47 protein-coding genes, 1 pseudogene and 1 other annotated feature (2 of these 49 cut by a window edge) are annotated in these 57,671 nt (G+C 37.8%); of the genes and pseudogenes, 32 read left to right on the plus strand and 16 right to left on the minus strand.

Annotated features, from left to right (window positions below):
* From FYJ25_RS02840 to FYJ25_RS02855, 5 genes and pseudogenes are all read left to right on the plus strand, one after another.
* A protein-coding gene (locus FYJ25_RS02840) for a helix-turn-helix domain-containing protein (protein ID WP_154580492.1) crosses the window boundary here: on the plus strand, positions 1 to 130 show its 3' end. The gene continues 131 nt to the left of window position 1, outside the view; the window shows 130 of its 261 coding nt (coding positions 132-261); its start codon lies off the left edge, out of view; it ends in the stop codon at positions 128 to 130.
* 367 nt (positions 131 to 497) lie between these two features.
* Positions 498 to 962, plus strand: coding sequence for a nucleoside deaminase (locus FYJ25_RS02845; RefSeq protein WP_154580493.1), 465 nt, complete (start codon positions 498 to 500; stop codon positions 960 to 962).
* A 69-nt stretch (positions 963 to 1,031) separates the two neighbouring features.
* Positions 1,032 to 1,445 (plus strand): annotated as a pseudogene (locus FYJ25_RS15205) (DUF523 domain-containing protein); the annotation flags it as partial.
* A complete protein-coding gene (locus FYJ25_RS14555; RefSeq protein ID WP_456298092.1) occupies positions 1,434 to 2,243 on the plus strand; it encodes a tyrosine-protein phosphatase in 810 nt (269 codons plus the stop codon). The pseudogene FYJ25_RS15205 and the gene FYJ25_RS14555, both read left to right, overlap by 12 nt.
* A 10-nt stretch (positions 2,244 to 2,253) precedes the next feature.
* Positions 2,254 to 2,511, plus strand: coding sequence for a hypothetical protein (locus FYJ25_RS02855; RefSeq protein WP_154580494.1), 258 nt, complete (start codon positions 2,254 to 2,256; stop codon positions 2,509 to 2,511).
* Between the two features lie 29 nt (positions 2,512 to 2,540).
* On the opposite strand, the gene FYJ25_RS02860 is transcribed toward FYJ25_RS02855, so the two are convergent.
* The gene (locus FYJ25_RS02860; RefSeq protein ID WP_154580495.1) at positions 2,541 to 2,918 is read right to left on the minus strand and encodes a hypothetical protein; all 378 of its coding nucleotides are present in this window, start codon (positions 2,916 to 2,918) and stop codon (positions 2,541 to 2,543) included.
* 355 nt (positions 2,919 to 3,273) lie between these two features.
* On the opposite strand from FYJ25_RS02860, the gene FYJ25_RS14820 reads away from it, so the two are divergent.
* Positions 3,274 to 4,914 carry a helix-turn-helix domain-containing protein gene (locus FYJ25_RS14820; protein ID WP_154580496.1) on the plus strand — a complete coding sequence of 547 codons (1,641 nt, stop codon included), beginning with the start codon at positions 3,274 to 3,276 and terminating at the stop codon, positions 4,912 to 4,914.
* A gap of 144 nt (positions 4,915 to 5,058) precedes the next feature.
* Here FYJ25_RS14820 and FYJ25_RS02870 read toward each other — a convergent pair whose 3' ends face one another.
* Entirely contained in the window at positions 5,059 to 5,844 is a 786-nt protein-coding gene (locus tag FYJ25_RS02870) for an Rpn family recombination-promoting nuclease/putative transposase (RefSeq protein WP_154580497.1), read from the minus strand.
* 428 nt (positions 5,845 to 6,272) lie between these two features.
* Here FYJ25_RS02870 and FYJ25_RS02875 point away from each other — a divergent pair, with 428 nt between their 5' ends.
* The 6 genes from FYJ25_RS02875 to FYJ25_RS02900 all read left to right on the plus strand — a co-directional run bounded on the left by FYJ25_RS02875 (position 6,273) and on the right by FYJ25_RS02900 (position 16,950).
* Positions 6,273 to 10,088 (plus strand): hypothetical protein, encoded by a 3,816-nt coding sequence (locus tag FYJ25_RS02875; RefSeq protein WP_154580498.1) that lies wholly within the window; start codon positions 6,273 to 6,275, stop codon positions 10,086 to 10,088.
* A 30-nt stretch (positions 10,089 to 10,118) separates the two neighbouring features.
* Entirely contained in the window at positions 10,119 to 10,760 is a 642-nt protein-coding gene (locus tag FYJ25_RS02880; RefSeq protein ID WP_154580499.1) for a MotA/TolQ/ExbB proton channel family protein, read from the plus strand.
* A 14-nt stretch (positions 10,761 to 10,774) separates the two neighbouring features.
* Positions 10,775 to 11,104, plus strand: a complete 330-nt coding sequence (locus FYJ25_RS02885) for a DUF2149 domain-containing protein (protein WP_167513764.1) — start codon at positions 10,775 to 10,777, stop codon at positions 11,102 to 11,104.
* 98 nt (positions 11,105 to 11,202) lie between these two features.
* Positions 11,203 to 13,158: a hypothetical protein gene (locus FYJ25_RS02890; RefSeq protein ID WP_154580501.1), complete on the plus strand. Its 1,956-nt coding sequence runs from the start codon at positions 11,203 to 11,205 to the stop codon at positions 13,156 to 13,158.
* Positions 13,159 to 13,325: 167 nt separating this feature from the next.
* Positions 13,326 to 15,752 carry an outer membrane protein assembly factor BamB family protein gene (locus tag FYJ25_RS02895; RefSeq protein ID WP_154580502.1) on the plus strand — a complete coding sequence of 809 codons (2,427 nt, stop codon included), beginning with the start codon at positions 13,326 to 13,328 and terminating at the stop codon, positions 15,750 to 15,752.
* A gap of 79 nt (positions 15,753 to 15,831) precedes the next feature.
* Positions 15,832 to 16,950 (plus strand): DUF4430 domain-containing protein, encoded by a 1,119-nt coding sequence (locus FYJ25_RS02900; RefSeq protein ID WP_154580503.1) that lies wholly within the window; start codon positions 15,832 to 15,834, stop codon positions 16,948 to 16,950.
* A gap of 207 nt (positions 16,951 to 17,157) precedes the next feature.
* On the opposite strand, the gene FYJ25_RS02905 is transcribed toward FYJ25_RS02900, so the two are convergent.
* From FYJ25_RS02905 to FYJ25_RS02925, 5 genes are all read right to left on the minus strand, one after another.
* A complete protein-coding gene (locus tag FYJ25_RS02905; protein WP_205677375.1) occupies positions 17,158 to 18,363 on the minus strand; it encodes an IS256 family transposase in 1,206 nt (401 codons plus the stop codon).
* A 257-nt stretch (positions 18,364 to 18,620) separates the two neighbouring features.
* On the minus strand, positions 18,621 to 19,385 hold the full coding sequence (gene istB / locus FYJ25_RS02910) for an IS21-like element helper ATPase IstB (protein WP_154580528.1): 765 nt from the start codon (positions 19,383 to 19,385) through the stop codon (positions 18,621 to 18,623).
* Positions 19,385 to 20,935, minus strand: a complete 1,551-nt coding sequence (istA, locus tag FYJ25_RS02915; protein ID WP_154580505.1) for an IS21 family transposase — start codon at positions 20,933 to 20,935, stop codon at positions 19,385 to 19,387. The genes istB and istA overlap by 1 nt, the downstream gene beginning before the upstream one ends.
* 502 nt (positions 20,936 to 21,437) lie before the next feature.
* Positions 21,438 to 22,730: an IS110 family RNA-guided transposase gene (locus tag FYJ25_RS02920; protein WP_154580506.1), complete on the minus strand. Its 1,293-nt coding sequence runs from the start codon at positions 22,728 to 22,730 to the stop codon at positions 21,438 to 21,440.
* A 293-nt stretch (positions 22,731 to 23,023) separates the two neighbouring features.
* A complete protein-coding gene (locus FYJ25_RS02925) occupies positions 23,024 to 24,733 on the minus strand; it encodes an ATP-dependent DNA helicase (protein ID WP_154580507.1) in 1,710 nt (569 codons plus the stop codon).
* A gap of 800 nt (positions 24,734 to 25,533) precedes the next feature.
* On the opposite strand from FYJ25_RS02925, the gene FYJ25_RS02930 reads away from it, so the two are divergent.
* From FYJ25_RS02930 to FYJ25_RS02955, 7 genes are all read left to right on the plus strand, one after another.
* Positions 25,534 to 25,686 (plus strand): hypothetical protein, encoded by a 153-nt coding sequence (locus FYJ25_RS02930; RefSeq protein ID WP_154580508.1) that lies wholly within the window; start codon positions 25,534 to 25,536, stop codon positions 25,684 to 25,686.
* A 462-nt stretch (positions 25,687 to 26,148) separates the two neighbouring features.
* Positions 26,149 to 26,283 carry a hypothetical protein gene (locus tag FYJ25_RS14740; protein WP_279237042.1) on the plus strand — a complete coding sequence of 45 codons (135 nt, stop codon included), beginning with the start codon at positions 26,149 to 26,151 and terminating at the stop codon, positions 26,281 to 26,283.
* Positions 26,270 to 26,446 (plus strand): hypothetical protein, encoded by a 177-nt coding sequence (locus tag FYJ25_RS14570; RefSeq protein WP_243145666.1) that lies wholly within the window; start codon positions 26,270 to 26,272, stop codon positions 26,444 to 26,446. Before FYJ25_RS14740 ends, FYJ25_RS14570 begins: the two co-directional genes overlap by 14 nt.
* A gap of 179 nt (positions 26,447 to 26,625) precedes the next feature.
* Positions 26,626 to 27,726 (plus strand): AAA family ATPase, encoded by a 1,101-nt coding sequence (locus tag FYJ25_RS02940; RefSeq protein ID WP_154580509.1) that lies wholly within the window; start codon positions 26,626 to 26,628, stop codon positions 27,724 to 27,726.
* A gap of 108 nt (positions 27,727 to 27,834) precedes the next feature.
* Complete coding sequence (locus FYJ25_RS02945; RefSeq protein ID WP_243145667.1) at positions 27,835 to 28,233, plus strand: hypothetical protein; 399 nt, start codon at positions 27,835 to 27,837, stop codon at positions 28,231 to 28,233.
* Positions 28,234 to 29,114: 881 nt separating this feature from the next.
* Positions 29,115 to 29,594 carry a GNAT family N-acetyltransferase gene (locus tag FYJ25_RS02950; RefSeq protein WP_154580510.1) on the plus strand — a complete coding sequence of 160 codons (480 nt, stop codon included), beginning with the start codon at positions 29,115 to 29,117 and terminating at the stop codon, positions 29,592 to 29,594.
* Positions 29,595 to 29,734: 140 nt separating this feature from the next.
* Positions 29,735 to 30,160, plus strand: coding sequence for a hypothetical protein (locus tag FYJ25_RS02955; protein WP_197702352.1), 426 nt, complete (start codon positions 29,735 to 29,737; stop codon positions 30,158 to 30,160).
* A gap of 97 nt (positions 30,161 to 30,257) precedes the next feature.
* On the opposite strand, the gene FYJ25_RS02960 is transcribed toward FYJ25_RS02955, so the two are convergent.
* The 5 genes from FYJ25_RS02960 to larA form a co-directional block, all read right to left on the minus strand.
* Positions 30,258 to 31,112 carry a hypothetical protein gene (locus FYJ25_RS02960; RefSeq protein WP_154580511.1) on the minus strand — a complete coding sequence of 285 codons (855 nt, stop codon included), beginning with the start codon at positions 31,110 to 31,112 and terminating at the stop codon, positions 30,258 to 30,260.
* 418 nt (positions 31,113 to 31,530) lie between these two features.
* Positions 31,531 to 33,114, minus strand: a complete 1,584-nt coding sequence (locus tag FYJ25_RS02965; RefSeq protein ID WP_154580512.1) for a glucose-6-phosphate isomerase — start codon at positions 33,112 to 33,114, stop codon at positions 31,531 to 31,533.
* Positions 33,115 to 34,002: 888 nt separating this feature from the next.
* Positions 34,003 to 34,746 carry a peroxide stress protein YaaA gene (yaaA, locus tag FYJ25_RS02970; RefSeq protein ID WP_154580513.1) on the minus strand — a complete coding sequence of 248 codons (744 nt, stop codon included), beginning with the start codon at positions 34,744 to 34,746 and terminating at the stop codon, positions 34,003 to 34,005.
* A 432-nt stretch (positions 34,747 to 35,178) separates the two neighbouring features.
* The gene (gene larD / locus FYJ25_RS02975; protein WP_154580514.1) at positions 35,179 to 35,889 is read right to left on the minus strand and encodes a D/L-lactic acid transporter LarD; all 711 of its coding nucleotides are present in this window, start codon (positions 35,887 to 35,889) and stop codon (positions 35,179 to 35,181) included.
* A gap of 117 nt (positions 35,890 to 36,006) precedes the next feature.
* On the minus strand, positions 36,007 to 37,284 hold the full coding sequence (larA, locus tag FYJ25_RS02980; RefSeq protein WP_147608882.1) for a nickel-dependent lactate racemase: 1,278 nt from the start codon (positions 37,282 to 37,284) through the stop codon (positions 36,007 to 36,009).
* Between the two features lie 191 nt (positions 37,285 to 37,475).
* Here larA and FYJ25_RS02985 point away from each other — a divergent pair, with 191 nt between their 5' ends.
* Entirely contained in the window at positions 37,476 to 38,132 is a 657-nt protein-coding gene (locus FYJ25_RS02985; RefSeq protein WP_021907784.1) for a Crp/Fnr family transcriptional regulator, read from the plus strand.
* A gap of 534 nt (positions 38,133 to 38,666) precedes the next feature.
* On the opposite strand, the gene FYJ25_RS02990 is transcribed toward FYJ25_RS02985, so the two are convergent.
* Positions 38,667 to 39,686, minus strand: coding sequence for a bile acid:sodium symporter family protein (locus FYJ25_RS02990; protein WP_096240856.1), 1,020 nt, complete (start codon positions 39,684 to 39,686; stop codon positions 38,667 to 38,669).
* A gap of 90 nt (positions 39,687 to 39,776) precedes the next feature.
* Positions 39,777 to 40,023, minus strand: a binding site (T-box leader).
* 219 nt (positions 40,024 to 40,242) lie between these two features.
* Here FYJ25_RS02990 and FYJ25_RS02995 point away from each other — a divergent pair.
* Complete coding sequence (locus FYJ25_RS02995; RefSeq protein WP_021907786.1) at positions 40,243 to 40,497, plus strand: putative signal transducing protein; 255 nt, start codon at positions 40,243 to 40,245, stop codon at positions 40,495 to 40,497.
* A gap of 722 nt (positions 40,498 to 41,219) precedes the next feature.
* Here FYJ25_RS02995 and FYJ25_RS03000 read toward each other — a convergent pair.
* Positions 41,220 to 42,224 (minus strand): LacI family DNA-binding transcriptional regulator, encoded by a 1,005-nt coding sequence (locus FYJ25_RS03000; RefSeq protein WP_021907787.1) that lies wholly within the window; start codon positions 42,222 to 42,224, stop codon positions 41,220 to 41,222.
* A 391-nt stretch (positions 42,225 to 42,615) separates the two neighbouring features.
* Here FYJ25_RS03000 and FYJ25_RS03005 point away from each other — a divergent pair, with 391 nt between their 5' ends.
* The 6 genes from FYJ25_RS03005 to FYJ25_RS03030 all read left to right on the plus strand — a co-directional run bounded on the left by FYJ25_RS03005 (position 42,616) and on the right by FYJ25_RS03030 (position 50,340).
* Positions 42,616 to 43,890 carry a galactokinase gene (locus FYJ25_RS03005; protein ID WP_154580515.1) on the plus strand — a complete coding sequence of 425 codons (1,275 nt, stop codon included), beginning with the start codon at positions 42,616 to 42,618 and terminating at the stop codon, positions 43,888 to 43,890.
* Between the two features lie 22 nt (positions 43,891 to 43,912).
* Positions 43,913 to 45,409: a UDP-glucose--hexose-1-phosphate uridylyltransferase gene (gene galT / locus FYJ25_RS03010; protein ID WP_330578238.1), complete on the plus strand. Its 1,497-nt coding sequence runs from the start codon at positions 43,913 to 43,915 to the stop codon at positions 45,407 to 45,409.
* 324 nt (positions 45,410 to 45,733) lie between these two features.
* The gene (locus FYJ25_RS03015; RefSeq protein ID WP_154580516.1) at positions 45,734 to 47,629 is read left to right on the plus strand and encodes a BMP family ABC transporter substrate-binding protein; all 1,896 of its coding nucleotides are present in this window, start codon (positions 45,734 to 45,736) and stop codon (positions 47,627 to 47,629) included.
* Positions 47,626 to 48,243: a metallophosphoesterase family protein gene (locus tag FYJ25_RS03020; protein WP_021907791.1), complete on the plus strand. Its 618-nt coding sequence runs from the start codon at positions 47,626 to 47,628 to the stop codon at positions 48,241 to 48,243. Before FYJ25_RS03015 ends, FYJ25_RS03020 begins: the two co-directional genes overlap by 4 nt.
* Before the next feature lie 303 nt (positions 48,244 to 48,546).
* Positions 48,547 to 49,500 carry an L-lactate dehydrogenase gene (locus FYJ25_RS03025; protein WP_154580517.1) on the plus strand — a complete coding sequence of 318 codons (954 nt, stop codon included), beginning with the start codon at positions 48,547 to 48,549 and terminating at the stop codon, positions 49,498 to 49,500.
* A 105-nt stretch (positions 49,501 to 49,605) separates the two neighbouring features.
* Positions 49,606 to 50,340 (plus strand): DUF975 family protein, encoded by a 735-nt coding sequence (locus tag FYJ25_RS03030; protein WP_167513765.1) that lies wholly within the window; start codon positions 49,606 to 49,608, stop codon positions 50,338 to 50,340.
* A gap of 701 nt (positions 50,341 to 51,041) precedes the next feature.
* Here the strand turns inward: FYJ25_RS03030 and FYJ25_RS03035 are convergent.
* On the minus strand, positions 51,042 to 51,203 hold the full coding sequence (locus tag FYJ25_RS03035) for a helix-turn-helix domain-containing protein (protein WP_021907794.1): 162 nt from the start codon (positions 51,201 to 51,203) through the stop codon (positions 51,042 to 51,044).
* A gap of 465 nt (positions 51,204 to 51,668) precedes the next feature.
* Between FYJ25_RS03035 and FYJ25_RS03040 the strand changes: the two genes are divergently transcribed.
* Both FYJ25_RS03040 and FYJ25_RS03045 read left to right on the plus strand, forming a co-directional pair.
* The gene (locus FYJ25_RS03040) at positions 51,669 to 51,998 is read left to right on the plus strand and encodes a DUF6514 family protein (protein WP_154580519.1); all 330 of its coding nucleotides are present in this window, start codon (positions 51,669 to 51,671) and stop codon (positions 51,996 to 51,998) included.
* Between the two features lie 311 nt (positions 51,999 to 52,309).
* On the plus strand, positions 52,310 to 52,957 hold the full coding sequence (locus FYJ25_RS03045; RefSeq protein ID WP_154580520.1) for a YigZ family protein: 648 nt from the start codon (positions 52,310 to 52,312) through the stop codon (positions 52,955 to 52,957).
* 78 nt (positions 52,958 to 53,035) lie between these two features.
* On the opposite strand, the gene typA is transcribed toward FYJ25_RS03045, so the two are convergent.
* A complete protein-coding gene (gene typA / locus FYJ25_RS03050) occupies positions 53,036 to 54,871 on the minus strand; it encodes a translational GTPase TypA (RefSeq protein ID WP_021907797.1) in 1,836 nt (611 codons plus the stop codon).
* Positions 54,872 to 55,259: 388 nt separating this feature from the next.
* On the opposite strand from typA, the gene FYJ25_RS03055 reads away from it, so the two are divergent.
* The 3 genes from FYJ25_RS03055 to FYJ25_RS03065 all read left to right on the plus strand — a co-directional run.
* Positions 55,260 to 55,931, plus strand: coding sequence for a single-stranded DNA-binding protein (locus FYJ25_RS03055; protein ID WP_021907798.1), 672 nt, complete (start codon positions 55,260 to 55,262; stop codon positions 55,929 to 55,931).
* A 303-nt stretch (positions 55,932 to 56,234) separates the two neighbouring features.
* On the plus strand, positions 56,235 to 57,473 hold the full coding sequence (gene hisS / locus FYJ25_RS03060) for a histidine--tRNA ligase (protein WP_147608874.1): 1,239 nt from the start codon (positions 56,235 to 56,237) through the stop codon (positions 57,471 to 57,473).
* Positions 57,474 to 57,545: 72 nt separating this feature from the next.
* On the plus strand, positions 57,546 to 57,671 hold the 5' end (the start) of the coding sequence (locus FYJ25_RS03065) for a cob(I)yrinic acid a,c-diamide adenosyltransferase (protein WP_242970721.1). It continues 393 nt past the right edge of the window; 126 of the gene's 519 nt are visible here — the first part of the coding sequence; its start codon is at positions 57,546 to 57,548; the stop codon falls past the right edge of the window.

Raw genomic sequence — 57,671 nt, forward strand, 5'->3', positions numbered from 1 at the left:
GCATGATCTTTATCAGAAACTTGCGGATGCTCTGGGATGTGATGTTTCTTATCTCATGACAGAAGAGGAATCCTTTATTACAGAAGTCACGGAACAATACGGATCCAGAGGGGCGAAACAGGCGCAGTAGATTCTGGGACAGGCCTATCACATGCCGATGGAGATTCAGAGTGATTTTCTGGGAAAATGATAAAAAGAGGATGTAATTTGTTGTTTGAAGGGCTGAAAAGTAAAATTTGGTGAATAATCGGATTGGTATTTCGTTTGTATAAAGAGGACATACGGATTAAAATTGGAAATTGCAGGTTCCGGTTGTACAAAAGTCGAGAAATATACGGATGAAATTTCATTATTGGCAATTCTATCCGTATTAGAATTATATTATAATGGACCCCAAGATGTGGACACGAGTTTTCCAGTCTTTGCTGTTGTGATATAATCAAAATCAGAAAGGTGGACACATATGAGTAAGAAAATACCATTTATAGGAGGAAATAATGCAGGATGAAGTGTTTATGAAAAAAGCCATTGAGCTGTCCAGGTTGGCGGTGGAACACGGTAATGAGCCTTTTGGTGCGGTATTGGTCAAGGATAATGAAATTGTATTCACGAATGAAAATCAAATCTACACAAAACATGATCCGACTTTTCACGGTGAAGCAGGGCTGATTCGAGAGTTCTGTGAAAAAACAGGAATCACAGATTTGCGTGAGTATACGATGTACTCCAGTTGTGAGCCGTGTTTTATGTGCAGTGGTGCAATGGTGTGGGTTAAATTAGGGCGACTGGTTTGCGGTGCAAGTAATATTGATTTGGAGAATATCCTTGGAAATGAAGGATGTAACTGCTCCAAAATAGTATTTGAAAACTCTTTCTGGAAACCGAGAATAACCGAAGGTGTTCTGCGGGGAGAGAGTCTTGTAATCTTGAAAGAATATTTTAGCAAGCATACAAAAGGTTGATATAAAAGAATATTTTAGCGAGCATACAAAAGGTTGATATAAGTAAAAGGGATTAGTAAGGGGGAACGTATGAAGATTCTGGTCAGTGCCTGCCTGCTGGGAGAAAACTGCAAATACAGCGGCGGCAACAATTATAGTAAAATTGTCAGCAATTTTGTGCGGGGACACGATGTAATTCCGGTTTGTCCAGAAGTGTTGGGAGGTCTGCCAACCCCCAGGTGTCCGGCAGAAATTGTGAATGGTGTAGTTATTAACAAAGAGGGAATCTGTGTCGATCAGGAATTCCGCAGAGGGGCAGCCAGGGCTTTTGAGATTGCCAAAGAGAATGATGTTGATTTTGCCATCCTGCAATCCCGCAGCCCCAGTTGTGGCGTAAAGGAAATTTATGATGGTACATTTTCCGGTTCAAAAATCACCGGTCAGGGGATTTTTGCAAAAATGTTGATGGATGCTGATATCAGGGCACTGGATGTGGAGGAGTTAGCTCAGATGAACAGGAATGATCGAAATATTCATTTTGAAAAAATAGCCAATGCCAGGGATCTGGGCGGGTTACAAACGATGAATGGATGTACCATTTCTCTGGGATTACTACTTCGTTCCGCCAATCTTTCCGACGCAACGGAAGAGGACATAATTGACCTGCGGGAAAAATATCATCTTTCCAAGATCATTGATCTGCGGACAGAAACGGAAAGAAGAGAGAGACCCGATGTGACCATGGAATCGGTAGAGTACCAATCAATCCCGGTTTTTGATGAAAGTGTTGCGGGAATCTCCCACGAAAAGAAAGGAATGAATGAACAGATTTTTTCAATGTTTCCCAAAATGGGACAGCTATACAGCAGAATGGTGACCGACCCGTCCTGCCTTGAACATTTAGGAAAGGCGGCAAGATCTGTAATGGAACACGATTTTACCAAAGGAAGTGTTTTATGGCATTGTACGGAAGGAAAAGATCGTTGTGGATTGCTTTCAGCAATTCTGCTTTTGGCTCTGGGAGCAAACCGGAATACGATTATGGAAGATTACCTGTTGACAAATCAGGTGAATGGGCCAAAATCTGAAAAATACTACCAGATGATGCTTGCAGCCGGCAAAGCGGAAACAGAAGCAGAAGTGGTACGGAACATCTTCCTTGCCAAAGAAGAGTATTTAAATATGGCATTCGAGGCGATTGATGCCCAATATGAAAACACGGATACTTTCCTGCGTGAGGGATTGCATATTCCGGAGAATCTGATTGAGCAATTCCAAAAAAATGTACAAGAAAAGGAGTAAATGAAACATCATGAAAGAATTATACAGAATCATTGAAGAAAAAATAAAGAATTCAGGATATCCTGGTGAAATAAACGGCGAAGAATTCTATGATGAAGTCAGCCGGGAAGCAGATGAAAAAGAAAACGGAACTTACATTTTTCTCATTAAGAAGAATGAGACAGTATTTTATCAGGGATGTATGGAGATTATGGACAACCAGTTTGATCTTCATTATGTGGATATCCATGATGGGGATAAGGTATATCATGTAGATTTTGATGCCTGAGATTTTAAAAAGAGAACTTTTTCTTAAGATCAGCAAAACGGGACTGATGTTAAGAGAAAAGTTCTCTTTTTATTTCTTGAAGTATTCGTATTGCCACTGGTATTTGAGGTGTCGGCAGGAGCCCAGGATAAAATATAGTTTCCGTAAAAAGCATTGAAATTAGTTCCGGCACTTGGCTTGATGTAATAGGTGCCAACTGCTAATTCTGCTTCATAGGTCAGTACCTGAGGTTTGCTTTCGCTTGTTCCATAGGATCCTTCGACTGTTTTTATTAAAGAAAGATCTTCATCATATATTTTTATCCAGGTATCAGGCGTTGCGGAAAGGTTTTCTTCTGCATGGGCTGTGATTCCAAAGAACAGGAAAAAGCAGCAAATGCTTGTGAATAATAATAGCTTTTTCTTCATATAGAGTCTCCTTTTTGTATGATTTTCCAAATCGTGAATGAGTATTCTTATAAATAATACTAAAAGGATATTAGAAGTCTGTCAAGGAAGATTTTGTAATACAATTATAATTCAATGCATCCAAAAAGTTGAAAATCTGCTTTTTCAGACACATTTCTTGTGATACAAGTTTATTTGTGGTATAGTAATTATATTACAAGTCAGATGAACGATATTTCCTATCTGATATATAATGATAGGTGTTGAAAGAGAAAATGTGGTGAGAATGATGGCAGAGTTGAAACAAATCGTTGATATGGAGAGAGTATTGCAATACATAATGGAACATCTGGATGAGGATCTTACGATATCCTAGGTGGCCGATTATTTCCAGTATAATGAAGCATATTTTGCAAAGAAATTCAGCGATTATTTTGAGATTCCTTATGGGCGGTTTATTCAGATGCTGCGTTTGAGACAGGCAGCCCATGAATTAAGTGAGGGCAGAAAAAGTGCAAAAGAAATTGCCCGTGAATATGAGTATTCAGAAGTGCGATCATTTTCCAAAGCATTTAAAAGAGAAATTGGGATGACCCCCAGAGAATTTCAGCATGCCGATATCAGTGCACCGGATATGCCGTTGCGAAAGACGATCAACGGTCACAAGTTAAAGCTGCAATATATCCGAATGGATAAGATTCAGATGGCCGGCTATCCCGTACCGGCCAGACACGGGAGAAAGACTGATTTGCTGCGGGAATGCGCCTATCCCTTTGAAAGACCGGACGACCGGATTGATCTGGATGATTCCAAAATGCAGGTGGGACTCTGGTGGCATGATTCGAAAGGAGAACTCTATTATCTGATGGGACCGACCGTGTACGAAGGGCAGGAAATGACAGATGGAATGATTTCCATAGGGATTCCTGGTGGAGACTATGCTGTTTTTTCTGTGGAACGGGGAAATGATCATCAAGATGTTCTGAAAACTCAGAGGAGAATGGTTCAATATGCCATGATGGAGTGGGAGATCATGAACTGGAAAGAACCCGACCGCATGGCATTTACTTATGAAGCTTTTGATAAAAACTATACCTATCTGTTTCTTCCACTGGTGAGAGGAATGTTAAAGCAGGAAACAATGGAGGAAAAGGATACACATGGTATCGACAGATGGATCGATTACATTGATCGCCACATTACCGAAGACCTCACCATACAGGATATCGCCATGGCGGTTCATTATTCGGAAACGCATTTCCGTGAAATCTTTAAAAGTTATTATGGAACTTCACCGACAGACTATATTCGCCGTCGGCGCTTATACCTAACTGCCAGTGAGATACGAAACGCCAAAAATAAACGGGAGATTCAGAAAATTGCGGAAAAATATCATTTTCGCTCACCGGATACCTTCTGCGAAATGTTTCGGAAAGAATTTAATGTTGATCCGGAGGAATATAGCCAGGTTGATTTTGACGTTGTCAATCTGGAGCAATACTATTCCAGACATAAGGAACAGATCAAAGTGATCATTTGCGAAGAAAATGAAACGAAAATGATCGGTGTAGCCCTTCGATCCTACGAGACGGAAGAAGAGAGAAAAGATGACATAGATATCCCGGGACTGGCGGGCTACTGGATGAAACATAACACGGAGCCCCTTAAAAATACCGTTTATGCCTGTAAAGAACCAGGCAAAGAAAATAAGATGGCACTCTGGTGCAATGCCAGCAGCGGAAAAGGGTATGACTACATTCTGGGGCCTGTCGTTCAGGACTTTGAGAATCTGCCGGATCATGTTCGTCCATATACCGTAGATGGAGGCAAATATGCTGTGTTTGAAACACTGGATACAAGCGATGAAGCCAATCTGGCAGACGCTTATCGCATGCTTACCAGGCTGGTATTCTACGGATGGATCAAAGAAAACCGGGTTCGTGTGAACCTGAACAAACTCACCTTTGTTCGATACTACGACCGAAAACTGCACTTCTATGTTCCGCTTTATAGCTAATGGAAAGATGAAGCGTAGTTTACAGAATAACAAAGCGGAAGCTGTTCTATTACATGTAATGTCAGAACAACATGTAATAGAGCGATTTCCACTTTCTTTTGTCGGTGAAGGTGCGCTATCAGAGAGACGAAGCCTTTTCACATATCAATCGTTAGCTTTCACATCGGAATAAGAAAGGATATTCGCTACCTCATTCTCTGGAATCTGAACAATTCTGGCAATAAAATCAACAGAAAATCCCTCTTTATGCAACTGTGTTACGATAATTTTGCGCTCTTCTTGAATTCCTAACTGTCTTTCGTCTAATAATGCTTTACATACTTTACCCATATCAACTTCTTCCTCCTGTTCTTCTGTTTGAATTGAAAAGCCGATAAATTCATTTAGTATTTCAGCTGCGGTATGACTTAGTGAAAAATGATTGTCTCGCAGGCCTTCAATGAATTGTTTCATTTCGTAACGATCATCGGATACTCCTATTATATGCATCAGATGACCAAATTCACTGTGAAATAGGTCAAAATCAGAAATTTCTTTTGGGAGTATAAGGAGAAGCGGATAATCAGGTAATAATTCCAGTAAAGAATGTTCCTTGATATCAAACATTTCCCGTAAGCTCCTCGGTGCATCCCAGTCATCTGTACCAAAATATACAGTGAGCGTGAATACTGGTTTTAGCCTGTCTTTTTTGTGAAATCCGGATAAAAATTCAGCCTTAGTCTCTTTAAAGTTTCGATCATTTCCTTTTTCGCGTTGTTCTTTTCTTGCCTTACGATATTCTGCTGACTTTTTGCTGACTTGTGAAGCGTAATTTAAAGTATCGTACAATAAATTCCTTACTGGCATGGCATAATGAATCTCGGACTGGTTCTCAATACCAAGCAGAGCATATATGGTATCGGAAGATTCTTTAACGACCAGGCCTTTCAAATCCCTTCTAATGGAAATATTATATAACAGAAAAAGGGAAAAAACAACGATAAAGATAAAATTTACCAAATGAAAGACAACAAAATAATTTCCATTAGAGGTGAAAATCTGTTGTCGAAAAATGAGTGAAATAAACAATATTATGCACGTAGGATTGTAAAATTTTGCAATGTATTTGTCAAAAATGAATAAAAAACATTATAAAAATATAGATTATTACTAAAATCTATGATTTCGAACCCCTTTGCAGTTGATGGAAGGGTTTTTTTTTATGTTATAATTTCACCAATCAAAAAAGAGAGAGCAATCTGTCTTCTAATCGGAAGAACAAAAAAGTTCTATACTTTTATTTCATAAACATCACAAAAACGATTAATTCGTAAAAATATAATGGATGTGTTTCACAAATAAAAATGAGGGAGAAGAACATGAAAAAAAGAAAACAAGTTGGGGTGTGGTTATTGATTATTATGCTTGTTTTGAGCCAGATATCCTGTCCGGGGTCTATGGTTCAGGCGAACGGGACTACAACTGCGCAGGCGGAAGTAGCGCAGGAAGACACCTCATCGAAAACAGAGACCAAAGAAGATACGATAGAAGCGAAGACAAAAAATTCAGAGAAAGCGAGTAAAACCACAAAGGATAAGACGGAAACTGCCGGTCAGGACTCTTCATCAGACAAAGACGAGAAAAGTACTGCGGATAAAGACAAAGCAGACCAAAAAGATGCAAAAGAGGAAGAACAAAAAGACGACAAAGACTCTGAAAAAGAAAGCGGCGAGCAAAAAGACGACGAGGACGTTGAAAAAGAAAAGAGCGAAAAAAAAGATGACGAGGCCGAGGCAAAGAAAGACACTGCGGAAACGACATCAGAAGAGAAGAAGGATGCCTCTTCTTCAGAAGAAAAAAAGGACGAAACCAGCACTGTTGCAACTACGGAACAAACAGAGGCAACGACAGAAACGACCAAAGAGGATGGAGTGGTCGCTTTTGCCAAAAGTAAATCGGTGTTGACCGATGAACTAAAAGATGCAGAGCCTGCTGATGAAGCAAATACTACCTATCAGGTGCAGATTCAGCCGGTAGATGTAAATGATAAGTTTATTTCGGGAACGACAATTACGGTAGAAAAATCAACGGATCAAAGCAATTGGACGCCAGTTAATCCAACAGATGGCAAGCATTCATTGTCAGTGAAAGAGAATGATATTACTTGCTCTTATAGATTCAAAGTTACTACGGAAGGTTATTACGAATATAACAGTGCGGTATTTTCTTTAACGGAAGATGACACAAGATATTTTAATATCAGTTCTTTGGAAGATAACAATATTACAATTACGGCTAAGATGACTCAGATACCAGTAAAATATCAGGGCGATATTAAGCCAGTGGATGAGAACGGTAATTCAATTCCCGTAACTTATAGTAACATCTACTTAGAAAAAACAACGGATCCAACGAATCAGAATAGTTGGAAGAAAATCCCTCAAAATGGTACCTATGAGATGCCTGTGAAAAATGCCGAAGGGAAAGCCTATTATTATCAATTCAGCATTAAGGTGACAGATTATCATTCTTATTCGAGTGAGGTCTTTACTTTGATTCAGGAAAGCGCTTATTTTAGTCTGGATTCTGTGAAAGATGGAATACTGACTATTCAGCCGGTATTGGAGAAGATTTTGAGTCAGTACCGGGTAAATATTAAGGCAGTAGATAGTGAAACAGGGGAAAAAATATTAAACTCTAATGTGACCATGCGCTGGTCATTAGATGCATATAGTACCTATACAAAGGAAGCAGAAGAATCAGGCACATATCTTTTGGATATCAAAAGTGGAAGCAATTGGATATATTACCAATTTGATATTTCTGCAACAGGATATACTTCATATACAGGAGAAAAGTTCTGCTTCCAAAGTGGAGGTGAGAAATATTTTGATGTCAATAAAGTGAATTCATCATTTACGATAGAGATTTCGATGACTTCTGCGGCAACAACGTTGAGAAATGCAAAAGAAAAAGCAATAAATGAACTAGAAAATTATAAAAAATTGTCGGATTACCGTCAGACAGAACAAGAAAAGATACAGGAAACAATTAAAAAATATAAAAATTATATTGAGAATGCCACTACTGTAGCTGATGTTAATTCATATTTGAATAGGGCAAAGAAAGTTATAGATGCTTTGAAAACAAAGATACAGTATGAAGATGAAGAGTATCGAAGCAGGATTTATTTTCTGAATAGCGATGGAGAAAAAAATTATGTAGATCAATATGGTGTTGTAACACTTACTAATATTGAGGATGGTAATTTTTATATCACTCATCCGGATGGTTCGTTATACCAGAATAATGAGTGGGATGCTAAGTGGAGATGTGTATATGAATATCAGGATCAGGATCATCCTGAGAGTATTGCTTTTAATGTGATTATTGGTACCTACGGACAATATGCCGGAAAGTTTATCGGTAAGTATGATGCCACAGTAACTTTGAGTGATCTTGGACGTTCGATTAAGTTTACTGTAAAGATCATAGATGCGAGAATAGACAAGCTTCGTGCTTATGTAGACGGAAAGGATGTTTCTGGCAAAACGATTAATGTAATGGGAAGTGAGAAGAAACAGGCTGTTATTGAAGGAAGATTAAAAGGTACCACCCGCTGGATCTCAATTCCGGCTTATTCCTTACATTATGAAGCAGGTTCATCGACGAGTATCATGCCTGCTACGGGAGTATTTCGGACCTGGGGAAGCAGCGGAAGTGTCACCTACTCTCTGGATGCGGATCGTTCGGTCTGTGTCACGTTATATATTAAGGCAACAATCGTACATCCAACCAGTGTTCGAGTAGAGTGTCCGTCGAAAGCTACTGTAGGTGACTGGAATGGAGCACTCAATCAGTATGTCGGCATCATGCAGGGAAAGGGAGAAGGTCAATATCGCGTTGTTGTGACACCGGAAAATGCATCGAATCCGGGTGTAATATGGAAGGAACTGACCCCGGATGTTGCAACCTTCCAGGGAACTCTTCATAGTGCGGGAATTGTGCCGAAGAAAGCAGGAACGGCAAAGTTTGAAGTATATTGTGTGGATAATCCGAAAGCCAATACGACAGTAACCATATTGTTTCAGTATGAGAAACCACTGAAAACGGCAGAAGTGGAAGAAAAAATATATTATGCTAAACCAAGTGATAAGACTATTAATCTGAATATTATCACCAATGGTCAGAAAGATAGCTCCAAAGGAGCCTCGGAACAGAGATTTGACTGGTCTTACAGTACGTCTGGAGTGGTCAAGGTAACTGATTCCGTACATTATGATAAAACCAGTGTTACCATTCCGAACTGGTTTACCCATACAATTACTATATTGGGAGAGGGGACGGTCACCGTCACGGGAATTCCGTGGGATGATACGGAAAACTGTAAACCGGTGAAGTTTAAGGTGGTGGTTTCCTCGGATCCGGATAAAGATAAGGCAGCCGCAGAGCGTGTAGAAAAGCTGATTTTGAACATTGGAAAAGTTACATTGGAGAAAAAAACAGAGATTAGATATGCCAGGGCAGAATTCCAGGCATTGACCAGTACCCAGAAAGGTCTTGTGGATGATGATATTTATGCCAAACTGGTGGCGGCAGAGTTAGAGTTGCGCCGTCTGGAACGGGGAGATACCGATGAGGATGACGGATCTGGAGGCAATGGCGGAACCGATGCCAAAGGCGACGGAGATGGAAATGGTACCCAGGATGGCGGAGGAGGAACGGCAGGTCAGTCCGGCGATTCCGGCAATGTCGAGACTTCCGGTGGAGATGGTACTGATGCATTCGGAGGAGGAGATGGCACTGGAACCGGTGAGAATGGAACGGGTAATGATTCCTCCATGGCAGGAGATGGAACCCAGTCAGGAACAGAAGATGCTGCCAATGCTCTGGAAAATGCGAGAGCAAGAAGAAGAACTAACTCTCCGGCAGTTGTTCAGGCTGCTTCGACAAGTAATAACAATAGCAGTCCTTCATCCAGTAAAAAAGCAGGAGCTATGGGAATCGGTAAGAAGTTCTACGAGATTGATATTCAGGATATACCAAAAGAAGTGATAAAGGTAGTGGAGAATATCAGCCCGGAGATGAAATTTGCAGTGACAGTCTGTGTTCTGCTTGCATTTATCTATGGATTTATGCGCCGTCGCCGTCAGCACCTGAATGAGGAAGATAACAAAAATGACTTATATAGTTGACTCAATTTGTGAAACAACGGGGAGAAAAATATGATTTCAGAAAATGTAAACAGTATTTTACGAGTAATAATTTCAAACTTTCAGACACCGGTAGTCATCGTTTTGCTCGTATTGATGGTGGCAACCGTAATCGTGACAGGAACCTTTGTTTATGAGTTCTTCATTGAACATCGCAAATTAAAAGCTGACATCCCTCAGTTGATTGAAGCCATTAACAAAGCAGAGATTGAGAATATATCAAATTTGATTGCTGGCAACAAATTACTGCCAAGGCAGAAAAAAGTATTACATCAACTGATTGATGAGAAGAAAATGGAAGAAAATACCAGAGAAACCTATGCGGCACAGCTGTTATTTGAGGAGGAGGAACATTATCAGAAATATCTGAGATGGCCGCAGATGATTTCCAAACTGGGACCAATGTTTGGTCTTCTCGGAACCCTCGTTCCACTGGGACCTGGTCTGATGGCTCTGGGACAGGGCAATACAGAAATGTTATCCCAGTCTCTGTTGATTGCCTTTGATACGACTTCTGCTGGTGTTGTCATAGCGGCTATCGCTCTTGTCATTACTCAGATTCGGAAACAATGGTATCGCAGATATTCTCAGGCACTGGAATCCCTGATGGAAGTGATTCTGGCAAAAATGAAATCAGATACTCAGCCGGAGTGAAAAGGAGGAAAAGAATGTTAAAGAATAGAAAACGACTTTCCCGCTCTTTTGATGCGGAAGACGATAATGAGAATCCAATGGAGAATCTGACGAATCTTTTCGATGTCATGCTGGTATTTGCCTGCGGTCTTATGGTTGCCCTGGTCATGAGTCTGAATGTGGATGTTTCCAGACTTGATCAGGCCGTCATTGAATATAAAAATGATGGCGGAGGCAAAGCAACAGTAGAAGAATCCGACGGATTAAGTATGGAAGAAGTCGGAACAGTCTACCGGGATCCGAAAACAGGAAAAACCTACATCCTGGATGAAACAACCGGTGACGAGGGATATTCAGGGGAATAAATCTTTCCCGATAAAAATGATGATATGTGTCTGAATTGGTCTGGATTTTGGGCATATAACATAAAAAACAAATTCACATCATAAAAAGGAGGAGAAGAATGATGGAAAAAAAGAAACGAAGGAGTCTACGTAATCTGCTGACTATAGTATTTACCTGTGCAATAGTGATGACATTTGCAGGGCTTATAGATAAGATAGTTGTAAATGCGGCGGAGGATAGTATTTGTAAAGTAACTGTAATAGTAAAAGATAAGGAGACTGGAAATGTGATAAACGATGCAACGGTAATTTTTACTGAATATTATCGTAATTCCGAAACTCAGACTTATCCAGAAGTAAAAGTAACTCAGAATGCGGATGGAACTTATAATGTGCCATATGCATATGATAGTGAGTATGGCACTTATTATAGATATTATGCTAAAGCAAGAGGATATAAAGATTCCACAACTTTAGATCGTGCGGGTGTTCCATATGGGAAAACGTTGGAGGTTAACAGTCCGGAAATAAAGGTAGAGGAAATTTCGTTAGAAAAATATCCAGCCGCCACTCGTTTGTTGAATGCAATTGATGATGCCGAGAATGAAATCAAAAATTATGTAAATACAAGCGATTATGATTCAGATCAGGTGCTTGAAATTGAGCAAATTAAAAATACATATTTAAAAAAAATTAATACAATTTTAGATTCAGTAGAAGCAAATGAGGTAACAGATGATGAGGTTGATAAGATAATATCTCAATTGGACGATATTGTTGCAGAAGCAAAAGCTGAACTGGATAAAGTTGCTACATCTCAGGATAATCTGAATGAATCTTATATTAATATGATTTCTTTTACAACAAACACTGATGAAAGAAGGGATTTTTCCAGAAGAGAGGATGAAAAAACAGGTAAGTTTGAAATCAATCTGAGTCTTTTTGATAAAGGCGGTATGTTCAGTGTAACTGGTAATGATCCTGATACATCTGTTACATGGCAGGCAAAACAGGAATTATATTATGAAGGATATGGCAGACAACCTTTTGAAGTTATTGATAATACTTATGTTAAAGGTAAGTTTTTAAATCAGGGAGTAAGCCCGGCTGCTATTCCGATAGCGGCGACGCTTGAGACCGGCACAGTAGATTGTACGGTTACATTTACAAAGGGCGGAAACGAAATAACTGTTACCTTTGTTCTTAATATACTTCCTCGTCACATTAATGATGTTACTGTTAATTGTCCTGAACAAGTGACACTGACAAGAGATGAAAACTTGAATTATAATGCCGTTGTGACCCCTGTTACTTCGGCGGATGAGACAGATAAAGGTTATATGGTTACAATTGATACCGATGATTCATCTTTTAATAATTATAATATTGAGAGTAAAACACCGGATGTTGCTATTGTAAATGATGATAAAGAGATTATTCCTTCAAAAGCTGGAAAGGCAGAATTTGAAGTAACGGTAGCAGGATATGATGATCCAGTATCATTTGAAATCGAATTCCTTCTTTCTGATGAAGAAAAACAGGAGATTGCAGATGCTGCAAAAGTAGAAAACTTGATAGCCGCCCTTGGTACCATTACCTTAGATAAAGAAGCTAATATCAATGCTGCAAAAGCAGCTTACGTTAGTTTGAGTGATAATGCGAAGAAAAAAGTGAGTGCAGAAAGCCTTAAAACATTAGAAACAGCTCAGACAACACTGACTACATTAAAAGAAGCAGCAGCTAAAAAGGCAGCATCAGCAACAACTGCTACTTCCGCAACAAAACAGACTACTTCTACTGTGAAACTGAGCAAAGTAGCTCTGAAAGTGAAAGCTGGAAAGAAAAAAGTAAAACTTACCTGGAAGAAATCTTCCAAAGCTTCTGGATATATCATTTATCGTGCAACCAAGAAAAATGGTAAATATAAACAGATTAAAGTAATCAAGAGTTGGAAGAAGACCACTTTCACAGATAAGAAAGTGAAATCAAAGAAGACTTATTTCTACAAGATTCGTCCTTATAAAGGCAAGGTAAAAGGTCCGGTCTCAGCAGCAAAAAAAGTTAAAGTAAAATAATCTTTGGTACAGGATATGCTGTTGTGTAACTTAGATTTGACGGATTCTTATAGTAATTCGTAATTCTCAATTCATGTGACAGTAACAGATTATGTTCTGTCGCAGCACTGGGGCTTGTCCGGTGTATCTAACCGGACAGGTCTTTCTGTGCTTCTCAGGAGGGAAGAATGAACAAGAAAAAAATAAGAAAAATATTTTTTGGATTAATTATGGCATGTGTTGTTTTATTTCCTGCTGCAAAGGTACATGCAGAAGATACAACAACAGAAATCTGGACAAGATATCAGAATAATGCCAAAAATAATGGTGTAACCAATCATCCGGGACCAACATCACAGGCAAATGCACTGTCCATCTGGGAAAATAACCTTAATGTTTCAATGGCAAAAACTCCTCCTTTAATTATTGGTGATTATCTATATACTGCCAGTGGAAATAAAGTGTATTGTCTTGACAAAACAACAGGAAAACAGGTTAAAGTATCCGATGATTTGGTTGGTAGTGTAGGGTTTGGACTTCATCCAATGGTGTATGCGAAGGGGACGCTTTATGTTATGACCAACGCAAATGGCATGGTGAGAATCGAAGCCGTGCATGCGACCACATTAAAGAAACTATGGTCCAGTGCCGGTGTGCCAGGAGATGTGTATTCTCCTCTGACCTATCATGAATTTGATGGAAAAGGATACCTTTATACCGGAACATGGCAGGGAATAGGAACGAAAGGTTACTATTTCTGTGTAGCTGCAGAGAATAATGGAAACCAGAATGCAAGTGATCTTGTGTGGCAGAATGAATATCAATATGGTTTTTACTGGGATGGAGCTTATATCGATGATAATTATATGGCATTTGCTTCCGAGAACAGTCAAAGTGATAAGGGTACTGCAGCGGACTCGACACTTTATATCGTAAATCCATTGACGGGAGAACTTATTGATTCGATGTCTAATTTGTCTGGAAATATCCGCAATACCGTAACTTACGATAACGGATATTTATATCTGGCTACTATGACAGGACGATTATATAAGATTCCGTTGACATCTGATTATCATGTTTATAATTCGGGGGTTCAATATATAGATCTCGGCGGACCAATTAGAACAACCACGATTGTTCATAATAATAGAATTTATGTTGGTGTAGGAAGTAAAGGTAATGTAAAAGCACACTATGCTGTGATTGATGGATCATCACTTACTAAAAGTTATACGGTAGATGTTGCTGGAGATCCGACCGGAACACCAGTTTTATCTACGGCAGAAGAAGATATAGATGGAACTCTTTATCTGTATTATACCTGCAATGTGTATCCGGGTGGTCTCTACTATTTTACAGATAAAGCCGGTCAGACATCAGGTACAGGACAGGTTCTGTTTACACCTGCTGATTCTCAGCAACAATTCTCTATCAGTTCCCTTGCGCTTGATACGAACGGAACTATTTATTATAAGAATGACAGTAACTATGTGATGGCAATCGCCCCGAAACTGATTAATGGGTTAACTGTAATACCGGATAAAGGAAGCGTAAACTGGAAAGATAATTTTGAACCTGCCACAAAAACTTATCAGCTCACGGCAGGGGATAATGTTGACAGACTTGATTTTAAAATCAGTGCTGGTTCTGACGTAACCTGTAAATATACAGTAAACGGTGTGGATAAAGGGACAAACGGAAGTGTATCTTTAACTTCAGATACAACGAAGGTTGTGCTAACTTTAACTCAAAAAGCGATAACAGTTTCTTACACATTTAATATTAAAAAGGTAACAGCCTCAGATACATCACTTGGACTTCTTTATTTCGGAGCAAAGGGAGCCCTTGAACTGGCAGGGAAGAATCTACTTCAGCCTATTACAGATGAAAGAACGGAGTATAGTGTTGATCTTCGGAAAACTCCGGCAGATAATACGATTTTATGGATTCGATCTTTAAATTCTGGTGCAAGAGTTGCGGTTTATGCAGTTGAAAATCTGAAAAAAGAGGACTCAAATACGGGATTAAAAGCAGGCCAGGAATTATTATTCGACACAGTTGATATGGAAAATACCTATAAATATACTATTGATCCTGTTGATAGTAAGAAAAATACGGTTATCCGGGTTCGCATTACATCAGCTGATGAAAAGTATACAAAAGATTATACGGTTTCCTTTATTCGTGCAGATGCTCAGCAAACTGTCACTCCAGCACCAAGCACACCACAGACCCCGAGTACCCCGCAGACTTTTACGACTCAGAAGCAGACAGCTACTCAGGCGTCAAATAGTACTACTGCCAAAAAGACAACGACTACGGTAAGCATTAAGAAACCAAAGAAAATCACTGGCTTTAAGGTAAAGAAAACCGGCAAGAAACTGGTTCTCAAATGGAAGAAAGTAAAAGGTGCATCTGGATATCAGATTATTGTTGCGAAAGATAAGAAATTCCGTAAATCCAAAAAGATGTTTGTAGTCAAGAAAGCGTCTTTAATCACAAAGAAGATCAAATACACCAAAAAGATGAAGTACGTGAAGATTCGCGCATACGTGAAGAAGAGCGGAAAGACTGTGTACGGTTCTTACAGTAAAATTCTAAAAATTAAATAATTTTTCTTAAAAGAAATTGATCAGGCGATAATCATTTACATTGAAAAGATGGAAAACGTATTTTGAAAAGGAGGATAATATGACAAATTTTAATAAAGTTTTGCGTCAATATCTCTTGCTGCCGACTCTTGCATTATTCCTGTGTCTCTTCCTTGGCATTAATGCAAAAGCGGCAACCGGAGGAAAAGTATATGTTACAGTAGAAAAATTTACTCTTGGACAGGGGTATCTCGTAGAGCCAACGGAAGTTGAAATTGCAGAAGGGGAAAAAGCATCCTCTGTCCTGGAAAAAGTATTAAAAGCCAATGGATATCAGTATTCTCTCTATGATGAAGTCTGGTATCTGGCAGGAATCAAAAATGCAGATTCCGGCACCGTAAAGGTTCCATCCTGTATCCAGAGCAAATGGGGAAGTAACCTATCCTCCAAGTCTGGAAAAGATTTATTTCAGTATGATTACAGCTCACAATCCGGATGGATGTATTTTGTAAATAACGAAAGTCCATCAGTATCGGCAGATGGCTACACCCTGAAAAATGGTGATGTAGTTCGTCTTTGCTTTACACTTTATGGTTGGGGTGGAGACCTGGGTTGTGAATATGATAAATATCTGGTGCTTCCAAACATGGATACTCTCATCAAGCGTATGGCAATCTTCAATGCCAACAAGGCAATTTGTGTGGAAAAAGGATATCAGACAGCTTATAATGAAGCATTGGCCCTTGCAAAAAATATGGATGCTTACGTAATTAAAGATGATAAATCCAATCAGAGCCAGATGACAGCAAAGATTCAGAATGCATACAACAAACTTCCGTCTGATGAGACAGTAGTTCAGTTAAAAGCAGAGAAAGCAGCAGCAAAGGCAGCCGCAAAAGCAGCAGAAGCGCAGAAGATTCTGAAATATACACCAAAAGCTCCAACACTTAAAACTGTAAAATCCAAGAAAACCCGCACTGCGACTCTTACCTGGAATAAAAATAAAAAAGCAACCGGTTATGTGATTTACATGTCTACAAAGAAATCATCTGGTTACAAAAAAATCACAACTATCAAAAAATGGAATAAGATTACTTATACAAAGAAAAAACTCAAAAAGAATAAGAAATATTATTTCAAACTCAAAGCCTACAAGACAGTAAGCGGAAAGAAATACTACTCAGCTTATTCAAATGTAAAAAAAGTGAAAGTCAAATAATGAAACCAACACGATTCGCCTGATCTACAAAAGGCGGTGTGAAATTTTCTCTGTAAATTGGTCTTCTATGATAATTGCCTGGGAGTAAATGGTATTTTTTACCATTTACTCCCTTGATTTATATATAACAAGAATCCGATGGCATGTCAAGAGCGGCTCCATTTATGGAGCCGTACATTTACTCTTGATATGGCAGCCGGATTTTTGTTATTCAGACATCCTTTCCGGATACATGATCACTAATTCTGCCCTTACTTTTCCCCAGTTTCTTATTGGCATCGTCCATTTTTTTGCTACTTCAAACGTAGAAAGATACAAGGCTTTTAAGAGAGCCTGGGAGCTTGGAAATACGCTCCTTTGTTTATTCAGTCTTCGGTAAGATGAATTCAGGGATTCGATTGCATTGGTCGTATAAAAAGCGGTCCTTGTCTCTTTGGAGAATTTAAAGATCGGTGATATGGCATCCCAGTTTTCTCTCCACCGGTTTAAGACCCCTGGGTAGTGTGTCTCCCATTTTTCAGAAACCATATCCAATTGACTCAATGCAGCTTTTTCATCCGGAGCGGTATATATCGTTTTCAGCTCTTTTGCAAAAGCTTTCATGTCTTTGTTTGCCACATATTTCAGTGTGTTCCTGACCATATGGACAATACAGCGCTGCTGTTCTGTCATTGGAAATGCCGCAGTGATTGCCTCTTTTATCCCTGTCAGCCCATCCGAGCAGAGGATCAGGATATCACGGACTCCGCGGTTTTTCAGGCTGTTCAGGACACTCAGCCAGTATTTACTGCTTTCGTTTTCACCGATCACGATGGTAAGTACCTCTTTTTTTCCTTCCTCGTTGATGCCGAGGACAACATATGCCGCAAGTTTTCGGATCACACCATCATCCCGGACGGAAAAATGTACGGCATCAATGAATACAATCGGATAGACAGCTGCCAGCGGACGGTTCTGCCATTCCTCAATCCGGGGCAGCAGCCCGTCCGTGATATCAGAAATCATACCTTCACTGACTTCGAATCCATAAATATCCTCAATAGTATCGGAAATCTGGCGGGTCGTCATTCCTTTTGCATACATGGCAATGATCTTATCATCGATAGCGGAAATATCTTTTTTCCGTTTCGGGACGATCTTTGGCTCAAAAGTGCTTTCCCGGTCCTGCGGGACATCCACTTCGAACTCGCCGTATTTGCTCCGCACTCGTTTAGATTTTGTGCCATTACGGTAATTCGGTTCTTCAGAACGTTCATATTTTTCATATCCAAGATGGTCGTTCATCTCGGCTTCCAGCATTTCCTGGATAGTACCGGAAAGAAGATCTTTCAGGGCATCCTGGATATCTTCCGCAGTTTCGATATCATACTCCTGGAGCAGCCCCTGGATGATGTTTCTTTTTCCTTCTGTCATTGGTTTCGGTTTGTAAACTTTTTTCTTTCTGTTTGCCATAATAAAAGGCCTCCTCATATAATCAAGTGTTTTCCATTGAAAATACAAGCTTTTCACCCTTTATTATCTCAGTGAACAAGCCTATGTTATGAGCAATTCGATGTATCAGATACTAAAATAGCGGATGAATGAATATTCCGATGGCGGGAACCGCCCGAACCGGCGGTTGGTGCCAACCAATCCGGGCAAATGTTCCAATGGTTCCGGCATCGGAACCGTTAATTACTTTCCTTAATTCCATATATTTCTCTCATTGATCTGTCATGTTCTTTATCTATATATTGGATCTCTATCAGATAAGAGTCATGAACGATCCGGTCAAGAATAGCATCTGCTATCTGGCCTTCTGGAAATTTATTGTACCAGCCCATTGGTGCATACTGAGAGCAAAAGATGGTTGAAGATCTGTGGTGGCGTGCATGGATAATCTCCAGGAGATCCCTCGCTTCTGTCTCAGTAAGTTTGATGAGCAGCCATTCATCCAGAATAAGCAGCGTATATTTCTGGTACTGTCTGATTACTTCTTTAAATTTTCCTTCTCCTCTGGCAACTGCCAGTTCCGAAAGAAGTTCAGGAAGACGGATATATTTCGTAGAAAAATAATGTTTACATGCTTCCATCCCAAGAGCACAGCTCAGATAAGACTTTCCCGAACCGGTTGCTCCGGTAATGATGATATTATGTTTGTCCTGGATATATCCGCAGGTGGACAGCCGTTCAATGAGACTTTTATTCAGTTTTCTTCCGGATGTGTAGTTGATATCATGGATATTTGCCTGTGGCTGGTCGAAGGATGCTTTTTTGATAAGGCGTTCCCGTTTCTTAGCTTTACGGGCCGTATATTCCATGTCCACCAGCAGCCCAAACCGATCTTCAAATGATAATTCCTGCATGGAACTGTCGGCCAGCTGGAGGCGGTATGTATCTGCCAGAGTGGTGAGTCTCATCTCAATCAGTTTGTTGATAGTAGTTTCGTTGGTCATCATTCCTTACCTCCGTAGTATTCTGCTCCTCTGGTATAGCCATAAGGATTCGGTTCTTCTGGTGGCATTTCGTTTGCTGGTTCACTGTCCGCAAGTTTATCATGTCCGGTTGCAAGAATGTTCTTCACGCTCTTATAACTGGGATGTGGAGTATAGGAAAGTGCTTTCTTACAGGCTGCTTCCAGACGTTCCACCGAATATTTGTCTGCCAGTTTCAATAGTCCCATGCAGGCTTTATATCCCTGCTGTTCCACTTTGTAAGAAGAGAGGATTGATCTTACGGTGATACAGGTACTGGTACCGATCTTTTCGGCCCATGAAATAAATCTTTCCCCATTCCATTTCAGATACTTCTGATGGTCAGGTGGCATATGGATCTCCATTGTACTGTATTGTCCCGGTCGTCCGTAAAGACGCTTATGGGAACAGATCCTCTGATTGTGGTAAAAGACTTCCACAACAGACCGGGTCAGACGGACGTCTACCTTCTGACGGATATATTCGTAAGGAACTGAGTATTGCATCTTGTCCACAGATATATGATAATTAAACTGTACAGTGGCCTGTTTCCACTGGGACAATTCATATGGGGCAGACGGCAGTGGGGTAAGGAAAGGTTTTTCATCCTCGAGAAAAACACTGTATCGGCTGCCTTCTCTTTTTTGAAAAGGTGCATGGTTAAAATCTTCCAGGCGATGATGGATTTCTTTGTTTAATTCAGCTAATGAAAAAAATTTTTCATTCCGGATCGCCGCAGTGATCCATGTGGAGATCACACCGACTGTTCCTTCTACGGATGCTTTGTCCTTGGGAGTTCGGACACGCGCTGGGATAACAGCAGTATTATAATGTTCTGCCATCTCATGGTAAGTTTTATTGATCTTTGGGTTGTACCAGTCACTATGGTCAACCCCGGTACGTAGGTTATCTGGAATGAGCATCCTCGTGCTTCCGCCAAAGTATTGATACATATGGACATGAGCAGAGATCCAGCTTTCCATATCCATGGAAAAGAAAGCTTCCACATATGCATACATGCTGTAATTCAGGACACCTACAAATAAATAGCAGGGAATGACATCTCCGGTAAAAGGATCGACCACTTTTGCCGTTTTGCCAGCCCAGTCAACCTCGATCTGTTCCCCTGGTTTTCTTGGGATATGCATGGTGGCACGGTTTTTTTCGCGATACTTCTGATAATGAAAACAGAACTGTGAATACATCAGAGGCAATTGGTTTATCTGCCTGCATTCTTCACAGTATTCATTCCAGAGTAGTTTTAAAGTGACTCCATTGCGCATCATTTCCTTATCGATATAATCGTAATCAGGATATCTGCGCTCCACAGATGGAATATATTTATCCGGAAAAAGGATTTTTTCCAGATCGGCATCTGTGGTATCGGCTTTTAATGGCCATGTGATGTCCAGTTCCTTTGCACGGTTTAATACATTACGTACCGTTTTTCTGGCACATCCACAACTGTTGGCAATGCCAGTTTGATTAATCCCCAGGCTTGCAAGCCGAAGGATCTCACGATATTTGGTCATAATAGCTGACCTCCTTATAATAGATTTACATCGAAAAACGATGCATAATCTTATTATAAAGGATTGGAACATTGCCGGAATCACTGGAACGTTATCCCGGAATGATTGGAACCAAAGTCCGGTTTGAGTGTGAAATCACGCCCGGAATATTCAGATGAAGGGTACACGAAATAAAACGTCATCGTTTTATCTATACTGGCCGTGTGTATACCCGTCCCTCTATGGCAGCTAACCTCCTATATCCACCAGGATCATCTCTGTCTCCAGAGGTCCTAACTTCCTTCGTCCTGCCTGCCCATAACCAGGGTGTCAGCTATGCTCCTATACGAGGTCCTGCCTCATGGACTTTATGACTGCCGACTACAGGCTCATTCTTTGTATTATTGATTACTACTGACTCGCTTCCTGTACCAGCACTTCGATTAGTGGACGTTACCTGTTACATTCTGCTTTGTTCAATGACAGTCCAGATGACTGCCTCCTACATTGTTACCTGTTTGATCTATGCTGCCTGCAGATATACTGCTGGTCTCTTGATATCGCTGATCATCTTCTTAGGATCATAGTCCACACCTTTCGTCAGCATTGCATAAAAGACTCGGATCAGTTTTGTTGCAACAGCCATGAGTGACTGCATCTTCTTTAAAGGGTTTCGTTTTCTGGTCGTGTAATACACATGAAGTTCTCTGAACTCCGGATTCTTCGCCACAAGTGACATTGCAACCTCGAAGAGCAGATATCGAAGTCTCTTCCGACCTCGTCTGCTTATTGTTGTCTTGCCCTTGTGCTTGCCTGAACTGTTTTCAACCAGTGCCAAACCTGCAAGCTTCTGCAGTTCTTTTGGGTTGTCAAAGCGACTGATATCTCCAACTTCTGCAAGGAATCCAGACACAGTCTTGATTCCTACACCCTTGATTTCCAAAAGCTTTTCAGCCATTGGGATCTGCTTTACCAGTTCTTCGATAAGAGCCATAACTTCCTGAAGACGAGCATTTCTGGATTCATAATCCTCCAAAAGCATCCGAATCTCCATTCTTGCGGACAATGCACCTTCTTTACTTCCGACACTGTGCTCAGCAGCTTCAATCAGGGTCTTTGCCCTCGCTTTTCCTACTGCTCTTAACTTTGCATTTCGCCAGATTTGGTTCACTCCATCGATACCCAACGTCAGGATATCTTCCGGAAGTGGTGCTATTTTAAGAATCATCATTCCGCTTTTGGCATCCGGTTGCCCGTAAACCGTCTTGTATTCAGGAAAATATATATTGAACCAACGACTGATCCTGTTCTGAATTCTTGTAAGTTCCGCCTGTAACTGAAATCTCATGTTCGAAGCTGTTCTAAGATCAGCATAAACACCGTCTGGTAGGTATGGGATCATATATCGTCCCTCTCGGACTAAGCCTGCAATGACCTTCGGATCCTTACGATCATTCTTTGTTGGATTGTTGTCATCGAGTTCTTTTGATTTCTTCACATGATGTGGATTTACCAGAACCGGCTTCATCTCATTATCCTGAAGGAACTTTCCGAGATTGAACCAGTAGTGCCCAGTAGGTTCCATCCCCGGAACCACCTTATCCTTGCCATGCTTTTCTTTGATGTTCAAGATCCATGCCTTAAATGTCATGAATCCAGCCTCGTTATTACTAAATTTAAAAGGTTTCTTTGAATACTCCATTCCCCTGAAATCAAAAGCTCTGGCATAATGCGTTTCACTTCCGACATCGATTCCGAGCACCAAAGTTGTTTCAGTTATTGCTTCAATTTTTGCGTTTTGTGTGTTAGACTTCATTGTAGATACCTCTCTGTTCAATAAGATTTTTACCAACCGCCAAGTCAGTAGTCTTATTGTACTCTGAGGTATTTTCAATTTTCAACATCCACGTTTTTTATTATACAGGAAGCTCCTATGATAGGATGAGAATGGTGTCTCAAGCCAAATTCAAAATCAAAGGAGGCGGTCCAAATGGACAATAAAAGTATATCACATAGTGTGTCCCCTGAATGCCATACTTTTTAGAATGGTAATGCCTTATATGTTGAAAGATTGGTTTAACGTGCTTCTTCGTAGAAAAAATACAATAATCATATTCCTAAATCTTTTTTGGTTAGAAGCTGAGTAAAATAGACATTAGATAAATTTGTAGCTCTTGTAATTGCTGTGTAAAGCATAGCGTCATCGAACATAGGCGGATGGATGACTATATCCTGATTAATCGTCATGCCTTGCGCTTTATGGATTGTTATAGCATGCGCCGGTTCCAGAGGAAATTGTCGGATTTTCATACCGTTATCAAGATCAATTATTTGTTTTTTTACTAGAACTTCATTTCCGCCTATTACGTCTACTTTTATTGTTTTTTTATTGATTTTAGTGATTTTACCTAGATCTCCTTTCGAATATTTGGATGTTGATAGCATGAAGTATACAGGCATGCCAACATAAACCTCTAATGAATAACTATCATCCATTGTACTCTCCTCGACAAAATGTACATAATCATGTTGTTGTATTATTGTTTCATTTACATTTTTAGCTTCGCTTCGGTAAGAACATAGATGAAGTGCATTTTGATCATATCTTTTTTCTGGGTTAACTTTTGTATTCAATAATTTAATAATAGATGGGTCTTTGTATCTTACTCGATTGCAATTTAAGGCGTCAGCTATATTGTCCTGCCGTATAATACTGGTTAATTCTATTTCGCTGAATTGGAATGAATTATATAACGGTGATTTTTCTATTTGACCTTTTCCTATTTGGGATTTATTCATTTTCCACGCTTTGCAAAGAGATTTTAAATCGTCTTTTGGCATTACTGGAGGCAATTGTGCATTATCACCGCATAGTATTATCTGGATTTTTTTATTTTCTCTATTTTCGATTTCTCTTATTATTCTTGCAACTTGATGAAAGAGATCAAATCGTAACATCGAACACTCATCAATTATTACTTTTGATATATTGGGAAAATTTTCCATATATTGATATGGAGAATTTGGGCTGTAATTTTTGGGCTCGAGATTAAATGCTTTATGGATGGTTATACCTCCTACATTTGATGCTGCCCGGTTGCTTGGGGCAACTATGATCGTGCCTTTCTTTTCTTCATCAGTTAAATTATCTACGAATAAGCGCAGTAATGTTGTCTTTCCGGTGCCAGCCCCGCCGTTAATGCGGATGTTATGGCCTTCGCGGAGTAACTGCAATGCGGCGTCAAAGTTAACATTGTCTTTGTTATCCTTGTCTTGTATTGATTTTTTTTTCAGGCTTTTTACTTTTGAACGAGAAAAACCAAAGATCTCCATAATCTCACGTTCTGTTTTTCCTTCTTTTACTAATTCTTGAACTACTTTAGCTTGTTCGTTAATCTGCTCAGATTTTGGTTTACTGTTGTTTTCTTTTAATTTGCCTTTATATCTATTTTTATCATATTCTTTTCGCTCTTCTGCCGTGAAATCTCTTCGAATGTGATATTTTGATAATTGTTCCCAGGTTAGACCGGTGATTTTTCTTAAGTGATGACCAACCTTTTTTTTATATTTGTCATTTTTTTGTTCGGCAGACTCTGTTTGAATAAGTAAATCCGTCGATAATGGATATGTAAACATTTTGTTTAAAGATTCTATTTTTTCTTTTGCAAGATCATGATTCTCATTTAATGCATAGTGACAGATACGATACACCCATAAAATGTTTTGTTTTTGTTGATCAATAATATCTGGATTTTTTTTATATAATTTGTAATAATATCCATTATTACAATGTACAGACCAGCGTCTTCTTTTTGGCATTGAACCTGATTATCCATAGATACTGGGTTATTATGATATTCGTTTATATTCAAGATTATTTCCCTCCCTGTTTATACGTTTATTTAAATATTTCTTTAATAACGTTATGGAGAAAAGGAATGAAAATAATATTTCATTTTTATATTGGTATTTTTGATAAAGTATTTTAAAAAAGTTGCAGAGAATTATCTGGTTTATATAGGATAAGTTTTTATTTTTTTAAGTCATTTTCTTGGAGCTGAGGATTGAGGAGATTAACTTCGATGGGTCTTTTTTTTTCAAGTAAGTTATAATAATATATATAAAAAAACTGAAATAATTTTTTTATCTTGACTACACAGTAATTTTTTGAAAATGGGAAATATTCTTGTTTCCTGCTGTAGTCTTTGGCAGGATTAGAGAAATATTCTTGCGAGAAGAATCGTAATTATTTTCTTTTATTTACTATCTACAAAATAAAAAGAAAAAATTGAAAAATCAAGCTGCTTCCTGTTTTCTCCCTGATTAAATCTTTTGTTTATCATATGGGGAAGAATTTGGGATGGCAAGAATCGTCTACTGGCAAATGATCCTATGTATTGAATGGAGAAATGCTCCCCACATCCAAGAAAGAAGGGCTGGATGGGGATCTTGGCTGAAGATGATGTGTGTTGGCAGGGGTAGGATATGAGATGGCAAGGGTAGTGCATTGGCAAAGGATCCCATGTGTTGAATGGAGAAATGCTCCCCTCATCCAGGAAAGAAAGGCTGGATAGGATCTTGGCTGAAGATGATGTATGTTGGCATGGGGAGGATTTGAGATGGCAAGGATAGTGTACCGGCAAAGAATCTCATGTATTGAATGGAGAAATGCTCCTCTCATCCAGGAAAGAAAAGCTGGATGGGGATCTTGTTTGAAGATGATGTATGTTGACAGGGGGAATTTTGGAGTGCTGGGGATTGCGTACTGCTAGGTGGGATGTTCTCCTCACAAATCACAGAGAGAAGGACGTATAATGGCCAGGAAGAAACGGCAGTGTTTAGTACAGGAGCAAACATAGGAACAGGTAGGTTCCTTGTTCCCTGACTAGAAGAAGGCTATTTATGCCGCCACTCTGTCGGTGAAAAATAGCAAGATTAATGACGATGGGGATTCCATCGAGGATCAGGTTGAGATATTCCGAGACTATGTAGTAGAATACATGTGCCTTAGTATGGCGGACACTTATGTGTACAGCGGATCAACCCGTGACTATATTGAGGCAAGTAACCTTCTGGAGAACATCTTTCCCAACCTAGGTGTGTAGTTCATCACCGAAGTTGACTGTTACAACAATTTTGAGACAGACGGATATCCCAGCAACTTATATACTTCCATAAAAAACTGGTTAACAGCTTATGTTCCAAATACCAGTCCAGTGAACAGGAATATGACAATGGCAGAAAAAAAGCCCGGGATTATCTCGTTATGCCAAAAGACAGATGGAACGGGAAGAACAGCGGTAAAACATTTTATTTACAGAGGAGCAGAAAGCACAGGTTTTGGAATATGCGGCTATGACCAGGGATGATTATGATATCAGGAAAATGGTCAGAGACCTTGCAGACGCTGTCCGTTCCTCGGATGAAGAGAAGGTGAATGAGATTTTATGGGATGCCAGAGAGGAAATTGATGGATTCCCAGACTGTTCCGTAGGTATGGCAGAGTTAAAGGGAAAGACTTCATTGTATTAAAGGAAACACCAGTGTTCATGAGTTACACTTCCACTTTGGAATAATTCATTTTCATAGATAGAGGAACATAAGAAAATATTGCAGGATATTAATGCAATGTTGAAATTTGCTTGATTGATTTTTTTATAGAATGTGTTACTATTGGTTCGCGAAATACGAAGAAATGAGGGTACGTAAAAATGATAGTATTGAATTTAAAGCTTGATCAAATTTATGGATTTGATGATTTTGAAATAAACTTTACCTATCCAAAAAAGGTCGTTAATTCAATGATTGATGATGAATACCTTGAAGGCAGAGAACGTTTTAGATACAAAAAGGCTGTTATCTTGATGGGAGCGAATGCAACTGGTAAGACCAGTTTAGGAAAGACACTATGGAAAATTATCAACTATATCAACACTGGTAATTCAGCAGTGCTTTATGATATGGTGACTGGAAATATAGGATCATTTTCAATTGATTTTGTCAACGAGGGATTTGTTCTACATCGACTGGCTGCGAATATTGATGTGTCAGCATCTAATGTTGAGGTCGTATATAGCTCTTCAAAAATTGACAAGATGGACTCATATGAGAAGTGTGTGGCAAAACTGGAAGATCATACGAACGAAGCGACTGCGAATATTAATTCTTTTAAGAAAATTGTTGGTCCGGTAAGTTATCGATTTGCTCATCCGGAAATTGAATCGTCGATTATATTAGATGATATTGATAGAAAGGTTTTCTTGAAGACTTTGCGAGCGGTTATTGGAACGCTGGATCCAACTTTAAGAGAGGTGACAATTTCAAGAGACCTAAAAGATACTTTTATAATTAGAAGAAAAAATGCTGAAATTATCATTCAGGAAGGAAAGCTTCTAAAGAGAGAAGTTATGTCCAGTGGAACGGCAGAAGGCATAGATGTGGCATTATTTCTGGCATCTATGCTTGTACAGGACAAGACCTTCTATTATTGTGATGAACATTTTTCTTATATCCAGAGTGATATTGAAAAGAGAATTTTTGGATTAATGCTGGATCGTATTTCAAACAACGAGCAACTGATTTTCACAACGCATAATACAGACATGCTGGATTTGAACTTGCCGAAACATTCGTATATTTTTCTAAGAAAGAGGATGGAAGATGGTGAGTGTAAGGTGTCAGCTATTTCAGCATCTGAGATTTTGAAAAGAAATACGGATAGTATTCGCAATGCGGTGGAAAATGATGTCTTTGGCTCACTTCCAGATGATTCCTTGCTTGATGAGTTAGAAATGGGGTGGGCTGATGAATAAGACATGCGTTTACTATTGTGAAGGCGAAGATGATCAGAAATTGATTGATGCCTTGAAGGTTGCCCCAGGGCAGGAAAGATTTTACCAGGCAAATCAAAGAAACTTAATGTGGTTCAAAGTTTGATTCCAAAATCTATCCTGCTTGGAATCAAACCTGATACGAATGTGGTACTTGTTTTCGATACCGATGTGATAATAAATTTAGATGTGGTTAAGAAGAATATTGGGAATATAAAGAAGTATTGCCACGGTGTAAAAATCATATATCTGCTTCAGGTGAAAAATCTGGAAGAGGAGTTGGTGCACTGCATTGATGTTAAATCAGTAATAGAATTGACCAAGAGCAAGTCGCTTAGCAATTTTAAGGCAGATTTTAGAATGATGAAGCAAGAACAGTGCCGACGTACTTTAGATAAACATAAGATTGATGTTGACCGATTGTGGACTACAGTTGCGCCCGACGAAATTGATTTTGTCGAGCGAAACAGTTCGATGATAAAACAATAGTGTGCCATTTGGTACGTATTGGAAGAAGGAGGCAAAACGAATATGTCAGAAAAAATACTACAATCTGATTGAGAAAAATATGATTTAGTAAGTCCCATGTTTCATGCTTTATATACCGAGGTAAAAGAATTATCTAAAAACATTCTAATGATATTCTTAATGAATATAAGAATTAATTTGTGAAATTGTTGGAAGGATTTTCAGATAATTAGAGTAAGGACTTTTATCCTGTCTAAAAAATTTTTTGACATCCTAAGTGAGGATAACTATGAGTAAAAAAACATCTTTAGTTTCACACAGTTTAGGCCTCAGGGAGGGATTACGCAGATATAGAGTACACGATACTTCATGGTTTACTGAAATGAATTTCTTTTGAATCGCTTTATGAATACATAGAAAAGAAAAATTTCTCACAGGCACATTACTCCTTTCCTAAAATATGGTAAAAAGTAATCATCGAGGTAATCAAAGGTAATCAAATTATTTTCCCCAATATGGCTTATTTAAGCCGTATTTGAGTGGTTGACCGCGTGTTCGAGTCCCGTCGCCTCGATTCTGTATTAGAAGCATCGAAAATTCGCTTAAACAGTGGGTTTTCGGTGCTTTTCTTTTTTACAAGGATATACTTTAGAAATTTTCTTGGAAAAATAATTATATTGATCTTCAAATAATAAAATAATTTATTATAATATTATTACATACTATAATTTGTGTAAAACAAGAAATGTATTAAAAAGTATTACAATGAAATATCTTCCGGCGGAGCAGAGACAGAAAAGTTTTTCTATCGCTTGGATATAAAAAGATGGACTGAGATAAAAAAATACGGTAAAATCAGTATTGGAAATGATGTCATGAAATTAGAATTTAGAGGATAGATTATGGAAATTAGAAAGTATAGAGAAAAAGATATTCCTGCAATGATCTCCATTTGGAATAAGGTCGTAGAAGATGGCGAGGCTTTTCCACAAGAAGATTTTTTGAACGATACAACAGGTGCAGACTTTTTTGCGGCACAAACATATTGCGGCGTTGCAGACAACAATGGAAAAATCGTAGGGCTTTATATTCTGCATCCAAACAATATTGGCCGCTGTGGGCATATTGCAAATGCGAGTTATGCTGTTGATACCGATCACCGCGGCGAGCATATTGGTGAAAAATTAGTAGATGATTGTCTTGTACAGGCAAAACAGTATGGCTTTGGAATTTTGCAGTTTAATGCTGTGGTGGAAACCAATATTCATGCCCGCCATTTGTATGAACGACTGGGTTTTGTACAGATTGGAATTGTACCGAAAGGTTTCCGTATGAAGGATGGAACATATCAAAACATCTGTTTATATTATTATGAACTGTAAAACAGACTGAGAACTTCTCGTTTGTTGGTCTGTTAAAATACAGAAAACAACATAGAAAATTCTTTTAGATAGAGATGTAGCATCCCCTTCTGGTATATGTTTGACTAATAAATTTGATAGTTCATTTTAGAGAGTACATTATGAATAAAAAGGAGAAGAACAAAATGATCAATACTTATGATAGCTATGTAAAAGAGTCTGGGGCGATAACAATTGAACAAATGAGAAAGATGCACGAAAATATGATGCTGGAAATCGGAGAAGATGAAGATGCATTGGAATTGTATGATGATTTGTGTAATGCTATTTTTCCCTATGCGGATCTTCGTGCAAAGTGGCATACATTCTCAATAGAAGAGAAAATGGATAAAGATTCTTTCAGGACAGCCTGTCATGATAACGTTATTCTTCATTTTAACATGATTGCAAGATATTTAAAGATGCAGGGAAAAGAAGTACAGTGGAGAGAGCAATTAGGAGACGAGAAAGCAGATAAGGCTGTTCGAAAAGGTATAGGAGACTTTGGCTGCTATATTATTTTTGTTAATAGTATTTGTGCAAGATAAGCTGGTATAACTGTTACATTGAAATAAAAAAATAAAAAGACCTCTGCATGCCCGGTCATTTAAATGACAGGAAACATGCAAAGGTCTTTTATAGTAATTAACCTGCTAATCTACGGGAAACTACTTCAAAATATGGAGACTCATAATTATAGTCTTTGTTATTCACTCTGAGCCAGCCAGTCTTTTTTCCATATTGAAACTGAAGATACATAGTGTTTTTGGACAGAGTAAGCTTTTTCAAAGTTACCTGTTTTCCTTTAGGAACAGTGAAAGCAAGTTTGCTTCCGTTATAAAAACGTAACTTTTTCGCTGTTACAAAAATATTTTTCCGGAATAATTTACTATAAGAATCATTGTGGTAGTTACCAATAATACTTTTCACAGTAGAAGAGGTAGTACTTGTTAAAACAAGCTTATTATTACGAAATTTGTAATTCATTTTCCAGTTAAGCCATCCTGTTTCAGCAGGCTGGTCACCATGACGAAGAGTCAGTAAATTCTTTTTAGCAGAAACAATTTCGCAGGCTGTATAATCTAACTTGCTTACAGAATAGAGCTTTTTAGATTTGTTATTATATTTATAAATCTGATTAAATACAATATAGTCATTATCTCCGATACCCATTAGCTGAAGAAGTTCATTTTTATTTGACATTTTAGCATATCGGGCAGTAAAGGAATGAATATTGTCATTCGTACAGTTTTTAGTAAAAGCAACTTTATTATTTACGGTAACTTTCAGTTTTTTTATGTAGTAATCTTTGTCGACACGGGTTGTGATAAGTATTTTATCTGCTTTTCCATCTCCGGTGATATCAGCAGATAATATTTTCTTTACAGGAATATTCTTCACAGAGGCAGCATTCAGTGTCATAGAAAAAGGCAGACACATCATAAATGCAAGCGCAAATGGGAAAGTAACTTTAAATAATTTAAAAATAGCATTTTTCATAGCAATCCCTCCTTGGAAAATATTATATAAGAATACTATAGCATATTTGCAGGTAAAAGTTCCTTAATTTTCAGATGAATTTAATTCTCATGTTACGCGGATTCCAAAGTCAAACACCTTATCGTGCAAGCACGAACGAAGTTTTGATATTTTGACCCTAATATCATATAAAAAAATCATAAAAAATGATAGTAGCCGACAGTCACATTTTTATACCAATAAAAAGAAAGTGAAAAAGAAAATAAAAAAGAACAATCTACAGATGCACAAAGTATTTTTCTTAAAATAACAGAAATTATTTTAAGGCTACTGTATACAGTACATCTGTCAGATCGTTCTTTTTGTATATCAGATGAGAGAGTATTCCCACATCTGCAATCCTGCCGGAGGCATTCTTGAATTTTTGTTTAGGTTAGAATTAAATGTTTAATAAATCACTGTAGGATTTTAATGCGCCATCTGTATCATGAGCAAGAACACGTTTTGCGAGAATCTTACCAAGCTGTACACCTTCCTGGTCAAAGCTGTTAACATTCCATAAGAATCCCTGGAACATAATCTTGTTTTCGAAATGAGCTAATAATGCACCGAGTGATTCTGGTGTTAACTGTTCACCAATAATAATGCTGGATGGACGTCCACCTTCAAAGTTTTTGTTAAGGTTTTCATCTTTTTTACCACAGGCGAAAGCAACGATCTGAGCAGCTACATTCGCACATAACTTCTGCTGGCTTGTGCTGTCTTCAATTACTACATCCATACCAATCTGGCTGTTTTTAAAACCAACAAACTGTAAAGGTACGATATCAGTTCCCTGATGTAATAACTGATAGAAAGAATGCTGTCCGTTTGTTCCTGGCTCACCAAAGATAGTAGGACCTGTTACATAATTTACAGGTTCACCAAAACGATTCACAGACTTACCATTGGATTCCATATCACACTGCTGTAAATGTGCAGGGAAGCGGCTTAATGCCTGAGAATATGGTAAAACAGCAGTAGAAGGGTATTCCTGAACATTACGTTCATAAACACCAATTAAAGCATCTAACATATCTGGGTTTTCTAAAATGTTTTTATTAGCAGCAAGTTTATCTTCTTCAGCTGCACCATTTAAAATTCTTGCGAAGATTTCAGGACCAAATGCAAGGGAAAGAACAACTCCACCAACTGCAGAAGAAGAGGAGTAACGTCCACCGATAAAGTCATCCATGAAGAATGCTTCTAAGTAATCATCGCTCTTTGCTAAAGGAGATGTCTCACTTGTTACAGCAAGCATATGATTTGCAGGATTTAATCCAGCCTTTGTTAAGGCATCTTTTACGAAAGCTTCATTTGTCAATGTTTCCAAAGTTGTTCCGGATTTAGATACAACGATGAAAAGAGCGTGAGCTAAATCTGTAGATTTTAAAACTGCAGCAGCATCATCAGGATCTACGTTGCTGATAAACTTCGCTTCCATCTTAGCAACACCGTTCTCTTTAGCCCAGTTCTCTAATGCGATATATAAAGCACGAGGACCTAAGTCACTTCCACCGATACCAATCTGAACAACAGTTGTGAACTTCTCACCAGCAGCGTTAGTAATTTCACCGGCATGCACTTTATTAGCAAAATCTGCGGCTTTCTGCTGCTGGGAAACATAGAAATCACGTTTGTTTACACCGTCAACAACAACATCTTTACCTAACTGTCTACGTGCTAAATGATGAAGAACAAGACGTTTTTCACCGGTATTGATCACAGCACCGTTATATAATTCTTCAAATTTATCAGCGAGCTGTGATTCTTCTGCTAATTCTGCCAGCGCAGCCAAAACAGTGTCATCTACCTGCTTTGCAGCATAGTTAAAGCTAAGTCCCTCTGCCATAGGTGCGGAATATTTTGCTACACGTGTAGCACCATTCTCTCCGCTCATAGCTTCTTTAATGTTTACGTGGTTTTTCAGTCCGGCAAGTTTCTTATAAGATGCCAGAGTGTCAAGATTGTTCCAAGTTGCCATAAATAAATCCTCCTTAGTTAATGTGGTTATACATTAAGCTTAAATAAAATTAAGAATGCAAAATATAATAATGCATTCAAAATTTCTTAACATAATTATACTAAAAAAAATTTCCAATTGCAATGGATTATTTACTATTTAATTCATTAGAGAAAACAATCGAAAAAAGAAATACTACCATATCCCATCTGCTCTGTAGTCGCTGTGCCTAAGATGCTCATCCGCATCTTAAACACGCTCCGAAGCCGCATCTGGGATACGGTAGTATTTCTTTTTTCTGTGTGTTGGCTCCAGAAGGAATGAATGCAATAGTCTTTGGGAGGAATAAGGGGGAGAGGTCAGAAGACTACTGCTTACTCGGAAGATGTATCATCCAGAAGATTAGGTACTCTTTTTAACGAACAGTAAAAATAAAGGGGGTTGTCATTTTACAAAAAAGTACAGAAATCGCCTTTATATTTATCGTACATTCTAATTCAAGAACGCCGAGGCATTCTTGCCGCGAGATGTGCGTTATATATAACGTATAGCATACGTTTTGAGAAAAAATGATATATTGCGACAATATAATGATAAAATTATTATGTACAGTGATAGGTTTCGGTATCATCTTATCATCAGTGAAACTTGAAAGAAGGTTCAGCATAGTGGAAATAGCATCAGAATAAGCCACGACCTTCTGTCCCCTTCCCCATCTCTTTCCCAAAGACTATTGCATTCATTCCTTCTGGAGCCAAAACACAGAAAATAAAAAGAATAGACCATAACAAATGTAATGTGAGAACAAGTAAAAATGCCGAACAGGCATTTTCTACGCAGTGATATCTTTACATTTGTTATGGTCTATTCTTTTTATTTTCGTCTGTTTTCTCTCAATGAATTAAATAGTTATTTGCAAAATATCCATTTTGTGTTATCAGAATATTCTTCTTTATATTTATACCCAAGTTCATCAAATTGTTTCATTTCCTCTGGATTTTCAATCTGATGCTCTGCCATATAACGTACGAGGGAACCTCTTGCCATCTTTGCATAAGTTCCTTTTTCTTTTATTTTCCCATCAATTATTTCTCCGAATACACAGGTTGTGACCTGTACATTTTTTGGAATATATTTCAAAACACTTTTACTGTATTCTTTTGAGGCAAGGTTAATGAGACAATCACAGTCTTTTAATATATAGTCTGCTAATTTTTGCCCCCAAAAGTCGTATAAATTATTTATTTTTTCATTATGAAAACGTGCCTGCATTTCTAGTCGATACGGAATTACCCCGTCAAACGGACATAGTACACCGTAAAAGCCGGATAAGATCCTCAAATGCTTTTCTAACCATATAAAAGCCTGTTCTTCAAATACTGCCGGTGCCATGTATTTATACTGAATTCCCTCATAAGAAAGAACCGCCGGACTTAGATTTTGCTTTAAGTTTCCTGTTTGAAGCTGTTGCTCATTTTCCTGTACAAGCTTGTCACTGCATTTCCATAGATTTTTTAATTCCTCCAAAGACATATTTTTCATATAAGAAAAAAGAGTTTGAGCCTCATTTATAAAAAATGGTATATTTTTGTAGGATAAAATGTCATTTCTTACATTCATTTTTTTTGCCGGGGAAATAATTATTTTCAACATGGGTAGTTTCCTCATACTTTCTGATCATTCATCTAAAGGAACTATACTATATATTTGCCAAAATTACTATGGATTCATTTAGAATAATATACGACCGTTTGTAAACTATTGAATACAATCCTTTTGGAGCCAACAAACAGAAAATAAAAAGAATAGACCATAGGAAAAGAAATGCGAGAGCAGATAAGTGTAATCTTCTGACAGAGATACCTTTCGAGCAAGCAGTAGTCTTCTAGTTTCTCCCCCTTATCCATCTAACAACTATTGAATACATTCCTTCTGGAGCCAACAAACAGAAAATAAAAAGAATAGACCATAGGAAATGTAATGTGAGAGCAAGTAAAAATGCCGAACAGGCATTTTCTACGCAGCGATATCTTTACATTTCCTATGGTCTATTCTTTTTATTTTCGTCTGTTCTCTCTCAATGAATTAAATAGAAAGAAAATAGTGGGAGAATAAAGCAGCTAAGACGGCTCCGACAAATGGAGCGATGCCAGGTACGAGCAGACCGTACTGCCAGTCATTGTCCGCTTTATTTTTAATAGGAAGTAACTGGAATGCAAGACGAGGACCTAAGTCTCTTGCCTGATTCATAGCAAATCCGGTTGTTCCGCCAAGTCCCATACCAACGGCCCAGACGATAAGTCCAACACCGATAGGAAGCTGTTTTTCGTAATTTGTTGCGACAGCCAGGATAGCAGTCAGAAAAACAGCAGTTGCGATTGTCTCGACTAGGAAGTTACGTGGAAGATTTCTACAGTTTGGATTTGTAGAAAAAATGTTTCGAATAGCAATCGGGTCTATTTTTCCTTCACTTGCTTTAAAATGGTCAGCATACATAACATAAACAACGAGTGCGCCAAATAAAGCACCAAGAAACTCAGCAATACAATAAGGAATAAAGCTGCTCCAGGGAATCATGCCAAGAATTGCCTGACATAATGCCATGGCAGGGTTAATGCAGACACCACCAAAGATAAACAGGGTAACAGAAATACCAAAAGCCCAGGTGGTGATGGCAAAAATGTGTCCGCTTCCATGGTATTTTGTTTTGGCAAGGACTTCATCACAGTGTACGCCGACACCGAATAAAATCATAAGGGCTGTTCCTAAAAATTCAGCCATAAGAGAATGTAACATAACGATTTTTTCCTTTCTTCTCTTTCGTTTTATAAAATTATTTATAGCATTTTAATAAAAAAGTCTGAAATAATCTATTTTGATAATGATAGTCGCTGAGGATGCTAATATTAAAAATTAGATATTAACAACAACGCCTAAACCATCAGGAATAACAGCAACTTTTGCATCATTTCCTTTGATTTTAAATGCCATAGCAAGAGCTTCATCTACATTAGAAGCAAGTTCCATATGCATATCTTTTACGAGTTTTGGGTCAACAAGATCAGATACCATAATAACTTTATGGTGTGCCAGGATACGGGCAAAAATCTGTGAAGTCCACTGATCTGGTACGGTTTCCAGACGAGGAGTATGGATTGCTTTTTGCTCAAATTCTTCTGGATCTTTTACATCAGCAATGTTATGGTAGAAACCAACTCCGCCATGACCATCGCGGCATCCGGCGATCATAATAATGATTCCATCATCAGGAAGAGTAGCTTCTGCAGCAGTCATACCTTTGATAGCCTGATAAATGTTCTGGTCAAGAGGATAACCGCCGTTAGTGGAAATAGCGATATCACAATTTACTTTGTTTACGCTTGCAAGAGAACGAACAAAATCACAGCCTTTTTCATGAGCAGTTTCCATATCTCCGGCAAAAGAACCAATAATCTCGTGATTTCCATTTAATACAACATTAACGATAAAAGCAAGGTTGGCTGTTCTTGCAGCATAAACCATATCTTCGTGAATTAAATTATGACAGAGATTACCCGGGCGGGATTTTTTGTCATTAATAAATTCTCCGCTGTGATTAGCCATAATTGTTTTATAGGAAGCAATACCTGGTAAAACAGACTTTCTTCCACCAGAAAAACCTGCAAAAAAGTGAGCTTCGATAAAACCTTCAGAAATCAACAGGTCAGCTTCTGCTGCAATTTTATTAATAATGCAGTCACCGCCACTTGGCAGAACACCAATCTTTTTCATAGAAGCATCATCCGTAGAAATATGCATAACAATTTCTTCATTAGCAACGATTTCTTCGCCGTATTTATCAACTAATTCCTCATGGGTACTAGGACGATGGAAACCAGTTGCAACAAGAATACGGATTCGCGCATCAGGGGATACAGAACGGATTCTTCTTAAAAGAATCGGAGTAATAATTTTTGATGGAACAGGACGTGTATGATCAGAACTGATAATGACGATATCCTTTTTTCCTTTTGCCAGTTCCTCCAATGATTTCGAACCGATTGGGTTGTCTAAAGACTGTTCTACCAGTTCTTTCTCAGAAAGTTTGGTGGTGTACTCAGACTGTTTTCCTTCCAAAACACCTGCAAGATTTTTCTCAGACAGGCTGATTTTCATTTCTCCTTTATCGTAAGGCACGTTCATTTCAAACATTTTAAAATCCTCCTTAAAAACTTAGATATGTGCGAGTACATTTTCTTAACAGGAAGTTATTTTATGCAAAATAAATGTCTCTGCAAACCACATTTCGTGTTAATAAAATGTGATAACAAAAAATATTATCAAATGTTACTAACATCTGTTAAAAATATGATATACTTTTGTAAGAAGAAAGGATGAAAAAAATGGAACATGAATATTTGCTAGAGTTTTTAGAGAAAAAAGACATTCCGATAGTACATAAGGCGCGCCATGCATATCTTACTTATTATGGTTTTGAGCAGCAAAGTACTTATGTATTAAAAGAAGGTGTAGTGAAAACAAGTATTATCCTAAGAGATGGAAGAGAGTTTAACATTTCCTACTTAAAGGCTCCTAATATCATTTCATTATTAAAAGACGAAGTAAGCCAGTATACTTCTGCACCATTTAATGTACGAGTAGAAAGTGAATCAGCCGTATTTTACAAAATTCCTCGTGTAACTTTCTGGGAATACGTTAATAAAGATAAAAAACTTCAAGATTATATTAATGCCTACTACAGAGAAGAACTTTCACAGGCAATCTATCGTCAGCAGCTTATGACAATGAATGGAAAAACAGGAGCAGTATGTGCGTTCCTGTACTTGCAGATTGAACCATTTGGAAAGAAAATGAAAGAAGGAATTCTTATTGATTTTCAGATTACCAACGATGATATTGCAGGATTTTGTGGAATATCTACACGAAATAGCGTCAACCGTATTTTACGTGGATTAAGAGAGAATGGAGTCATCTCAGTAGAAAATCAGAAAATACTCATAAAAGACAAAGAATACCTTGAACAATATATGCAAGGATAATATAGATTTGGTATAGACGAAAAAAGGAAAAATGCCCTATCCCATCTGCTCTGTAGTCGCTGTGTTTAAAATGCTCGTCCGCATCTTAAACGCGCTCCGAAGCCGCATCTGGGATATGGCATTTTCCCTTTTTTCTGACTATTATCTAAATCTAAAGTTGGTGAGAATGGGAATTCTCCAGAAGGATATGATTTTCTAAGTTTGATTTTATTGTGCTACACGAAACTCTTTGTTTTTGAGGCAAAATTCCGCAGTGCAAAGTCACACAATGCAATACTTATAAAACTTCCATTTTTGTTAGAATTTCCTTATAATTCGGCAGGAAATTCTATTATAGCGAGTGCCTAACCTAATCCTACAAAATCAGTTAACTATGGATTTAGATTAGACAGAAAAAAGAAAAAACAATATATCCCAGATGCGTCTTCGGAGCGTATTTAAGATGCGGATAAGCATTTTAAATACAGCGACTACAGAGCAGATGGGATATATTGTTTTTTCTTTTTTCGTCTGTATTAAATCTAGAAATCAGACTTATTTAGCTGTGGCAGTCTCTTTATGTGCTGCTTTCATTTTATCATACTGAGCGAAGAGTCCTGCCAGTAATGTACCGGAAATGGAATGCCATACACAGGAAACAGCGCAGATAATTGCGGATTCTGGTGTAGAAGCAAACTGTGCAGTTGTTGTTGCAAGGTTTGTTGCAAGACCTGCATTCTGCATTCCAACTTCGATAGAGATTGTTCTTTTCTTTGCAGTATTCATTCCAGTAAGGCGACCGGCACAATATCCGAAGAAATATCCGAGACCGTTGTGAAGAAGAACTGCAACGAAGATTACGACTCCAGACTGGAAGAATTTTGAACCCTGGGAAGAGATAACTCCGCCAACAACGCAGGCAAGACCAAGAACAGCAATGCCTGGCATAACTTTTTGTACTTCTTTAAATGTTTTATTTTTACCTAATGCATAATTTAATACAAAACCAATTGCTACAGGTACGATAACGGTTTCAATGATAGAAATAAACATTGGAAGTCCATGAATCGTAATTTTTGCCCCACTTGCAAGAAGTGAAACCATGAGTGGTGTCATAACTGGGGAGAGAATAGTAGATACTGTCGTCATTCCAACAGAAAAAGCAACATCTCCGCCACAAAGATAAGACATGATATTGGAAGATACTCCACCAGGACAACAGCCTACAAGAATCAGTCCAAGTGCGATTCCAGCAGGAAGGTGTAGTAATTTTGTAATAAAAAATGCTAAAAACGGCATAATTAAATATTGTGCAATGGCTCCGATACAGATGTCAAATGGTCTTTGTGCCAGAATCTTAAAATCATCAGTTGTAAGAGTAAGTCCCATACTAAACATGATAACACCAATGATAATAGACTGACTTGTAAATTTATTAGCTACCGGGTCAGTGAATAATTGGAAATTAACCCAGCCCATCAATGATGGAAGGAAAAATGTGATTACTGCGATGGCGATTACAACGATAGATGTGTAATCTGATAAAAATTTGCTGAATTTTTGTAATTGTTTCATACTTATGTTACCTCCTGATGTGCCTCACCGCTTTTGATATTATTCGTTGTATTACCAAGAAAACAAAAAATCCCTTCTCAGAAAAAACTGAAAAGGGACGAAAAAAATCCGCGTTACCACCCAAATTCTGTAATAAAATTACAGCTCTTAACGTACTATCATACGCTTTCCTTTTAACGGAGGATTCCGGCGAGACTTACTGATTAAAAATTTAAGTAATGTTCAGTCCGCATCTTAGAGAGGATATCTGTCATTGAAAGTGTACCTGCTCACACCAAACGCAGGCTCTCTGAAACGCCTTATTCAAAAACAGCATTGTTCTCTTCAACGAATTTCGGTGAAGTTTATGTATTTGATGAACCTCATTATAGTCCGATTTTTTGAAATGTCAAGAGAAAAATTGTCTTAAATTTAATACAGAAGCATATTTTGAGGTAAAACTAATTTTGAAGGATACAGTGGTGCACCTTGTCATAATAGCTTATAAAGCGTATAATAAATAAAAAAATATGCAGTTTTTAATGAGGTGCTTTGCAAAAAAAGGAGAGATACTATTATGTTTAACATTTTTAATTCGGAGAGTCTTTGGGTTGGAACAGACATGGAGATGTTTAATAAAATACGTACAAGATTAGAACAAGAAGGAATTCCCTATAAATATAAAACAAAAAACCATTTATCACAGACGATGTTTCCGGCAGAAGGAACATTAAGAAGTCGAATGGGAAGCTTGGGAAATGATGTGAATCAAATGATAGAATATGAGATCTTGGTACATAAAAAAGATTATGAAAAAGCAAAAAAATACTAATTTATAGATTGCGTATAGACGAAAAAAGAAATAATACCATATCCCATCTGCTCTGTAGTCGCTGTGTTTAAAATGCTTATCTGCATCTTAAACATGCTCCGAAGCCGCATCTGGAATATGGTATTATTTCTTTTTCTGTTCTTTGGCTCCAGATGAGGAATCTTTTCTTATGGTGAAATACTTCTTTAATTAAAAATCATAATCTTCCGAAGAATCCCCTTCTCTTTCCAATATAAATCATTAATTTGTTATTTGTTATTAAACTGTCAGCCGCTAAAATAAAATTTCCTGCTGAATTGTAAGAAAACTATGGTAAAGAACAAAGAATTGTTATAAGTATTGTATTTTGTGACTTTGCGCTGTGGAATTTTGACTTTGAAAACTTCGGACTCATTTTTCCGAAGTTTTCGTTTTTTGAGGCAAAATGAAACGTTTAGCGCAACGGAACAAAATCAAACTTATAACAATTCTTTATTTTTTAGAAGACTTCTTACAATTCAGCTCAATATCTTCTATTAAAGCGGTGTCTGTGTCCTCAGCAAATTAGTATTTAATCCCCCCATCTTCATCAACTGTGGATTTGGAATAGTCAGAAAAAAGAAATACTGCCCTATCCCAGATGCGGCTTTGGAGCGTGTTTAAGATGCGAGCGAGCATTTTAAACACAGCGACTACAGAGCAGATGGGATAGGGCAGTATTTCTTTTTTCGTCTATACGAAATCTACAAAGCTGGCCCACAGGTATCTCGTATAGTGAGTCTGCATGGAAGGGTCATTCTTACAGGCATATTGTAAGCTAATTTGGTATTGCTTTCTGCGAGAAGCTGGATATAGTGGGCAGCAAATTGCCCCATAAAATCCGCAGGGGCATAGATCGTTGTCAATGGTGGGTTGGAGAACTTTGCTACATTAATGTCGTCAAATCCTATGACGGAGATATCTTCTGGAATACGATATCCTTTTTGATAAAGAGCACGCATTGCGCCAATGGCAATAGGATCACTGGCAGCAAAGACAGCGCTGGGAAGAGTTCCTGCATCAATAAGCTCCATCATCATCTGGTATCCTGCATCAGCAGAAAATTCAGTTTCTTTTAAGTAAGGTTCATAAGTAATATGATGTTCTTTGCAATAGCGGATAAAGGTATCTTTTCTTTGCTCAAAATAGACAGTATCATCGTTTAAATATTCTTTTCCGCCAAGATAAGCGATGGAAGTATGTCCAAGATCGGAAAGATAATCAAGGGCATCAATAACGGCCTGCTCAAAATCGAGAGATATCGTATTACAATTGATTTTTGAGGTCTGCATATCTACAAAAATGACATTGGGGGTGATAGATTCAAAAAGTTGAATCTGTTCAGCATTAAACTTACCGATACAGATAAGTCCCTGAACATCATGGAGGGCATTGATATAATCGGGATCACTTTGAAAAGCACGTCGAATTTCGAGATTCTCTGTCATACAGTATCGTTCAATGCCGCTTCGTATTGCCTGATAATAAGGATCTTCTAGTTCTTGAAATAAAGTAACCCATTGGAAGATGCCGATTACTGTTTTTGAAGAAGGTGCAGTCTTTTTTTTATAATTTAATTCCTGGGCGATTTCTAGTACGCGTTCTCTTGTCTTGGTAGTGACACTCAAGGTTTCATCCTGATTCAGAATACGAGATACGGTAGCAGAAGACACGCCGGCTTTTTTTGCAATATCTTTCAGTGTTGCCATAAGAATAGCACTCCTTTTCGTGTGTTTATTATATTAAGTATTAAAGTAAATGCAAATAAAACGATTGTGATTTTGAAACGAATATACCAGGTTATATTGATCAGAATCATGCGAAGTCTTAGGTGCATTCGATTTGATTTTTATGAGTAGTTACAGTATATCAAATTTTATGGAACAGGTGAAGAAAAAATTACTAAAAATATAGTAAAACATTTAGTAAAGATTTCTCTTGATAAATTTACTAAAATACTTTACTATATAAATAACACGAGAAGAACGACTGGAAAGAACAGACGGACATGTGTGTATTGCAAGGTATAGTGAGTATAGTAACCGTAGGAATCAGGAATGAAGAAGGGTCGGATTTTAAGAAAAGGAGTTTAAGGTAATTATGAAAACAACAGAATTAAAAGCAGGGTTTCAGAGCGGAAAGTATGCAGAATTATTGAAAGATATTTATATTGATGAAAGTGTCTTAGAATATCAGAAAGGACGCTATGTTAAGGCAATTGAAAGTTTTGAAGAACTGTTTGGAGTAAAAGACGTAGAAATCTACAGTGCACCGGGAAGAAGTGAGATCGGAGGAAATCATACAGATCACCAGTGTGGAAGAGTTCTCGCTGCATCTATTAATTTAGATGCGATCGCAATTGTAGCAAAAAAAGAAAGTGGTATTGTTTTAAAATCAGAAGGATATCCAATGATCAATGTTTCTTTAGCAGATCTTCTCCCAACAAAAGAAGAAGAAGGAACATCCGCTGGTCTGATTCGTGGTGTTGCTGCAAGATTAAAAGAAGAAGGATATGAAATTGGTGGATTTGAAGCATATGTGACAAGTGATGTTTTAAATGGAGCAGGAATGTCTTCCTCTGCCGCATTTGAGGTGCTGATAGGTAATATTTTATCCGGTCTTTATAATGAGGGAAAGATTTCTCCAGTATTAATCGCCCAGGCAGGACAGTATGCGGAAAATGTTTTCTTTGGTAAACCATGTGGTTTGATGGATCAGATGGCATCTTCCGTTGGAAATCTTATTTTTATTGATTTTGCTGATGTGAAGAATCCTGTAATTAAAAAGGTAAATGTAAATTTTGAAGATTTTAATCATAGTTTATGTATTGTTGATACAAAAGGATCTCATGCAGATTTAACAGATGAGTATGCAGCAATCCCGGAAGAGATGAAAAGAGTAGCAGCATATTTTGGAAAAGAAATATTAAAACAGGTTGATAAGAATGAATTCTATACTAATATTCCTGAAATAAGAAAGGTTGCAGGAGATAGAGCCGTACTTCGTGCAATGCACTGGTTTGAGGAAACAGATCGTGTTATTGACCAGGTAAATGCATTAGAAGAAGAGAATTTTGAGGAATTCAAGAAGTTAATTAAATCTTCTGGAGATTCTTCATTTAAATATCTTCAGAATGTATATTCTGTGAAAAATCTTTCCAGACAGGAGATGGCTGTTGGATTAGCATTAAGTGATGTAATCTTAAAAGGAAAGGGAGTAAGTCGTGTTCATGGTGGAGGATTTGCCGGAACGATCCAGGCATTTGTTCCAAATGATATTGTTGATATTTATAAGAAAAATATGGAAGATATTTTTGGTGAGGATGCCTGCCATGTATTAAAAATCAGAAAATACGGTGGAATGAAAGTTTTATAGAATTTTCCAGGAGGAATGAAAAGTGGGATTAACAAAGAATATTAAAAAGATTGTTGCCTATGGTATCAGTGCAAGATTAATTCAGCCGGAAGACGAGATCTTTATGATAAATCAGTATCTGGATTTATTTGGTTTAGATGAATATGATGATCCGGATATTGATGGTGAGAAGATTGTTCTTGTGGATATTTTAAATGCCCTGACAGATGAGGCATTTGAAAAAGGTATCATTCAAAGTGATGATATTGTAACAAGAGATTTATTTGATACAAAGCTGATGGGAATCATGACACCGCGACCAAGTGCTGTACAGAAGACATTTAATACTTATTATGAAAAAGGTCCGAAGTATGCTACAGATTATTTTTATGAACTCAGTGAAAACAGCAACTATATAAGAAAAGACCGTATTCAGAAAGACAAGAAGTGGACAGTGGATAGTCCATATGGTGTTATTGATATTACGATTAATCTTTCAAAACCAGAAAAAGATCCTAAGGCGATTGCAGCAGCAAAGAACGCAAAACAGAGTGCGTATCCAAAGTGCCAGCTTTGCATAGAGAATGAAGGATATGCAGGAAGAATGAATCATCCGGCAAGACAGAATCACCGTATTATTCCAATTACTATTCATGGAAGCAGATGGGGATTCCAGTATTCTCCGTATGTCTACTATAATGAGCACTGTATCGTTTTAAATGGTGAGCATACGCCAATGCAAATAAATAGAGATACATTTGCTAAGTTATTTGATTTTATTCGCCAGTTCCCACATTATTTTGTAGGTTCTAATGCAGATCTGCCAATCGTTGGAGGATCTATCCTTACCCACGATCATTTCCAGGGAGGACATTATACTTTTGCAATGGAACGTGCAGAAATGGAGCAGGAATTTACAATTCCAGGATATGAAGATGTAACAGCAGGTATTGTACACTGGCCATTATCCGTAATACGAATCCGACACAAAGATTCGGAACGTCTTATTGAACTTGCAGATCATATTCTTAAGAAATGGCGTAATTACAGCGATCCGGAAGCATTTATCTTTGAACAGACCAATGGAGAGCCACATAATACGATTACGCCGATCGCAAGAAGAAGAGGAGAAGAATACGAGCTTGATCTCACATTAAGAAATAATATCACAACAGAAGAAAGACCACTTGGTGTATATCACCCAAGAGCAGAATATCATCATATTAAGAAAGAAAATATTGGTCTTATTGAGGTTATGGGGTTGGCTGTCCTTCCATCACGTCTTAAAAAAGAAATGGAAAGTCTGGCAGAATGTCTTGTGAACAAAAAAGATATTGCTTCTGTAGAAGAATTGAAGAAACATGCAGCTTGGGTGGAAGGATTCTTACCAAAGTATACGGAAATCACACAAGAGAATGTATGGAATATTCTTGAAAAAGAAGTTGGAGAAGTTTTCGTAAAAGTATTAGAAGACGCAGGTGTATATAAATGTACTGAAGAAGGAAGAAAAGCATTTATGCGTTTTGTGAATACACTCTAATCTTGATGTAGTCTTGATTTATCTCAGTCGAGAAGACTCCCACCTCTTTCAGGTGGTGAGTGACTGCTCGACTTGAATGAAAAAAGAAAAGAACGAGAAATAAAAAATATACTATAGTATCTGTGACAGTAGTTTCAGAATGGAGAATGTTTCATAGCATTTTTCATTGGAATGGAACTCGCAGTTGCTATAGTATATTTTTTTATATAATCCTGGATAGCTTAAAAAGGCAGGAAAGGATTCCAAAAGACGCTGCATTGTGGTATAAAGAAGTTATAAAAATAAATGGAGTTATAAAAATAAATGGGGAGTGTTTGAATATTCATGATGACAGAAGAGTATAAAGAGGAATATAAAAAAGCAAGAAAAGCAGCAATGAAGCAGTATCGTACCTGTGCATCAAAAGGCTGGTCTTTATATCCACCGGTGTTAGATGAAGTATCTGCATATGTAAAAACAGCAGGTGAGGAAGTACTTGGAGAAATGGAAATACCCCTTTCGCTTGTGACAGGAACAAGAACTGCCGGCAGGCAGAATGCATTCAGTAAAGATTTTCTTCCGATTCTTCCGGAAAACAGTGAATTTGCAAGAAAGTGGATTACACTGTATGAGGCGCAGATGGAAGAAGGGATTCGTGACCCAATTTTAGTTTATGAATTCATGCATCAGTTTTATGTGCAGGAAGGAAATAAAAGGGTTAGTGTTATGAAGTATCTCGATGCCTCGCGTATTATGGCAAAAGTTATTCGTGTCATACCAGAAAAAACAGATGACCCGTCTGTAAAGCTTTATTATGAATTTATGGAATTTTATCGTAGTACAAAAATATATGATATTGTCTGTAAACAGCCGGGAAATTATGCAAAACTACTGGAACTTATGGGAAAAGAACGGAACGAAGCCTGCAGTGACGAGGAACGGAAGAAGTTAGGAAGTCTTTTTTATCATTTTTCTTCCATATATCATGCGAATGCAGCTGCAAGAAATGAAGGAGAGGTGCTGTCAGCAGGAGATGCCTTTTTGATTTATCTGGGTATTTTTTCTTATGAAGAAGCAATCAGTAAGCCAGCCTCAAAGCTTCGGGAAGAAATTCTTAAAATGTGGAAAGAGTTTGTTCCAGCAAAGGAGGCAGAGCCAGTAAAGCGATTATTAGAGCCAGAAGATAAGAAGCCGGCATTTTGGAGTAAGCTGTTAAACTCCACACAAAAATTATCCATCGCCTTTGTCTATGACAAGAAGCCGGATACATCAAGCTGGTTATATGCACATGAACTTGGCAGACTGCATCTTGAAGAAGTCTTTCCAGAAAAAGTAGAAACAAGATGTTATATCGGAGATGTGGAACAGGCAGCGTCAGATGGAAATCAAGTCATATTTACGACAACACCGCTCTTAATGCCAGACAGTTTAAAAGCATCTTTAAAATATCCAGAAGTACAGATTCTTAACTGTTCTTTAAATTATGCATGGAAATCCATACCAACTTATTATGCGAGAATGTATGAGGTAAAGTTCTTAACCGGACTGATTGCCGGTTCGATGGCAAAAGGAGAAAATATTGGTTACGAGGCAGACTACCCGATTTATGGAAGTATCGCCAATATCAACGCATTTGCCATTGGCGTTGCGATGGTTAATCCAAACATTAAAATTTATCTGAACTGGACTTCAGGAAAAGAGGATAAAAAAACAGCAGATACAGAGCAGCTTGCAGTTGTTTCTGCAAAAGATATGATTTCCGCTGACGGATACAATCGGCGTTTTGGTCTTTATTCTAATAAGAACGGTGAGATTTTAAATATAGCAACTAGTGTTCTTGATTGGGGCATTTTCTACGAGAAAATCATACAACAGATGCTAGACGGTACATGGAAGAGGGTATCAGACAAAGAGACTGTTTCAAGGAATTACTGGTGGGGGCTTTCTGCCGGAGTGGAAAGCCTCATTTGTTCCTCGCAGATGCCTTATGGAACAAAGCGCCTTGTAAATACTTTTCAGAATCTTATCATAGAAGGAAGTTTTCATCCGTTTGAGGGTATATTCTATGATAAAAATGGCAAAGAATACGGCAAAAAGGACACAATATTAAGTAATGAAGAAATTATCACAATGGATTGGCTGTTCTCCAATATTGTAGGAGAGATTCCTGCAAAGTATGAATTAAAAGAACAGGCAAAACCAATCGTAGAGCTTCAGGGAGTGAAGGGAGAAAAAGAATGAATATCCTTGTAATTGCAGACGAAGAAACGCCATCTTTATGGGACTATTTTCGCCCGGAAAAATTGAAGGATGTTGATTTGATTTTATCCTGCGGAGATTTAAATCCGAAATATCTTTCCTTTCTGGCAACCTTTTGTAAAGGACCAGTACTTTATGTACATGGCAATCATGATGACCGCTACGAGAAAACCCCGCCCGAGGGGTGCATCTGCATAGAAGATAAAATCTATGAATATAAAGGTATCCGAATTATGGGGCTTGGTGGTTCTTATCGTTACAGCCCGGGAATCAACCAATACACAGAAAGAAAGATGCGAAATCGTATTTTTAAAATGTGGTTTCCACTTTGGCGAAAGAAAGGATTCGACATTCTACTTACCCATGCGGCAGCTTATGGCGTAGATGATGCCAATGACTGGGCGCATATGGGATTTGAATGTTTTGTGAAATTGTTAGACATATACCATCCGAAGTATTATATACATGGACATATTCATTTAAATTATGGCGGGGGACATACTCGCAGACAGCAATATGGCGAGACAGAAATTATTAACGGATATCAGTTCCATAAATTTGAATATGAAACAGGAAAGGAAATAAAGATGCTTTAGATGCTTCTCTGCTCAATTATACAGGGGCATTCTTGAAGTTAAAAGACAGAATCACTGCGCATCCTCGCGGAGCGTTTATCTCAGTCGGAGATTAGACTCGCACTGAGACAAATTTGCTGTCACTCACCACCGGAAAGAGGTGGGAGTCTTCTCGACTGAGATAAAATTCTCTTGCAAATAGAAGAAAAATAGAGTATCTTGAGAGAGATTGACAATTAGAAGACAGGTGACAAAGCTTTTCTCATAAAAATAAGTACAGAAGAGCTTTGGAAGTACAATAATACTGTCAGGAGGTATATCGTTATGTTAAATAATTTTTCTGTGTCTGAACGAAAGGTGGCGATTATTGGAGCAGGATTTGTAGGAGCATCGATTGCATATGCACTTACAATACGCAAGCTTGCAAGGGAAATCGTTTTAATTGATATTCACGAGGAAAAAACAATTGGGGAAGCCTTAGATATTCAGCATGGTATTCCGGATATGGGAATCTCTTCAGTAAGGGCAGGAACTTATGCCGACTGTAAAGATTGTGATCTGATTATCATTACTGCTGGAAGAAATCGAAAGCGTGGAGAGAGCCGCCTTGATTTGATTGCAGGAAATTCGGCTATTTTAAAAGATGTTGTAGGTCAGATGAAGCCTTATTATACAAAAGGTGTGATCATGATTGTAAGTAACCCGGTAGATGTGCTCGTATATCAGTGTACAAAGTGGATGGGACTTTCGAATGGAATGGTATTTGGAACAGGATGCATATTGGATTCTTCTCGTTTTACACGCTTGATTGCTGATTATACGCATTTAAATACCGAGGTCGTAAAAGCGACAATCGTAGGAGAACATGGAGATGCACAGATTCCGATTTGGAGTCGTGCTTCGATTGCGGGAGTACCATTACAGGAATATTGCGAGAATGTAGGTCTTAAGTGGGATGAAGAGATTCGAAAAGAAATAAGTGATAAAGTAAGAGAGATGGGTGCAACGATCATAAAAGGAAAAGGAAGAACACATTATGGGATTGCAACCTGTGTCTGCTATCTGGCTGAAGCCGTTTTGAATCAGCGGCTTACAATCGCGCCGGTGTCCACAATGTTTCAGGGTGAATATGGCATAGAAGATGTCTGTCTTAGTGTCCCTTCAATTATTGGCGTAAATGGTGTGGAAAAACGTCTGGAAGAGAGGTGGGAAGAGGAAGAATTTCAAGCATTCCGTCAAGCAGCGGATAAGATGAAGAAAGTTTTGAAAACACTGTAGTATTAGTTTTAGAATTACGGGAACAGCTTCAGAATTACGGGCGTAGTAGTAATTCGTGACATCATATGATAATATCATAATATGATTATAAGACAGGAGGAACAAATGAGAGTATCGAGTGATTTCAGAGAGGTGGCAAGAAGAGCTCTTTCGGGTAAATGGGGTTCGGCAGTACTTACGACCTTAGTAGCATCTATATTAGGTGCAGATATTGCAATGGCTGGCGGTCCAAGTGTATCAAGAGTTACAAACTATGTAAGTAACACGATGGGGAAGGGAGGTAGTGATCATTCATATAGCACACAGTTATCTTCCCTGTCGGTAACTACACTGACATATATTTTTGGTGCTGTTATGGCGATTACAGGTTTAATAATTATAATAGGATTAGTGCAGTATGTCATAGGAAGTTTTGTTTCGCTTGGATTAATTCAGTATAATCTGGATTTGATTGATGGCAGAGATGCAGAGCTTAGTCAGATCTTTTCAAAGGCTTCCATGTTTGGAAAAGCATTCTGGCTTAGACTTCGAATGAGTATTTTCACATTTTTATGGAGCTTACTGTTTATTATTCCGGGAATTATCAAAGCTTACTCTTATAGTATGTCAGGATTTATCTTGACAGAGAATCCAGAAATGACTGCAGAAGAAGCCATGGAAGTTTCTATGAAGATGATGAAAGGAAATAAATGGCGTTTGTTCTGTTTGGAGTTTAGCTTTATTGGATGGAATATTCTTGGGGTTTTAAGCCTGGGAATTGGAATGTTGTGGGTAACACCATATCAGAATGCAGCAGTTGCAGCATTCTACGATGAAATATCAAGAGAACCATTAAATTAAATATTGGCGTGTAGATTTTGCATAGACGAAAAAAGAAATAATACCATATCCCATCTGCTCTGTAGTCGCTGTGTTTAAAATGCTTATTCGCATCTTAAACACGCTCCGAAGCCGCATCTGGGATATGGTATTATTTCTTTTTTCTGATTATCGTAAATCTATAGTTGGTGAGCATGGGAATTGCCCAGAAGTCTATGGTTTTCATTAGAATGAACATCTCCAGAAAGGGATACTTTCTTACTCGATTGTATAAAAATTATATTTATCTATTCTTACCTTATGGAGAATTTTTCTCTGAGTAACTCTCATAATCTTCTGGCGAATCCTCTTCTCTTTCCAACAGAAATCACTAATTTGTTATCAAAACAGTCAGTCGCTGAAATAAAATTTTATGCTGAATTGTAAGAAAACTATAGTAAAAAAATCAAACTTATAACCATTCTTTTTTAGAGGATCTGGTACAAATCAGTTCAATATCTTCTGTTAAAGCGGCGTCTGCATCCACAGCAAATTAGTATTTAATCCCCATTCTCATCAATTGTAGATTTAGATTAGACAGAAAAAAGAAAAACTACCATATCTCAGATGCGGCTTCGGAGCGTGTTTAAGATGCAAATGAGCATCTTAAACACAGCGACTACAGAGCAGGTGGGATATGGTAGTTTTTCTTTTTTCGTCTACATTAAATCTACAAATCAGGATTACATTGTTTGTAAACGTTCTAAGATAAGCTTCTCAATATATTTTGGGGGCTTTTTTTCTTCTTCTTCCCACGCGAGCCATGTTTTTAATGGAAAACCAAGAAGTTTGGCAACTTCTTCTGGGGAGCGTTTGGTTTTTATTCTAGCTTCTTTGATTGTCATAAAAATATGTTTCTCCTATAAAAATGGTATTAGGGTTAAAAATCCTTTTGCAAGCAAGCTTGCATCGGCTTTCTGACCTTTTGACCTTGGTATCATAAAAATACTATACGTGGGTGTTGTTGATTTGTCAAATGAAAAGCGTATTCGATCGTATTTAGTTTGATGAAAATATTGATAGATGCGTTCGGAGAAAAGAAAAAAGGATTACTAAAAAATAAAATTATTGGTTGAAGATTACAAAAAAAGAAAATCTTATAGAATAACAGATTTTTATTAATTAGTACAGATAATTAATTGTTGAATTATAAAATAAAAAAATGAATTTATCATACTATTAAAAAAAATAAAATATAAAAATTACTCGCCACTTACAAATAATTACATTCCAAAATTTTCTTGTTTTGGTATAATAGTGACATAAAACACAGAACCACATAAGGATTCTGAAAGAAAGGAAATATAACTATGAGAATAATCATGAAAAGTGAGAGGCAAGTTGAAGGAGGTTTTAAGAAGTATTTGTTAAAATATGAGCTTATAGCGAATGGGTTTCCGAAAGATGAAGGAGAGGGAACATATTATGGAGTGACAGTGGAACAGTTTATCTGGTCGGAAGAAAAGGGAGTATGGGAGAGATACGATTCGGCAGAAGTAACAGGCTTTTCAGAATCTTTAAAGGAATCCATGTTGTTTTTTGAAAAGATTGTTAAAGGGGATGTTATGCCGGTATGTCTGGAGAATATTGTCGATGATTGGAAATCAGCCTTTTGTCTTGATAACAAAGAATCTGCATAGTGCTTGTGTGTGATTTTTATATTCAAGTCGAGCAGCCGCGAGACTTGGCGCGTGATTCTGGTCAGCGTAAGCTGACATATTCTTTACAGAATCACTGCGCATCCTCGCGGAGCGTTTATCTCAGTCGGAGATTGGACTCCCACTGAGGCAAATTTGCTGTCACTCACCACCGGAAAGAGGTGGGAGTCTTCTCGACTGAGATAAATACAACCGTATAGAAGAAAAAGTACCAATGAAATATTCTTCTATGATATAATCAAGTATAGTATGGCTTATATTATAGATTATATTTATAGAAGAGGAGGTGTCTTATGATCAAACATAAGGCGGTTTACCGTGGTGGAAGCGGAGAGATTATAGAGAAAAAGTCAAGATTTATTGCGAATGTTAAGAGCGTAGAGACTGTGGAGGAGGCACAGGCTTATATAGAGGAGATGAGAAAGAAGTACTGGGATGCTAGACATAATTGTTCTGCATTTTCAGTGGGAACAGAGCGTGTGATAACAAGATGCAGTGATGACGGAGAACCAGGTGGAACGGCAGGAAAGCCGATTCTTGAGGTGATATCCGGCAGTGGAATACATAATATTGTTGTTGTTGTAACAAGATATTTTGGTGGAACTTTGCTGGGAACAGGGGGGCTTGTAAGAGCGTATACCGATGCGACAAGAGCAGGGATAGAGAATTCAGACATCGTAGAGAAGATTCCAGGAAGAAGAGTAGATCTTGTTATGGAGTATACAGACCTTGGGAAGCTTCAATATTTGCTGGCGCAAAATGAAGTGCTTACGGAGGATACAGAGTATACAGACAAGGTTATTATTCATGCTCTTTTTTCGGAAGAGGATAAAGAAGGATTGAAGAAAAAGATAACGGAAGCAACTAGTGGTCGTGTGGCAGTGAGAGAAGGGGATGAAGTCTATTTTGGTACGGTTGGGGGAGAAGTGATTATATTTTAATTGCAGCCTGACTTGTAATCTGAATATAGAAAACCGGAAGATATGGTATGTATCTTCCGGTTCTTCAAAATAATATAATTATGCTTTTCCGTTTCTCTTAGCACGATAACGTGCAGTTGGATCAAGAATTTTCTTTCTGATACGAATATTCTTAGGTGTGATTTCAAGTAATTCGTCTGTATCAATAAAATCTAAAGCCTGCTCTAAGCTTAAAATTCTAGGAGGGCTTAATTTTAATGCATCATCAGAACCTGAAGCACGGGTGTTCGTAAGTTTCTTTGTTTTACAAACGTTCACTTCGATATCGTCTGTTTTTCCATTCTGACCGATAACCATGCCGGAATATACTTTTTCACCGGCACCTACGAATAATGTACCACGTTCCTGTGCACTGAAAAGACCATAAGTAACGGTTTCACCAGATTCATAAGCAATTAAGGAACCTTGTTTTCTATACTGGATATCTCCTTTATATGGACCGTATCCTTCAAATAAAGTATTGATGATACCGGTTCCTTTCGTGTCAGTCATAAAGTCACCGCGGTATCCAATCAAGCCTCTGGCAGGAATGGAGAACTCCAGGCGGGTTGAACCGCTTCCGGACATGGACATATTACGAAGTTCACCTTTACGCTGGCTTAACTTTTCAATGACTACACCGGAAAATTCTTCTGGAACATCGATAACAGCGGTTTCCATAGGTTCTAATTTTTTACCATTTTCATCGGTATGATAAAGAACTTCTGCTTTACTTACTGCAAATTCATAACCTTCACGACGCATGTTTTCAATAAGAACAGAAAGGTGAAGCTCACCACGACCAGATACTTTGAAAGAATCTGTGTTGTCCATTTCTTCTACACGAAGGCTGACATCTGTATTCAGTTCGCGTAACAGTCTATCACGAATATGACGGGAAGTTACAAATTTACCTTCCTGTCCTGCAAGAGGACTGTCATTAACAAGGAACTGCATAGCAATCGTAGGTTCAGAGATTTTCTGGAATGGTATTGCTTCCGGATGGTCCGGAGAACATATGGTATCACCGATATGGATGTCTGCAATACCAGAGATAGCAACGATGGAACCGACAGTAGCATCATTTACTTCTACTTTATTAAGACCATCGAATTCATATAATTTGCTGATTTTTACCTTTTTATTTACGGATGGATCATGGTGGTTCACAAGAAGTGCATCCTGATTTACGCGGATAGAGCCATTCTCAACTTTACCAATACCAATTCGTCCAACATATTCATTATAGTCAATTGTGCTGATAAGAATCTGTGTATCTGCATCAGGGTCACCCGTTGGTGCAGGAATGTGTTTGATGATAGTTTCGAATAATGGTTTCATATCTGTACCATTTTCACTTAATTCAAGCATCGCAATACCAGATTTTGCAGAAGCATAAACAAAAGGACTGTCTAACTGCTCATCATCGGCGTCTAGTTCTAAAAGAAGTTCTAGTACTTCATCCATGACATCTTCCGGACGCGCCTCCGGACGGTCAATCTTATTAATACACACGATAAATGGAAGATTTAATTCAAGAGCCTTTTTTGTTACAAACTTAGTCTGTGGCATAGGACCTTCGAATGCATCTACAACAAGAATTACACCATCAACCATTTTCAGTACACGTTCTACTTCTCCACCGAAGTCAGCGTGTCCGGGAGTATCAATGATATTGATTTTTACTCCTTCATAGTGAATGGCTGTATTTTTAGATAAAATAGTGATTCCACGTTCTTTTTCAATATCGTTAGAATCCATAACACGTTCGCCAACTTCCTGATTGGCACGAAAAGTACCACTTTGTTTTAATAGTTCATCGACGAGAGTGGTTTTTCCATGGTCAACGTGAGCGATAATAGCTACGTTACGGACATCTTCTCTTGAGATTTTCATAAATTGCCTTCTTTCTAAAAGTGTAAAGTATAAATTGCTCATCACTTGAGGAATGAACCAACTTATAACCGTATTTTAACGTTCAAACTAAGTTATTCTAGCACAAACAGAGTAAAGACACAATAAAAAATACGAAATAAATAGGAAAATAAACTAGAAAGAATAATTTTACTATATAACTATATCAATCTATTGCAGAAAGATTTGTCGTTATATAAAGTGGAGAAAAAGACTCCGAAAAAATTACCTTGAGAGTATTTTGAGAACGTATAGGACATCATGCATAGGATATCATATAGAAAGAAAAAGGAATATTTTTATAATTTTTGTATATATATAAACTAAACAACATATACAGAATCTGCGCTACATACAGGGAGGAGTAAACATGACAGAAAAAATTTTAAAAAATAACCAGGCAGTTGTTGCCGGAGAAATTATCTCTGATTTTGAATTCAGCCATGAAGTTTTTGGTGAGGGATTCTATTTTGTTAAGTTGAGAGTAAACAGACTAAGTCATTCAAGTGATACGATTCCATTATTGGTATCAGAAAGATTAATTGATGTGACACATTCTCATATAGGGCAGTATTTGGAGGCGCATGGACAGTTCCGTTCGTATAATAAACATGAAAATAATAAAAACCATCTTGTATTATCGTTGTTTGTAAGAGAACTTGAATTTATAGACAGTATGGAAAATCGAAAGCCTAATATGATTTTCCTTGATGGGTATATCTGTAAAGAACCGGTGTATAGAACAACACCTCTTGGCAGAGAAATTGCCGATGTATTATTAGCAGTAAACAGAGCTTATGGTAAGTCAGATTATATACCATGTATATGCTGGGGAAGGAATGCAAGGTATGCCGGTAATCTTTCTGTAGGAAGCAGGATTCAGTTATGGGGTCGCATTCAGAGCAGGGAGTATCAAAAGAGAGTTGGAGAAAATAATGTAGTCAGTAGAGTGGCTTATGAAATCTCTGTAAACAAGATGGAATATATAGATGATGGAATAAACCTTGAAAGGAAGGTTGCAGATTCGGGAAATATAGGTTAAATTATAAGGGACTGTTCAATTTGAGCGGTCCTTTGATTTATCATATAATAATATGATGTCAGGGTCAAAAGGTCAAAACGCCGTTCGTGCTTGTACGATAAGGTGTTTGACTTTGGGACCCGCGGAACATGAGAAAGTAGCGATTTACGTAGTAAATCAGCGGATTTTGAATGTTTCAGAATTACGGGAGTTGCATTAGCTGCGGAGTAATTCGTGACATCAAGTTAGGGGCAAAATACCTTTTGACCCTAACATCATAATATAAAAAATAAGTAAGAATAAAAGACAGAAAGGAAAACAAAAATGAAGATAACACCAGTAAAAGGTACGAATGATTATTTGCCAGCACAGGCAGAATTGAGAAATTATTTACAAAAGAAGATTTGTGAAACATACGAACAGGCCGGATTCCAGAGAATTTCTACTCCAATTATTGAGGATATTGAGAATCTTGATAAGAGTGAGGGAGGAGATAACCTGAATTTAATTTTCAAAATAATGAAGAGAGGAGAAAAGTTAAAGAAGGCAATCGCAAGTCAGAATCCAGACAATATTGCGGATATGGGACTTCGTTATGACCTTACATTACCTCTGAGCCGTTATTATGCTAATAATCGTGCATCATTGCCACATCCATTTAAAGTAATTCAGATGGACCGGGTGTATCGTGCAGAGCGTCCACAGAAAGGCCGTTTAAGAGAATTTATTCAGTGTGATATTGATATCCTTGGTTCTGATTCTGCTACATGCGAGATTGAATTGATTCACACAACAGCAAAAGCGCTTCTTAATATTGGTATTAATAATTTTAAAGTAAAGATCAATGACAGAAGAATTTTAAGAGAAATTCTTTTATCTGTAGGTTTTGAGGAAGAACAATTAGACAGTGTCTGCATTTCTTTTGATAAATTAAATAAAATCAAGGCAGAAGGTGTTGAAGCGGAATTAATTGAAAAAGGTTTTGACAAAGATGTTATTGCAGAATTTATGAAACTCCTTGCTAATGCACCATTTACACTTGATTATGTAAAAGAAATCTGTAAGGATAATGAATATGTAGCTTCTTTAGCACATATTATCGATACATCTAATGCTCTTGCAGATGGAAAATATACAGCAGAGTATGATATGACATTAGTTAGAGGACAGGGATATTATACGGGAACAGTATTTGAAGTAGAATCTTTAGATTTTAACAGCTCTATTGCTGGTGGTGGAAGATATGATAATCTGATTGGAAAGTTCTTAAAAGAACAGATTCCGGCGGTTGGATTTTCTATTGGTTTTGAAAGAATTTACAGTATCCTGATGGAAAAGGAAGCATATAAAACAGAAAAACAGAAAAAAGTTGTCTTGATTTATGAAGAAGATCAGATTGCTGATGCTATTCGTTATGCAGAAAATCTCCGTAAAACTTATAAAACTGCTTTATATATTAAACCAAAGAAACTTGGTAAGTTCCTTAATAAATTAGAAGAACAGGGATTTGATGGTTTCCAGGTGTTTGGAAGAGATGAAGAAGTAAGAATGTTTGGAAAATAGTAGATTTTTGTAATGATTTATGGTATGATGTTGCAAACATCAATAAATATAATCAGGATGAAAGGTCAGAAAATGGACGGAAGTATACAGGTTTATTATGGCAATGGAAGAGGAAAAACTACAGCAGCTTTAGGACTTGGCATTCGTGCAGCCGGTGTAGGAAAGCAAGTTATTATGGTGCAGTTTCTCAAGAAAAAA

This window comes from Anaerobutyricum soehngenii, from assembly GCF_009697165.1.
In the GTDB taxonomy this organism is placed as follows: domain Bacteria; phylum Bacillota; class Clostridia; order Lachnospirales; family Lachnospiraceae; genus Anaerobutyricum; species Anaerobutyricum soehngenii.

Bases quoted from the DNA above. Each gene is read 5' to 3' on its own strand.
- FYJ25_RS02845 (WP_154580493.1), top strand. From the start codon at position 498: ATGCAGGATGAAGTGTTTATGAAAAAAGCCATTGAGCTGTCCAGGTTG.
- FYJ25_RS02855 (WP_154580494.1), top strand. From the start codon at position 2,254: ATGAAAGAATTATACAGAATCATTGAAGAAAAAATAAAGAATTCAGGA.
- FYJ25_RS02860 (WP_154580495.1), bottom strand. From the start codon at position 2,918: ATGAAGAAAAAGCTATTATTATTCACAAGCATTTGCTGCTTTTTCCTG.
- FYJ25_RS02875 (WP_154580498.1), top strand. From the start codon at position 6,273: ATGAAAAAAAGAAAACAAGTTGGGGTGTGGTTATTGATTATTATGCTT.
- FYJ25_RS02880 (WP_154580499.1), top strand. From the start codon at position 10,119: ATGATTTCAGAAAATGTAAACAGTATTTTACGAGTAATAATTTCAAAC.
- FYJ25_RS02885 (WP_167513764.1), top strand. From the start codon at position 10,775: ATGTTAAAGAATAGAAAACGACTTTCCCGCTCTTTTGATGCGGAAGAC.
- FYJ25_RS02890 (WP_154580501.1), top strand. From the start codon at position 11,203: ATGATGGAAAAAAAGAAACGAAGGAGTCTACGTAATCTGCTGACTATA.
- FYJ25_RS02895 (WP_154580502.1), top strand. From the start codon at position 13,326: ATGAACAAGAAAAAAATAAGAAAAATATTTTTTGGATTAATTATGGCA.
- FYJ25_RS02900 (WP_154580503.1), top strand. From the start codon at position 15,832: ATGACAAATTTTAATAAAGTTTTGCGTCAATATCTCTTGCTGCCGACT.
- FYJ25_RS02905 (WP_205677375.1), bottom strand. From the start codon at position 18,363: ATGACAGAAGGAAAAAGAAACATCATCCAGGGGCTGCTCCAGGAGTAT.
- istB (WP_154580528.1), bottom strand. From the start codon at position 19,385: ATGACCAACGAAACTACTATCAACAAACTGATTGAGATGAGACTCACC.
- istA (WP_154580505.1), bottom strand. From the start codon at position 20,935: ATGACCAAATATCGTGAGATCCTTCGGCTTGCAAGCCTGGGGATTAAT.
- FYJ25_RS02920 (WP_154580506.1), bottom strand. From the start codon at position 22,730: ATGAAGTCTAACACACAAAACGCAAAAATTGAAGCAATAACTGAAACA.
- FYJ25_RS02925 (WP_154580507.1), bottom strand. From the start codon at position 24,733: ATGCCAAAAAGAAGACGCTGGTCTGTACATTGTAATAATGGATATTAT.
- FYJ25_RS02930 (WP_154580508.1), top strand. From the start codon at position 25,534: ATGGCAAGGATAGTGTACCGGCAAAGAATCTCATGTATTGAATGGAGA.
- FYJ25_RS14740 (WP_279237042.1), top strand. From the start codon at position 26,149: ATGGCAGAAAAAAAGCCCGGGATTATCTCGTTATGCCAAAAGACAGAT.
- FYJ25_RS14570 (WP_243145666.1), top strand. From the start codon at position 26,270: ATGACCAGGGATGATTATGATATCAGGAAAATGGTCAGAGACCTTGCA.
- FYJ25_RS02940 (WP_154580509.1), top strand. From the start codon at position 26,626: ATGATAGTATTGAATTTAAAGCTTGATCAAATTTATGGATTTGATGAT.
- FYJ25_RS02950 (WP_154580510.1), top strand. From the start codon at position 29,115: ATGGAAATTAGAAAGTATAGAGAAAAAGATATTCCTGCAATGATCTCC.
- FYJ25_RS02955 (WP_197702352.1), top strand. From the start codon at position 29,735: ATGAATAAAAAGGAGAAGAACAAAATGATCAATACTTATGATAGCTAT.
- FYJ25_RS02960 (WP_154580511.1), bottom strand. From the start codon at position 31,112: ATGAAAAATGCTATTTTTAAATTATTTAAAGTTACTTTCCCATTTGCG.
- FYJ25_RS02965 (WP_154580512.1), bottom strand. From the start codon at position 33,114: ATGGCAACTTGGAACAATCTTGACACTCTGGCATCTTATAAGAAACTT.
- yaaA (WP_154580513.1), bottom strand. From the start codon at position 34,746: ATGTTGAAAATAATTATTTCCCCGGCAAAAAAAATGAATGTAAGAAAT.
- larD (WP_154580514.1), bottom strand. From the start codon at position 35,889: ATGTTACATTCTCTTATGGCTGAATTTTTAGGAACAGCCCTTATGATT.
- larA (WP_147608882.1), bottom strand. From the start codon at position 37,284: ATGTTTGAAATGAACGTGCCTTACGATAAAGGAGAAATGAAAATCAGC.
- FYJ25_RS02985 (WP_021907784.1), top strand. From the start codon at position 37,476: ATGGAACATGAATATTTGCTAGAGTTTTTAGAGAAAAAAGACATTCCG.
- FYJ25_RS02990 (WP_096240856.1), bottom strand. From the start codon at position 39,686: ATGAAACAATTACAAAAATTCAGCAAATTTTTATCAGATTACACATCT.
- FYJ25_RS02995 (WP_021907786.1), top strand. From the start codon at position 40,243: ATGTTTAACATTTTTAATTCGGAGAGTCTTTGGGTTGGAACAGACATG.
- FYJ25_RS03000 (WP_021907787.1), bottom strand. From the start codon at position 42,224: ATGGCAACACTGAAAGATATTGCAAAAAAAGCCGGCGTGTCTTCTGCT.
- FYJ25_RS03005 (WP_154580515.1), top strand. From the start codon at position 42,616: ATGAAAACAACAGAATTAAAAGCAGGGTTTCAGAGCGGAAAGTATGCA.
- FYJ25_RS03015 (WP_154580516.1), top strand. From the start codon at position 45,734: ATGATGACAGAAGAGTATAAAGAGGAATATAAAAAAGCAAGAAAAGCA.
- FYJ25_RS03020 (WP_021907791.1), top strand. From the start codon at position 47,626: ATGAATATCCTTGTAATTGCAGACGAAGAAACGCCATCTTTATGGGAC.
- FYJ25_RS03025 (WP_154580517.1), top strand. From the start codon at position 48,547: ATGTTAAATAATTTTTCTGTGTCTGAACGAAAGGTGGCGATTATTGGA.
- FYJ25_RS03030 (WP_167513765.1), top strand. From the start codon at position 49,606: ATGAGAGTATCGAGTGATTTCAGAGAGGTGGCAAGAAGAGCTCTTTCG.
- FYJ25_RS03035 (WP_021907794.1), bottom strand. From the start codon at position 51,203: ATGACAATCAAAGAAGCTAGAATAAAAACCAAACGCTCCCCAGAAGAA.
- FYJ25_RS03040 (WP_154580519.1), top strand. From the start codon at position 51,669: ATGAGAATAATCATGAAAAGTGAGAGGCAAGTTGAAGGAGGTTTTAAG.
- FYJ25_RS03045 (WP_154580520.1), top strand. From the start codon at position 52,310: ATGATCAAACATAAGGCGGTTTACCGTGGTGGAAGCGGAGAGATTATA.
- typA (WP_021907797.1), bottom strand. From the start codon at position 54,871: ATGAAAATCTCAAGAGAAGATGTCCGTAACGTAGCTATTATCGCTCAC.
- FYJ25_RS03055 (WP_021907798.1), top strand. From the start codon at position 55,260: ATGACAGAAAAAATTTTAAAAAATAACCAGGCAGTTGTTGCCGGAGAA.
- hisS (WP_147608874.1), top strand. From the start codon at position 56,235: ATGAAGATAACACCAGTAAAAGGTACGAATGATTATTTGCCAGCACAG.